Source organism: Prolixibacter denitrificans, assembly GCF_003014495.1.
In the GTDB taxonomy this organism is placed as follows: domain Bacteria; phylum Bacteroidota; class Bacteroidia; order Bacteroidales; family Prolixibacteraceae; genus Prolixibacter; species Prolixibacter denitrificans.
Genome location: NZ_PYGC01000009.1, coordinates 57,672 through 115,342, shown reverse-complemented (window position 1 = coordinate 115,342; position 57,671 = coordinate 57,672). Strand labels below are relative to the sequence as shown.

The window sequence follows — 57,671 nt, the reverse complement described above, 5'->3', positions numbered from 1 at the left end:
CAAACCCAAACCTATGCTAATCTACAACTTCGAACGGATTTTTAAGGCAAGAGGCATTGCCCGGCCTTTCACTTACCTGAAAAATGCGGGCTTCTCCGATAATTTTGCCACACGGGTTAAAAAGAACAAGGTGGCCCGGCTCAACCTTCGCGAAATCGAACGGCTCTGCGTGCTCCTGCGCTGCACGCCCAACGACTTCTATGAGTGGACGCCCGACAAAAACACGCAGGTCGATGCGGAGCATCCGCTCAATAAAATAAAACGCTCCGATAAAGTCATCGACCTCACCCGGATGCTCAATTCCATCCCGCTCGAACAACTCGACGAGGTGGAGCAACTAATCAAGGAAAAAATAGAGAAGGGCGAGGCGTAGTCGTCTCGCTTTTATGACTGGCCGTTGCCGGGAATAATCCCCATCTGCCGCATCAGGAAAGTGGCGTTCATCGTACGGGTCACACCCTCGTATAGCTTGTAGTCGAAGGTGAGTCCTTCGGAAGAAAGGTTCACCTCGAAGCATTGGTTGCGCAACGTTTTTGGGTGCTTTTCGTGCAGCTCGGTCAGCTTCAAGTCGTGGGTGGCAATAATCCCCATGCCGCCTTCCAGGATCAGTTGTTCCAGGTATTGGATGGAGCCGCTGAGTTTATCTTCCGAGTTGGTGCCCCGCAGGATTTCATCCAGAATGATGAAGATTTTCCCTTTCTCTTTCAGGGCTTCCAGGATAACTTTCAGTTTTTTCAGCTCGGCAAAGAAGTACGATTCGTGCCGTCCCAGGTCATCGTCGGTGCGCATGTGGCTGTAGAGCGGCATGGGCGTAAAGCGGAACTCTTTCGCGCAAACCGGCGCTCCGGCCATCGCTAGCACCAGGTTCACGCCCACGGTGCGCAGGAAGGTGCTCTTCCCGGCCATGTTGGCCCCGGTAATGATGACGAACTCACCGTTTCCGTCAATCTGAAAATCATTGTCGATTCGCTCGGTTTCCGGAATCAACGGGTGACCGACCAATGTTGCATTTAATGCATGGCCGTCATTCTCCGGGACAGGGAAATTCGTTGACGGTCGGTTGTACGCAAAGTTCGCCAGGCTGTTCAGTGCATCGAACTGCTCAGCTGCCTGGAGCCACTGTGGCAGCAACGTGGCATTTCGCCGGTGCCATTTCAACAACGCCAGGCTGCAGTTGATGTCCCACATGAAAATGGAGTTAAACACAAATACGGTGATCATGTTGAGCCGTGCTTCGAAAAGCTTGATAGTCTTATTCAGGCTTTTTATTTCAGTGCTTGCCTTTCGCGGCGAAATAAGCAACTGGCGGATGGCTTGGGTTTCTGCGGCAGCGAATGTTTCGTTCTCGATTAAATCGAAGAGTTTCCGGTACTTATTTAAGAGCGCTGAGTTCTTTCCAAAGTTGTCGAAGAAAAACGCTAGCACTTTACTGCGAATTCCAAACAGGATCCATTGCAGGTAAAAAGTAAGCATGTACTGGCCGAAGGTAATCTCACCGGCAATGAGCAGCCCAATGGCAACCAGGGTGAGCAAGGGAACAACGATGCCGGCTATCCGGAAAAACGTTTCGCCCGGGAACTTTACCTCAATATCCTTCCAGTTTTTAATGGTCTCGATGTGCGCATCATCTTCGTGATAGAGCATGGCACTGGCCGAAAAGGTTTGTCGCCACGAAAGTTTCTCTGTCAGCTCCCTGACCGCGTCCTGCCGGGCTTTGATTTTTTCCGGCGAAAGCATCATGTTCTGCAGCCAGCTGGCCAGCCGCCGGCTTCCCACCGAAGTGGTCGTCCGGTTCAACATCCGGAAGAGGGAAAATTCACCGAAGAGGTCCAGATCGAAGGAATAGGGATGCTCTGATTGTTTGTACTCGTTTCCCGGCCCAAACGGCGAAAAATCGAAACCAAGCGCTTTCAATTCGTTGTGGTTGACTTCGATGTAATTCTCCTGCATTTGCCTGACCTCCGAAAGTTCGGAGTATCGTTTCATCAGGAAAAGAAAGGTAGCGATCAACACGATGGCCAGCCCTACGATGAGCAATGGCGACGCCATCCGGAGCTGGTAGAGCAGAATCAAACCGCCCATAAAAACAATCAGACGAAGAAACGACAACAACCGCAACCATTTGTTGGTTACGGTCAGTTCCTGTTCAAACTTTTGTTGTCTCTCCTGGTAAATCTTTTCGGCGGGTTGACTCATTAGGCGAACATGTGGTGTTTGAGGAAAAAGTTAACAACCAGCATCGAGAATCCAATCACCACAAAGGCAGCCAGTATGATGTTGTACACCCGTTTGTTCTCGAGGGGAATAATGAATTCCGGTTTACGCGGCCGCATAAATACTTCCAAAAATAACAGCAGTCGGTACATTCCCCAGCCAATGAGGCTACCCAGAATCATCCCGCCCAAAATATCGCCGGGATAATGAACGCCCAGGTAAATGCGGGTGGAAGCAATGAGGAGTGACCATGTAATCATAAAAAAGGAGAAGAGCCGGTTGCGGAACAACAGGACAGAGAAGATAGCGAAGCCAAAGGAATTGGCGGCATGCGCCGATACAAATCCGTACAAACCTCCCTTTTTAAAGAAGTTGTGGGCCAATGGTGCCACGTAGGGATCGTGTGACGGCCTTAGTCGCTCGATGCCGTGCTTCAAAATCCCGGACCCCTGGTCGGCCAGAATAATCAACAGCGTGATGACCAAAAAAACCAGCAGTGACTTTCTTTTGTATTTCCGGATGATGGTGATAAATATGACCAGGTAAAAAAGCAGCCACATTTCCGTCCGGGTAAAAAGGGTCATGGTGTAATCCCAAAAGCTGTTGTGAAAGCTGTTGAGGTAGAGGAATAACTCCGTGTCCCATTGATTAAGCGTTTCAATAATACCCATGTGAATTTCTTTGTAACATTCGTTATAAAGGGGGATTTTTTATTTAGAACTGCTCCAAAATACGAAGAATCGCGGTTTATGCAATGCTTGTATTCCGACTTAATAACCGTTTAGCGTTTTCCAGATCTGGTCTTTCAGCTCCATAATGCCCATTCCGGTTACCGAAGAGATGAAGAGGTGTGGGATTCCCTCCAGCTCATGGCCAATCTCTTCCATCAACTGCTCGTCGAGCATATCGCTCTTGGAAATGACCAGGAAACGTTCCTTATCCAGTAATTCGGGATTGTATTTTTCCAGTTCGTTCAGCAAAATGCCATATTCCTTCCGGTGATCATCACTGTCGGCAGGAACCATGAACAGCAGCATGGAATTCCGTTCGATATGGCGCAGGAAGCGTAAACCGAGGCCTTTCCCTTCGTGGGCTCCTTCGATGATTCCAGGAATATCAGCCATCACAAACGATTGGTTATCGCGGTAGCCGACAATCCCCAGGTTGGGAACCAGCGTGGTAAACGGGTACTCGGCGATTTCTGGCTTGGCAGCCGAAACCACTGAAAGCAGCGTTGATTTACCTGCACTGGGGAATCCAACCAGACCAACGTCGGCCAGCACTTTTAGCTCCAGGATGCGCCAGTGTTCTTCGTAATCTTCTCCGGGTTGAGAATACCTCGGCGTTTGGTTGGTCGACGATTTGAAATGCACGTTTCCCAATCCGCCGCGACCACCTTTAGCCAGAAAGCCCGTTTCGCCGTCTTTGGTAATTTCAAACAGGGTTTCGCCGGTTTCGGCATCCTTCGCAACCGTTCCCAGCGGCACTTCGATGATGACATCTTCACCGTCTTTGCCCGTACTGGTTTGTCTGCCGCCCGATTCGCCGTGGCCGGCAAAAATATGTTTCTGGAACTTCAGGTGCAGCAAGGTCCACATCTGGGCGTTGCCACGCACAATCACGTGACCGCCACGGCCACCATCGCCACCATCGGGCCCGCCTTTGGGCACAAATTTCTCCCGCCGCATGTGACTGGAACCAGCACCGCCTTTCCCTGAGCGGCAAAATATTTTAACGTAATCTACGAAGTTCGATCCTGCCATATTCTATCTCTGTTGAGGGCACAAAATTACACCCTTAATTTGACAATGCGAAAAGCATTTACGCTTTGTATCACGAGAAAGGAAAAATGTTTTCCGGAAAGCAAAAAAAGGCCGCCTTCCTTTTCGAAAGCGGCCTTCCTTATTGGTGTTTTTTCGTTAAAGCGCTTCAACTGACTTTGCCAGCCGGTCGGCAATTTGCTCAATCGTTCCCATGCCTTCTACCGGAACATATTTGTCCTGTGCTTTGTAGTATTCAATCAGCGGTGCTGTTTTGTGTTCATACACAGAAATCCGGTTTTCGATGATCGACCGATCCTGATCGTCAGAGCGACCGGAGGTCAAGCCTCTGTTCAGCAGCCGGTCAATCAGTTCCTGGTTTTCTACCTGGAGGCAGAGCATCGCAGACAAGTCGGTGCCATGCTCTTCCAAAAGCCGGTCGAGTGCCTTTGCCTGTGCGACAGTCCGGGGGAAGCCGTCAAATATAAATCCGTGTGCCGCAGGATGGGCATTAAGCTTTGCTTTAATCATGTCGACAACCACAGAATCGGGCACCAATTCTCCCTTGTCGATGTTTTTCTTTGCTTCGATGCCGAGTTCGGTTTTGGCAGCAATTTCAGAGCGCAACAGATCTCCCGTGGAAATGTGAATCAGGTTGAAGTTTTTTTCCAGAAATTCAGCCTGCGTACCTTTTCCCGCTCCGGGGGGTCCAAAAAGAACTAAGTTAAGCATATCCTTTTTATCTAATTGATGTTTTGGTTTCCGGAAGTCAGGTCCATCGGCTTACAAGTTACTATTTTTTAGTCAGGTACTAATGTGTAAATGTCTTTTAGGTTACGGCCGCGCCCGTCGTAATCAAGACCATAACCTACGATGAAGTCGTTGGGGATTTCCAGCCCGACGTAATCCAGTTTTGCTTCGGTTTTCAGCGCGTCCGGTTTAAAGAGCAATGTAGCCACTTTTACATCAGCAGCTCCTTTCTCTTTTACCTGGCGCACTACATCGGTAATGGTAAAACCACTATCAACAATGTCCTCAAGTATCACTACGTTGCGGCCTTGCAAATCTTCATTCAGCCCAATCAATTCTTTCAAATTGCCCGTTGATTGAGTGCCTGAATAAGAGGCCAGCTTGAGGAACGTGATTTGAGCGTCCAACAATTCCAGTTTTTTCATCAGGTCAGCTGAGAAAATAAAGGAGCCGTTCAGAATACAGAGGAAAACTACTTCTTTCCCTTCCAGTTCGCTTTTCATTTGGTCGGCCATTTTTTGGATGGCCTCTTGAATTTTCCCCTCAGGTATGGAAATTTCAAATTCTTTGTCCCAGAGCTTAATCCGTTTCATTCTTCTTACAGTTAACCTTTTAAGGTATCAGGATTTCCCCATTGTTCCATCCGATTTGCTTTTTGATTAGGCGGTTGATGAGTTGAATTTGAAAAAAATAAGACAAGTCATTCTTCCAAAAACCGGCCGGAAAAAACAGAACCCGGGCAAATCGCCAGGGCCGGATAAACAAACCTCAGAACTCCTTAATACAAGCTTGAAATTTCCGGACAAAGATAATCAATTCTTTTCGTTCGTAACGGATATTTGCTGCGAGTAAGTGAGAGATTTTTAATGCATTTCTATTTTTTGGTGTTATTTTTATCCGGTCAATTTCTGAATTGTATTAATCAACCAATAAATAGTAAAATGATGGAACCAAAGGTTAGTATCATTATGGGTAGTACCTCCGATTTGCCAGTAATGGAAGGGGCTGCCAAGATTCTGGATGAATTCGGAATTCCTTTTGAAATGAACGCGCTTTCGGCTCACCGTACGCCGGAAGAAGTGGAAAAATTTGCTACCAATGCCGCCGATCGGGGAATTAAAGTAATTATTGCTGCTGCCGGAATGGCTGCCCATTTGCCGGGTGTTATCGCTGCGATGACTACGTTACCCGTTATCGGGGTACCGATTAAAGCCAGCCTCGACGGTTGGGATTCCATTCTGTCTATCGTGCAAATGCCTCCCGGTATTCCCGTGGCAACAGTAGCAGTGAACGGAGCCCGCAATGCTGCGATTCTGGCTGTTCAGATCATGGCTACCGGCGATGCTGAACTGGCGGAAAGTTTCAAAGCGTTTAAAAACGATTTGAAGAAAAAAATTGTGAAAGCAAATGAGGAACTGGCTACCGTGAAGTACCAGTACAAAACGAATTAAATATTAGGTTTCATTCCTCTTTTTTTCGTAACTTATTTATAGTTTTTCAGGGGGCCGATGGTTGTTATGCAACCACCGGCCTTTTTTTCACCCGTTTTTGTTGACAAAAATTGGAATGCATCAAACCACAAACCTGACATTTAACCTTTTTGTTTGCTTCTTTCTTCTCTCGACCACACCATTGTTCGCTCAGACCGATCTTTTGGACTCAGACAGTTATTCCATTTCAGTTGGTGGCGCCTCTGTCACTTTAGAAACTCCCTTTGCAGCATTTTACAACCAGGCCGGATTAGCGGAATTGGAAAGCGTATCGGCAGCGGTGCATTATCAGCAACTTTATTTGACGAACGATTTTACCGAAATGTCGGGTGCGGTTTGTTTGCCTCTCAAAACAAGTACGTTCGCATTGAGCGTTTGGCAGACAGGAATGACCGGCTACCACGAAAGCCGGTTTGGTTTGGCATTTGCTAAAAAATTGGGGCCACGGTTATCGAGCGGGTTGCAATTCAGTTATTACATGATGGATTTTCCGGAAAACGGAACTATCAGAGGAACTTTCCTTTTCGAGATGGGGGCCCGTTATGAATTTCCGGGAAAGCAAACGTTGGGCATTCATTTGTTCAATCCGTTTGGTGCCGGCATACAGTCCAACTTCAACCAACGTTCCATACCTGTTGCACTCAAAGTTGGAGCTGGATTTCCGTTGGGTGATAAGCTGAAAACTTACCTGGGAACTTCCGGCGATATGGAAGGGAATTACAAACTACACGGTGGTTTCGATTATCAACCTCACGAGCATTTCTCGCTGCGGGGGGGACTTTCCGGCAAACCGGTGCGTTATGCTGCCGGGTTCGGTTACCGGTGGAATTTTCTGCAAACCGATCTGGCCGTGTCACACCATGCTCTGTTAGGATATTCACCGTCTGTGTCACTCACGTTTAATCTGTAGCTGATGATCAAGGAGAAATGGCATATTGTCTTGCTGATACTTTTTATTCCGCTGGTTCCAATCGAATCGGTTGGGCAGGAGCGTTCGCGGGAACAGGAGATTGAGCAGATCATCGAATCGATTCGGGAATCGGCTGAAGATGAAACGGAATCGGCTTTGATTTTGGAAGATTTGACTCACCTGGCAGAGCAACCGCTGAATATCAATTCGGCAACAGCAACGGATTTGGAGAAACTGCATTTTCTGAATTTCTCACAGATTGCCACGATTATTAACTACCGTGAAAAACATGGCGAGATTTTGTCGTCGTACGAGTTAAATACCTTACCCGGATTTACTCCCGACATTGTGGCGCGAATCAGGCCGTTCATCTCTTTCGCACAGCCATCAGCTGAAGCCAGGAAATATAGAAGACGAGGAAGAAGTTACCTACTTTTAAAAGGGCAACGACTGTTTCCCAAAAGCCGGGGATATGGAAGTGCATCCATTTCGGAACCTCCCAAATATCCGGGTACGCCGGAACGGTTTTATACCCGCTACCATTATGAAAAAGCGGAAAGCTGGTCGGCGGGCTTTACCGCAGAAAAAGATGCCGGCGAGGAATTCTTCTCCGGAGATAATTCCAACGGATTTGACTTTTATTCGGCTTTCGCTGCAGTTCAGGGAAGAGGCTTTATCAAGCAGGTCAATATTGGGGATTTCTATATCCGAACAGGGCAGGGCCTTAATTATTGGTCGGGCATGGGAGCGGGCAAGTCTGCCGATGTGCTGAATACAATGAAGTCCGGGCAAGGCATTCGTGCTTATACATCGACGGATGAGAATCGCTTTTTTCGCGGGGGTGCATTAACCTTAGGGCGTGGACCATTTGAGATGTTTTTGTTCTTTTCGGATAAAAACCGGGACGCTAACAAAGTGTCGGAGGAGCCTGCTGTTTTTACTTCACTCCAAACTTCCGGACTGCACCGGACCGAAGGAGAACGGGCGGATAAATTGTCGTTGAATGAAAGAGTGTTTGGCGGATACGCGCAGTTAAAAACCAACCATTTTCGGATGGGCATCACATACAGTCGGCAAATGTTCGACGGTGAAATACAGCCGGGAGACGATTTGTATAAGCAGTATTATTTTCGGGGCAGCACCAACCAGCAAGCGGGAATTGACTACCAACTGGCATTTCCATCTGTTCAACTGTTCGGCGAGGTGGCTGCCCGTGAGAATGAGACGTTGGCTGGAATTCAGGGAATTGTCTGGCGTCCTCATCCGCAAATCGGAATTTCGGCGGTATACCGGAATTACTCTCGTTCATTTCATTCTTTCTATGGAAATGCATTTGGCGAAAGTTCGGGAGTGAGGAATGAGGCCGGGTTCTATTTGGGTAGCGAAATACTTTTGGCTCCTAAATTAAGAATGGATTTTTATGCAGATGCCTATCATTTCCCATGGGTACGTTCGTATACGTCGTCACCGGGTTCGGGCACCGAATTGTTTTCTCAGCTTACGTGGTCGCCGTTATCTACGTTTGAATGTTATCTGCGCGGAAAGACAGAAACGCGGCCGGACAAAATTTCGGATGGTGGGACCGTTTTAACGGATGTCGATGAGACAACTACTCGTGTTAGGCTACATACCGATTGGGATTTGTCGGAAACTGTCACGTTTCGGAACCGGGTTGAGTATGCGGGATATAAAAAAGCTGATGTGACGGAAACCGGTTGGCTGGCTTTTCAGGACCTCGTCTTTCATTTGGAGAAAGCGAAGACAGAGTGTTGGATTCGCTATGCGTGGTACAATACCGATGGGTACAATTCCCGGATTTATGCTTACGAAAATGATGTTTTGTATCATTTTTCCATTCCAGCGTTTTATGGCCAGGGGCACCGGATGTATCTGAATTTGAAGTGGGCTCCAGGTAGGTGGTTAACCGTTTATTTGAAAGGTGGATATAGTTTGCGTCCCGGTTTGGAAACCTGGGGCTCGGGAAACGATGAAACGGAAGGCGAGTCTCGTGTTGATATTCGGGCACTTCTGCGCCTGAGATGGTAAATCCTGCTGGAGTCAGATGTTGCAGAGCAATCTGTTCATGGCGCATTCGGGTAATTTTTTACCTTTGCAAGACTGCTCGGAAATTTAAACTATTCTTGGAATACAATGCAGTCCGAAAAAAAATTTGATGAAATCAGGCCTTACAGAGACGACGAAGTTGCGGAAGTGATGAAGCGACTGGTCGCTGATCCCATTTTTGATGAGGTGCTGATGACGCTCTATCAAACCCGAGAGCGTGTAGAGGAGATCAAAGCTGCTCTCCTGTTGACGTATAACGTTGACGATTTTCAGACACGCTTTATGTTGCCGTATCTGGATAAAATCATTGAAAACAGTACCGAAGGAATTAGCATTGGCGGGCTGGAAAATATCGACCCGAACAAAAGCTATGTTTTCATTTCCAATCACCGCGACATCATTCTCGATGCGGCTTTGATGAATGTGGAGATTAAAAAAGCCGGCTTGAATACCACGGAAATTGCGATTGGCAGCAACCTGCTGATCTATCAGTGGATTACTGATATGGTAAAGCTGAACCGGGCTTTTGTGGTGAAACGGAATATTCCGGTGAAGCAGATGTTGATGGCTTCCAAAACATTGTCGGAATATATTCGCCATTCGATACAAAACCGCGGCGATTCAGTCTGGATTGCGCAGCGTGAAGGACGGACCAAAGATGGAAACGACCTGACGCAGGTTTCGGTCCTGAAGATGATGAACATGTCCAATGGGGCCGATTTTGAAACGGGTTTCAGGGAACTGAACCTGGTGCCACTTTCAATTTCTTATGAGATAGAACCGTGCGGGAATGAGAAGGTGGCCGAGTTGCTGAAGAGGCAAAACGATCCTGACTTCTCGAAAACAGAGAAAGACGACTTGTGGAGTATGGTGAGTGGCTTAAAGAATCAAAAGGGCCACGTGCATTTCGAATTTGGTAAACCCGTTGTGGAGCCGCTGGCCGACATTGCTAAGATTGGCAATACCAATAAGGCATTAAAGGCACTTTCCGAATATATCGATGTGGAAATTTACCGGAACTTCAAGCTTTGGCCGAATAATTACATCGCCTACGATATTTTCTACAAGACGCAGAAATATTCTGACCAGTACACTGCAGAGGAAAAAGAAAAATTTCTCGATTTGACGCACCAGCGACTCAAACTGGTGAACGAGGATCGCGATGATGCCATGCAACTTTGGCTGGGGATGTATGCCGTGCCTGTTTTCAACTTCGAGAACTGTAAATGCCAACGGAAATAGATGAAGTTTTCGACCGTCATCTGGGATTGGAACGGGACTTTGCTTGATGATCTGCATTTGTCGGTCCGAATCATCAACCAGCTATTGGCGAAGCGGGCACTGCCTGCACTTTCAACGGAGCGCTACCGCGAAGTATTCACCTTTCCTGTAAAAGATTATTACCGCAGAATCGGGTTTGATTTTGAAAGCGAGCCTTTTGAAATTCCGGCCCGGGAGTTTATCGATATCTACAACCGGGACGTTCCGGATTGCGGATTACAGAATGGCGCAACGGATGTTCTCCAAATACTTCAATCAAAGAACGTACGGCAGTTGATTCTTTCGGCAATGGAGCAGGAGCCGCTTATCGAAAATGTGAAGCAAAACGACATCTTTCCTTTCTTCGAAATGATTTGCGGGCTGGACAATCACTACGCGGCTTCAAAGATTGACAATGGAAAACAATTACTCAAAGATGTAGCGGTTTCTCCGAATCAGGTTCTCCTGATTGGTGACACGATTCACGATTTTGAAGTAGCGGAAGCCATCGGATGTCATTGTCTCCTGGTTGCCAATGGTCACCAGTCCCACGAAAGACTTTCCGAAACCGGCTGTGAAGTTCTCGACTCGCTTAGTGAGATACCTGCCCGTTTCTCCTAATTCAAATTTCTTTGTATTTTCTATATTATTATTGCTAAAACTAAATATTTATAGCTTGAAATATTTCTTACTTTCAATTTGTAAGTAAATTTTTCGTTACCTCCTTTTTCGAATCCTTTTTTCCTTTGATTAATTTGTAGTTTTGTTTTTGAAAAATTGCAACAGGTTAAACCGTTAAAGGAGATTGACCAATGAAAGTCTTGAAATTTGGAGGAACCTCGGTCGGTTCCGTTGAAAACATGCGCGCGGTGATGAAGATTATTGCCGACGGTGAGCGCAAAGTCGTTGTCTTGTCAGCTATGTCGGGAACAACCAACAGCCTGGTAGAAATTTCGGATTATTTATATAAACGGAATAAAGAGGCTGCGTTGGGTGTGATCAGTGGACTGGAAAAAAAGTATTACAACGTAGTGTATGACCTGTTCGAAAAAAATGAGAATAAGGAGAAAGGGAAAAAGATACTTGAGACGCATTTCGAGACCTTAAAATCGTTTGCAGTTGGTGATTTTAGCGAAGTCGGCGAGCGGACTATTCTGGCTCAGGGTGAGCTGCTGTCTACCAACCTGTTCACTGTGCTGATGCGGGAGAATGGTTACAATGCCTACTGCCTGCCGGCACTCGATTTCATGAAGATTGACAAGGACAAATCTCCGGATAGTGCCTATATCCGAACGCATCTGGCCGAGCTGATGGAGAATTCTCCCAAGGCCGATTATTACATTACACAAGGGTTTATTTGCCGAAATCCGGAAGGAGAGATTGACAATCTGCAACGAGGTGGTTCCGATTACTCGGCTACGTTGATTGGCGCTGCCATTAAAAGTGAAGAGGTGCAAATTTGGACGGATATTGACGGATTTCATAATAACGATCCGCGTGTTGTCGATAAAACGCACCGCGTTGATTTCTTATCGTTTAACGAGGCTGCTGAGTTGGCCTATTTCGGAGCAAAAATTTTGCATCCGCAGACCATTCATCCGGCCAAGATTAACAACATTCCGGTTCGCCTGAAAAATACCATGGCACCCGATAGCCAGGGAACATTAATCACGGCAGAGTCGAGTGGTCCAGGAATTAAAGCCGTGGCGGCCAAGGATGGCATTACGGCAATTAAAATTCGCTCGGGACGAATGCTGAACGCCTACGGTTTCCTGAAGAACGTTTTTGAGATCTTTGAGTTTTTCAAGACGCCGATCGATATGATTACTACTTCAGAGGTAGCCGTTTCGCTGACCATTGATAACGATCATCATCTGCCGGAAATTCTAAAGGAGTTGAGAGAGTACGGCGAAGTGATTGTCGACGAGAAACAAACCATAGTTTGTATTGTTGGAGACATTGTGGCTGGCGAAAAGGGATATGCAGCACGCTTGTTTAATGCGCTGGAGGGAATTCCTGTCAGGATGATTTCGTACGGTGGAAGCCGCCATAATATTTCGGTGCTTGTCAATACCCGCGACAAACAAGCGACTTTGGAAGCACTTAGTTATAAAGTATTAAATGCATAATATTCGATGATAGATAACCGGTTTATTGAGAAATTCAAGGCACTTGAAACGCCTTTCTATTTTTATGATTTTGATTTGTTGCGCCGGACCCTCGACGAAGTAAAACAGGAGAGCAGTAAGTATGGATACATCGTGCATTATGCTGTGAAAGCGAATGCTAACGATGCGTTACTGAAAGTAATCCGCGATGCAGGCATGGGAGCCGATTGTGTGAGTGGCAACGAGGTTGCCAAAGCAATCGAAATCGGTATTCCCCGCGAGAAAGTTGCTTTTGCCGGTGTTGGTAAAAGTGATAAGGAGATTCGTACTGCACTCGAAAACGATATTTTTAGCTTCAACTGCGAATCAATTCCCGAAATTGAGGTGATTGATGAGTTGGCTGGAGAAGCCGGCAAAGTAGCGCCGGTGGCCATCCGCATCAACCCCGATGTGGACCCGCAAACGCACGAGTACATTACAACCGGATTGAAAGACAATAAATTTGGGATAAACCACTGGGATTTCGATGAAGTGGGGCGCCGGCTTCGTTCGTTAAAAAATATCCGGTTAACCGGGATACATTTCCATATCGGTTCGCAAATTACCGATATCTCGGTGTTCGAGCAGCTTTCGCTGAAAGTGAATAAAATTCAGGAGTGGTTTGTCGAAAACGGATTTCACCTGGAGCACATCAATGTTGGTGGCGGATTGGGCATCAATTATGAAAAACCCGAGGAAGAACCGATTCCTGATTTCAAATCGTACTTCAAGGCATTTCACGATAACCTGGAGTTACAGCCTGGGCAGCAACTTCATTTCGAGTTGGGGCGGTCGCTGGTAGCACAATGTGGACATTTGATTTCAAGGGTACTGTACGTGAAAAAAGGGCTTGAAACCCAGTTTATGATTCTGGATGCCGGAATGACAGAATTGATTCGTCCGGCTCTTTACAAGGCAAACCATAAAGCCACAAACTTGTCTTCGAATGGAGAGTTGGTGAAGTACGATGTAGTTGGTCCGATTTGTGAGTCTTCTGATACGTTTTCGCGAGGAACGCTCATGCCGGTGGCAAAAAGAGGCGATTTAGTAGCATTGCATTCTGCCGGAGCATACGGAGAATCGATGGCTTCGACCTACAACATGCGCGACATGGTGAGAAGCTACAATTCCGATGAATTATTGAAATAAGGAACTGACAAGGATAAAAAAAGCCGGCTTTGCTAACAAGGCCGGCTTTTTATTTTGAGCAACGATATCATTAATTCAGAATTTTGTCTCCGAGAAATGATGAGTACATCCAAACCAATTTTTCCTGCTCGCGAATGTAATCACTCATCAAAGCGTTGGTACCTTCGTCGCTGGCTTCGTCCGAGTCAGCGAGAATTTCCCGTTGCAATTCGATAATTACTTTAAAAGCGTTCAGAATCTCAGCAACACATTGATTTCCGTCGGAAATATCGGTCACCTCTTTTACTGTGCTGTTTTTCAGAAAGTCAGTGTAGCTATGAAACGGAGTATTCCCGAGTGTCAGAATCCGCTCTGCGATTTCATCGTTCTTCAGTTGTAAGTCATTATACAATTCTTCAAACTTAATGTGAAGTTCGAAAAATTTGTCGCCTTTGATGTTCCAGTGAAATCCTCTGACATTGATATAAAATACCTGGTAGTTAGCCAGAAGTTGATTCAGTTTCGCTGAAAGATTTTCGGCTTTCTCTACGTCTAATCCAATTGCATTCAGGTTCATATTCATAATGTTTTCGATTTAAATGATTAATAATAAGATTTTCCTCTGGTTAGTCACGAAGGTGTCTGAAAGGTTGATTCTTCTTACGTATGATGCATCCAGGCATTGAGGCCCTGCATAATCATATCGATTGAAATTGTTCCGATGACCAATGCAGTTATTCTACCGGAAATATCAAAATACCGTTCGATCAGTTCCTCGTTCTTGGGTTGAATGTAATCGTGCAGTCTCTTTAGCAAAATCATGATGGAAACCGAAACGGCAATAGCAATGGCGATGGATAAAATGGAGTCGATTCTGTCCAGATGTTCACCAATAACCACGCTGTAACTGATGGTTCCCGGACCAATCAGGATGGGCATCGCGATAGCACCGGCTACATATTTCGACTCTCCCCGCAGACCTTCGATGGCTGTTCCACCTTTGAACACAAACTGCAGTCCAATGAGCAGAAAGACGATCCCGCCAAATATCTGGAATGATGCAAAGTTGGCATGAATGACATCCGAGAAAATGACGTCTCCAAGCAGTGCAAATACGATGAAAACAAATGTGCTGATGATACCTGCCCGAATCAATACATTTCGGAAACGAGCCATGGATAGTTTTCGCATGATGTCTATTAAATAGACAATTACCAAGAAAGGGTTCAGCAGGATGAGCAGAAATGTTGAGTACTTAAGAATCTCAGTCATTGGAATAGTGAATCTTTTAAAATTTACTGATGAACAACCGACAAGAGATTGGGGATTTTGGTTCCCCGGCCGGCTAAATATGTAGTCTCTATTTAAACATACAATCTCATCTCATAATTGTTTTGTTTAATTGAAGGCAAAGTTCAGGATGGAGGTAATGCTAAGAAATTGTTAATTTGGAATTTATACTTCACTCTTTGTTATTTTAAATTTGTCTAATTAATAATAAGCTTTAATTTTGTCCGCCGATAACATGATGAGGTAATGAATCTCTATATCCCTCCCGAGCTGATTAAGTGGGTAGTTGTCGTAGCTAGTTGTTTAACAGACTGGTTTTGGAGGGAGTAGTTTCGCCACAAGAGATGACATTAGTCTAATAATCGTAAGTCAAAAAGCCCTTCGCCAGAGGGCTTTTTTTATGCCCTTTTTCGAACGGAAACAGGAGGATTGCGTAAATTACCATTCCATAAATCAGTTCACTGTAATATCATGAACAGCAAAAAAGAGAATATCCTTTTCGGTTGGATGGTTGCCGGTTTTGCCTTGACAACTGTCGTTATCCATTTGTTGACCGCTTATAATTACGAGTTACATCGTGACGGGATGCTGTACTTTGCGATGGGCGATCATCCGGCAACCGGATACATTTCTACGCCGCCACTTATCGGTATGGTCTCTTTCATCATACGACACACCGCGGGATATTCTGTTTTTGCGATTAAGCTGGTCCCGGCTTTGTTAGGGGCTGCTTCGTTGGTGACTATCGGATTCCTGGTTCGCGAAATGGGCGGACGACTACTGGCTGTGTTCATTGCCGAAATGGCTTACCTCACGTCATTGGCTTTTCTTCGTTCGAACGCACTGTTTCAACCGGTTTCTTTCGACGAATATTTCTGGCTGCTGACTTCTTATCTGTTCATTCGGTTAATCAATCGCAACGACGAGCAGTTGTGGCCATGGATTGGATTTGTTATCGGAATTGGTTTTCTGGCTAAATACTCCATCTCGTTTCTGGTACTTGCCTGGGGAATCTCTCTTTTGTTAAGCCCGTATCGAAAACTGCTTTGGAGCAAACAGCTGATATTGGGAATTCTAATTGGCTTTGTGATGATACTTCCCAACCTTATCTGGCAGTACGAGCACGACTGGCCGGTTGTTCATCATATGGTCGAACTGCAGCGCACACAGTTAGTGAATGTGACGCTGTCGGGATTTTTATCGTCGCAGTTGTTGTTTCATTTCACGTCATTCTGGGTATGGATAGTTGGATTCCTGGTTTTGTTAATTGCCCGGAAAGAGAAGAAGTTTCGTCCTATTGCCGTTACCTTTTTGTTGGTATTGCTTATCCTGATTTTGTCACGCGGAAAGTCGTATTATACGCTGGGAGCTTATCCGATGCTTTTCGCAGCTGGCGGTTATGTGATGGAAAAATATCTGACGGGAAAATGGAAATGGATAAATTATGCGTTGCCTGTTTTGTCTGTTCTGCTGCTGATTCCGATTCTGCCATTGGCGCTTCCCGTTCTCCCGATTAATAAGATGGCGGCCTATTGTCAATCGGCGATTAAGGTGGCAGGCCCGGGTATTATCATCTGGGAGGATGGCAAAGTGCATAATATTCCGCAAGACTATGCGGACATGACCTGCTGGAGCGAGCTGGCCCGGCTGACTGCTAAGGCTTATCATGAACTGACTCCCGAGCAACAAGCTAATTGTCATATTTTTGCGGAAAATTATGGCGAGGCGGGTGCTGTTCATTTTTACGGACATGCTTATGACCTCCCTGAACCGATTAGTTTCGATGATAGTTACTTGTTGTGGGCTCCTGATTCTCTCGGAAACGGAGCGTTTATTTATATCAATGACGAAGTGGGTGATATCGATAAGTTATTCAATTCGTACCGGGAAATTGGCGAAATCGATGATGTCAACTTCCGTGAAAACGGCCTGAAGGTTTTTTTATGTACCGATCCGAAACCGGGAGCTCAATCTTTTTATGCCGCTAAAGCTGAAGAACTAAAAAGTATGTATCGTCGTTGAGTGAATTTGTGTTACAATAACGGAGCAATCAGGCGGGCCATTGATCCAATCAGCTTTTGAGCAATAGGCCGGTCTTCCCATTCGGCAAGCGATAACCGGTAGGAGTCTTTTAAATCGTTCTCAAAGTCGGCTTTTATTTTTCCTGCCACTTCCTCGTCCATAATGATAGCGTTGACTTCGGCATTGGAATCGAAACTGCGGTAATCCATGTTGGCGGTTCCAACTGAGGCCACTTCTCCATCGATGACGATGGTTTTGGCATGAAGCATTCCTTTCTGGTACAGATGAATTTCCACATCGCTTTCAATAAGCTCGCCCAGGTAAGTGTAGCTTGCCGCCGAAACAATAAATGAGTCACTTTCCTGAGGTAGCATAAGTACTACCCGTATTCCCGATTTGGCGGTTGTTTTTAGTGCGGTGATGATGCTTTCGTTCGGGATAAAATATGGCGTCGCAATGAATAACTCTTTCTGCGCAAGTGAGATAAGTTGGAAGTAGGTCTCCATGATGTTGGGACTGTCCGAATCCGGTTCGCTGCCCACAATCAGGGTCGGCGATGTGCCTTCGTTATTTTCGCGCGGAAAGTATGGGGGACCTATATTCAGGGCGATGTTGCTAACAAAATACCAGTCGAGAAAGAAAAGAAGCTGCAGAGAATAGCAGGCATCGCCCTCAATCATGCAGTGAACATCACGCCACATCTTTGGGCGTTTCGGCCATTTCCGCTTACCATTTACATAATTGTCTGCGAGGTTGATGCCACCGGTGAAAGCGGTTTTCCCATCGATGACTACTATTTTCCGGTGAGTACGGAAATTCAGCCGATTGGCAAAGCGTGGAAACAGTACCGAGTTGTATTCGCCGGTTTGAACGCCCGCTTTTGCAAGGCGTCTGAGGGTTTTGTTTTTTAGCTTCCGGCTGCCGTAGCCATCGTAAATCAACCGGACTTCCACCCCTTCGCGGGCTTTCTGTTCCAGAATCTCGCAAACGCGATTAAATATTTTTCCCTCGGTAATGATATAATATTCAATGTGAATATGGTGCTTTGCCGTCTGCAATTTTTCAAACAGTACAGGATATTTTTCTTCGCCGTTGTTCAGAATGGTGATGGTGTTCTGCAGGAAGAGGGGAGCAAAACTGTTTCGCCATGACAGGAAAGGAATCCTCCACTTGTCCTGGAGCAATTCAACCAGGTCGGATTTACTTTTCGACAGGAAATCGGCGTAATACCTACTCCATGCCTGCAACAGTTTCTGGTCGGCAATTGCTTTGCGCGAAAAGAGTTTTCGTTTTCGGGTATCGACACCGAAAAACAGATAAATGATAATGCCTAAAACGGGTAGCAAAACCAGCACAAGTAAGTACGACTGAGTCTTCAGCGGATGCTTATTTCTCAGCAGAATCGAAAAGAAGAAGACGATAACGATTAAATAGTACAGAATCGTTAGATATGGTAATACTCCCGTCATTCAAGTGTTTGATATTGGTCGTCTCCATAAAGATAACAGGAAATGGCTCAGGATAGATTCGTTTCTGTTAAAGAAATCGGTGTAAAAAATGACTTGCAGATAAAAATGCTGTTTTCGGAAATAAAAATGCCGCATTGAATGACGCGGCATGAACTATCGGGTATTTGATTATCTTTTATTTAACCAGATTTGAAATGGTCTTGAACTCGGGAGCTTTAGCGGTAGTTGTCAGCTCGAACAAGATGGATTCGTACGAAGTCATCATAATGCCCTCGTGGCGGAAGCGTTCCATAGCCAGTTGTTTGTTGGCTTCGGTACGCGAATCGGTGCAATCCATCACTACAATAGGGTGGTAACCAGAATGTTTCAGGTCGATAGCGGTTTGGAGAACGCAAACATGCGATTCGATTCCGGCAATGATGACATTCTCATAATTTTTCTGTTCCAGGAAAAGTTGGTATTCCGGTACATGATAGCTGCTGAAGTCCGACTTTTCGAAGTACGAAAAACCGGGAACCAGACTGGAAATCTCGTCCAGCGTTTTTCCCAAACCACGGGTATATTGCTGCGTAAAAACAGTGGAAATTCCCAGGACCTGCAAGCCTTTTACCAGTATTTGAGCATTTTTGAGTAGGGTCTCCTTGTTGCTCATTGCAGGGAACAAACGTTCCTGAATGTCAATGATTAATCCGGTTGTGTTTTCTCTTGTGATACGCATGATTCTTTTGGTTTATGATTTTTCTTTTGCCAGCCGTTCCATTCCTTTGGCCAGCCGGCGCGATTTGTGACCCAGATAACCACCGTGATGACGTTTGGCATATTCTTCGCTCGAAAACTCAATTCGGCGCATCATCAGGTTAACCAATATGTCTCCAATAACAGTCATAACAGTTGTAGATGTCGATGGAGTCAAGCCCAGCGGACAGAGTTCTTTGGGGTTTCCGGTAGGAAGAACCACATCAGCTGTCAAAGCCAGGTGACTCTCTTCGTTACTTGTTATTACGATGAGCGGAAGATTGGGATACAAATTTTCTGCTAAATCAATCAGTTCCAGTATTTCACGGGTTTTCCCCGAGTTTGAAATGAGCAGCAATACATCGTTCGGTTGCAAGACTCCCAAATCTCCGTGCTGTGCTTCACTCGGATGTAGGAAGATGGACGGCGTTCCGGTTGAGCTAAAAGTGGTAGCAATGTTCAGCGCAATTTGCCCGGCTTTACCCATTCCACTGGTTACCAACTTGCCATGTTGCTGATGAATCCTTTCATACAGAATTTCAACAGCAGCTTCGTAACCTTCCTTGACCGGAATCGTTGAAATAGCATCGGCTTCGCGCCGTAAAAGATCGTTAATTAGTTCGTTCATTTGCGATAATTGAATTCCTCCGGGGAAATTCTTTGTCTGTTCCGGACAATGATTAGAAAGCTTGATGCTGTCATTTTATTTCCCCCTCAAAACAAAGCCGCAAAGCTACATTTATTTTTATTTCAGAACAATGATTCGTCTTGAAACCTGAAAGCGAGTGTATTTCCACTTGTTTACGGACCCGGATGAAGAGATCTTACGGCATGTTTGATGAAATTCGATATTTTCTCATGCGGGTTTGATTGATGAAAAGGTGATTTACCGGGATGAGGATGATGATAATGGCAATAACAATCCATTGCGATGGAATCGGATTGGTTCCGTTTTCGATAACCAACACATCGTTAGTTAACCTGAAGACAATGCTGACGGCCCAGTGAAGCCCAATCGTATACCAGAGATTTCCTGTCATTATTAATGGAGAGACCAGCATGATGCCCAGCAGAAATAAATAGACGAGTGTCGTCAGGCCGCTTTCGAATTGGTAAATTTGGTTTCCGGTACTAACAATAGCCGAAAAGATGATGAAGGTTTCGGGTGTTGTGCGGCGGTGCAAAAAGCGGTATAAATATCCCATCGACAGAATATCGAAAGCGATTACAGGAAGAATAGTCACTAAGGCAAAAAGCAAGGCTTGCTTCCAAAACACTTTGGGTTCGGGCAGGTAGTTAATCTGAACAATATTATATTGGACTGAAAGGAGAAAAGCTGCCGAAAAAAAGAGCAGGCCAATGACTAATCCGGACAACAAGCGGCTACGACTTTTCAACAGATTGGTCAAGCCATACGCTTTTAGTCCGCTGAAACCCTGCCAGCGGGCAACCAGCCAGGCTACAACCAGAAAAACAACCAGTAGCAACAAAAAGAGTTCGGTCCTGCGAAGATAATGCAAGACAGCCAGGGGAATCTGGTAGGCAACGAAAAGAATACCAAATCCCAGGAGGACCTTAAATACTGACGGACCGGTCTTTTTCATTCAGTTAAAATGGAAACACATGCTTCTTAAATTTAGCATATTCCTTTGGAGTTCAAATCACAAATCTGAACTTTATTTGCGGCGGTCGAATGAAAATGATGATTGAAAGGTGTTTTTAACGTTAGGGTTTCCAGTTGAGCTCACTGAATTTTCTTTTTCCCCTGGCATAGTAATTCCAGACCAGACTTCCACGGTAGATTTGCAGGTGTTTCTCAGTGGTAACCTGGCTGAGCAGTTGCTTCCGTTGTTTCCGAAGATGGGAAAGATGACGGTAAAAAGCGACATGTGCCATGAATACCTTCCGGAAAGCTGCTACCTGACCGGTAACTAAAAACTGAAGTGCAGCGACTCCGTCGAGCATCATCCGGCTGAACAGCACCGGAAACAATAAAACAGACGGCAAATTTTTGTACAGAAGAAACAGGTTGTTGCGGAAGTTGAGGTAGATCTTCCGCGGATTTCCGTACGAAAGACTTCCACCACCCACATGGTGTACAGTCGATTGGTGATTGTAATATATCTTATAGCCGCGGTTTTTCATGCGCCAGCACAGGTCAATCTCTTCCATGTGTGCCCAGAAATGTGCATCCAGTCCTTCCAGCTCTTTCCATACCGATGAGCGAACCATCAGGCAGGCGCCGGTTCCCCAAAAGATCTCGGTGCTTTCGTTGTACTGTCCTTCATCTTTTTCGACCACATCGAGCAAGCGACCGCGACAAAACGGGTAACCAAACCGGTCGATAAAACCACCGGCTGCTCCGGCATATTCGAAATATTCCGGCTTTTCCGTTTGTAAAATCTTAGGTTGGCAAGCGCCAATCGACGGATCGGCATCCATCATTTCGACGAGCGGCTCAAGCCAGTTTTCGGTTACTTCTACATCCGAATTGAGCAATAGGTAATATTCAGCTTCGATTTGTTTGAGAGCCTGGTTGTAACCTTCAGCAAAGCCATAGTTTTCGTGCAGTTGCAAATAACGAACAGATGGAAACTCTTTCTCTACCACTTCGCGACTGCTGTCGGTGGAACCGTTGTCGGCAACTACCACTTCCACTTCGGGTAAGTTGCTGTATTTTACCAATGGCGGCAGGTATTGGCGCAAAAAATCCTGTCCGTTCCAATTCAATATGACAACTGATACTTTCATTTGCCAGTGCTCTCCGTATTTTCAGGTTCGCGTTTGTGTTTCCAGCGGCGGTGAGACCAAAGCCAGTAAGCCGGTTCATCTTTGATGATTTGTTCGAGGAAACGGGTATGTTTTTCAGTGATCTCGTATTGAGCCGTTTCTTTGGGTTTATCGGTAATCAGGTGAAAAGTCAGCGTATAATGGCCCCGCTTCTGTTTTTGCATGTGAGCACCAAGTACTACGGCATCGACTTTTTTTGCAATTTTTTCTGTTCCTAACAGAATAGGTGTTTCCTGGTTGAGGAAAGTGGTCCAGTACTGGATTTCGTTTTTCTTCGGCGTCTGGTCATTCAGAAAACCGGCAGCGGCGACTTTATTTTCATTTTTATCGCTAACCAGCTGCCTGAAAGTTTTGTTTTTTTCAAGAGGGATGGCATTGAAACGACTTCGGAGTTTATAGTAAAATCGATCGATGCTTTTGTTGTGCAATGGTTTGTATACGACGTAGAACTCTGTCTTTGTGTGCAAACCCCAACTGCACATCCATTCCCAGTTGTTGTGGTGTCCCATCGAAACAATTACCTGACGGCCTTCATCCAGGTATTTTTCTGCCAGTTCAGGATTGAGAAACTTCATTCGTTTCTTAATCCTGGAAGGTGAAATTTGTGAGAAATAAAGTGTTTCAATAAAGCTATCACAGAAATGGCGGTAGAACTGTCGTTCGATTTTTTTTCGCTCCTGCTCCGTCTTTTCAGGAAAAGCATTTGCGAGGTTGGTTTGGACAACTTTCCGGCGATAGCCGAAAACACGATATACAAGAAAAAAAAGGAAATCAGAAAAAGCATAATGCACACGCAGTGGAAGAAAATGGTTTAGCCATGTAAATCCTCTGAGAATGTGATATAACAGATAAGTCATAAAGAAATAAACGTTCGATTAAGATTGTTGGAATAATTGCAACAGAATGGCAACCAACGTTTCTTTGTTTTTGCTGTCGATGAATGTTCCCAGCGCCTTGTCGCGTTCTTTGGCGTTCATTTCCAGGATCTTCTCTAACTCTTTTTGTTCGCGGCCTGTTAGCTCGTTGCTAAATGCGTCCAGCAGCGGTTGATGTGTTTCGCTGGTTTTCTGCGGTAACCCGAAGATTTCCAGTTCGTGGATGGCGGCGTCGAGAATCTCACGAGCCTGGACGCGAATTGGGTCAGTTAGTTTGATACCGCCGGATGTGTCCCGCAGGTTCCAGCTGGAATAATCGTACTTGAGGTTGTTGATGAGCCGGGCATGTTCGCTGCCTTCGCCGAAGATGCGGGAGATGTAAATCAGCGTATGTGCTTTCCAGGCTTCCAGATCGAAACGCTTCTCTTCGAGGCGGGCAATCTGTTCTTTTAGAATGTCTATTTCTCTCATGGTCAATATTCAGTTGCCGAGATGTTGATGTACAATGTCGTAAAATTCCTTGAAATATGCATCGTTTGCCGCCACGATTTCTCCACCGAACAGGAAATTGTCGCCGCCGTTGAAGTCGGTTACCTGTCCGCCTGCTTGCTTGATAATCAATACTCCGGCTGCTACATCCCAGGCGTGAAGCGCATGTTCCCAGAAGGCTTCGAAACGTCCGGCTGCCACGTACGCCAGATCAGTGGCCGCCGAACCTAACCGGCGCAGGCCATGCGAATGTTGCATGAAGTGGCTCATGGCATCGATATATCCATCGAGCCGATCGAAATTGTAGTAAGGAAAGCCGGTGGCAATGAGCGAATCCTGCGTGGTGGCCGCATCGCTAACGCGAATAACGTTGCCATTGAGGTAGGCTGCACTGTCTTTCCAGGCATAAAAACATTCGTCCTGCGTAATCTCGTACACTACCCCCACGACGAGTTCGTTGCCTTGCAGCAGGGCGACGCTTACTGCGAACGGAGGAATACCGTGAATGAAATTGGTGGTCCCGTCGAGCGGATCGATGATCCATTTAAACTCTTCCCCGTCGTTGCCTGCCGTATTTTCTTCGGTGATAAATCCGGCTTCGGGCAGCAGCTGATGAAGCTTCTCGACGAGTTGCTTCTCGGCGCTCTTATCGACGTACGACACAAAATCCGATTTACCTTTCCTTTCAACGGCATCCAGCTGAAAAGTTTTCCGTTCGCCGGCAATGAATTGACCGGTTTCTTTTACAATTCTGATAACTTCGGTGCAGAGTTTTTCCAGATTCATCACAAAAAAAATTTCTACAAAAGTAAGGATTAATCGCCTTGGTTGGCATTTTCCTTACCAGGATGAAAGGCCTGTCGTTTTTATAAAAATAAAATATCCCGCCGGAAAATCCTGACGGGATGTATGTTGACGTGTTTTTCAGTTTTGCTTAATCAACCAGTACGGCCATGTTGCCGGTTGGATTGATGCCTGACAGTTTCACTTCCCTGATTTGGTTCACCAGATCGTCATGGAAGTCGGTTTCTACCTTGATGTAGTTTTCGGTCCATCCGGTAATTCGTGTCTTCGAACGGCTTTTCTCGAACAGCACCCGGTGGTTCTGTCCATCGTGTTTCCGGTAGAAATTCTTCAGCTTTTGGTCAGACAATTCTTTCAGTTTTTCCACTCTCCGTTTGCGTTCCGACATTGGAACCACGCCTTCAATCTTCAGGGCACTGGTTTTCGAACGCTCGGAATAAGGGAATACGTGCAATTGCGAAATGTCCAGACTTTCGATGAACCGGTACGACTCTTCAAACAGTTCATCCGATTCGCCATTCATGCCGGCAATTACGTCTACGCCAATGAAGGCATGGGGCAGCAATTCCTTGATCTTCTCCACGCGGTGGGCAAACAGTTCCCGGTTGTACTTACGCCCCATGAGTTGCAGCACATCGTTGGTGCCAGCCTGCAACGGTATATGAAAATGCGGTGCAATCCGCTTCGAGCGGGCCACAAATTCGATGATATCGTCGTTCAGCAAATTCGGCTCAATGGACGAAATGCGTATACGGTCGATGCTTTCGACTTCATCCAACGCCTGTACCAAATCGTAAAATGTTTCGCCGGTGCTTTGTCCGAAGTCGCCAATGTTCACTCCCGTGAGAATAATCTCGCGAATGCCTTGTTTGCCGGCCCGTGTTGCTTCTTCCACCAGGCTGGCAATGCTCGGGTTCCGGCTTTTTCCGCGCGCCATTGGAATGGTGCAGTACGTACAGAAATAGTTGCAGCCGTCCTGTACTTTCAGGAAACTGCGGGTACGATCGCCATATGAATACGCATGGTCGAACTTATTGATACGGGTGAACGAGCAGTTGTGCACCTCGCCTCCCTTGTGTTTCTCGAGTCCGTCGAGATATTTGGTGATGTTGAATTTGTCGTTGGCTCCCAACACCAGGTCAACCCCTTCGATAGATGCCACTTCGTCGGGCTTTAGCTGGGCATAACATCCCACCACCACAATAAATGCAGCGGGGTTCTGCCTAACGGCCTGACGGATGATGGCGCGGCTTTTCTTGTCGGCGGTGTCCGTCACCGAGCAGGTGTTGATAACGTAAACATCGGCCTTGTCCCTGAACCCGGTCCGGTTGAAGCCCATCTCCTCGAATGAGCGGGCAATGGTGGACGTTTCCGAGAAGTTCAGTTTACATCCCAGCGTGGTAAAAGCTACTTTTTTTCCGTTGTAATTCATTCCTCTCTCGCTTCAAGTCTGCCCGGAGGCAGTCAACGTTTTCCCATACTTTATACCTGAAAAACAGTGAAAAAGTTTTCAGGATAAAATCGTCTTTTATTGACGGCGCAAAACTACAAAAATAATTTTGAAGGAGGCGGAATGGGGTGGGATTCATTTATTTTCAACGGCGATAAAATAGCAGGGGGACGGAGCTTCTGCAAAATTTCAATGACAATAATTCGTCAGAAATGGGGCTATTGAAAATTTCAACGGCCAGAAATGTTCATAAAAGGGTGAATTTAAAATTTCAGCAGCCTGAAATGTTTAGAAAAGGATAAATTGAAAATTTCAATAGCGAGAATCAGTCAGGAGTGAACGGATTGAAAATTTCAACAGCCTGAAATGACCAGGAAATAAGCTTCTTCCCGAATAAGCTTTCATAGAAATGCAAAGACCAGAGTTGATGCTCTGGCCTTTGCTAGTCAAATTATAGGTAAAAGGAGTTCGAAGAAATCAAAGTAAATCGCTGGCCAACTCGGCAAGGTAGCTGCGTTCGCCTTTCACCAGGTTGATGTGTGCAAACAGATCTTGTCCCTTCATCTTATCGGTGAGGAAAGCCAATCCGTTCGACTGCATATCGAGGTAAGGCGAATCGATTTGCATGATGTCGCCGGTGAATACCATCTTGGTTCCTTCGCCTGCACGGGTGATAATTGTTTTCACTTCATGAGGAGTGAGGTTTTGTGCTTCATCAATGATGAAGAAGCAGTTGGAAAGACTTCGCCCCCTGATGAAGGCGAGTGCCGAGATAACCAACCGCTCATCCTTCTGCAGCTCTTCAATAAGCTGAACTTCGGTGCTGCGTGGGTTAAAGCTTTTCTTAATTACTGCCAGGTTATCGAAAAGTGGTTGCATGTAGGGCGAAACCTTTTCTTCGGCATCTCCCGGAAGGAAACCCAAATCGCGGTTACTTAGCGCTACAATCGGACGCGCCAGCAAGGTCGTGTCATAAACCTTATGCTGAGCAATGGCAGCTGCCAGGGCCAGCAGGGTTTTTCCGGTTCCCGCTTTCCCGGTAAGGGCAATCAGTTTGATTTCCGGATTCAACAGGGCGTCCAGCGAAAAGGTTTGCTCTGCATTGCGCGGTTTTATACCGTAAGCGTTGTGTTTGTCGACTCGCTTGATGGTTCTGGTAAATGGATCGAAATGAGCCAGCGCACTGGAACGGTTGCCTTTCAAAATTAGGTATTCGTTGGCAAAAGGTGAGTCTCCGATTCCGGCTTCTTCCAGCGTAAGCGATTTGTTGTCGTATAACTTGGCGATCAGTTCGTCGTTGTACTCATTCATTTCCCGGATGCCTTCGTAAAGTACGTTGACATCGGAAATTTTATCGTTTTTGTAATCTTCCGACTCAATGTGCAGCGATTTGGCCTTCATTCGGAGATTGACATCCTTGGTCACAAAGATGGTTTTCCTTTCGGGATATTTATCCCGGACAGCTTCGGCAATGGCCAGAATACGGTGGTCGGGAATGTCGTCGCGGAAGGATTCTCTCATCTGTTTGGAAAAAGGCTTTCCGGTTTCGATAATCAGTTTGCCTTTTTTGGGGCCGAGAGATAATCCTCCGTTGAATAAATCGTCGCCTACAATTTCGTCCAGAATGCGTACAAACTGACGGGCCTGAAAGTTAATCTGATCACTGCCTCGCTTGAACTTATCCAGCTCTTCCAATACCGTGATCGGGATTACTACATCGTTGTCTTCGAAATTGTAAATACACTTGTGATCATGCAAGATGACGTTAGTGTCGAGGACGAATACTTTTGCTTGAGTCATATTCGTAGGGTTTCAAGGGTTTGCTTTTAAAGGTAGTATTTTTTGTATCTGGTGTACGGCAGGTCGAAATGATTTTACGAACTTTAACCCGTTGATAAATTCTTTTCACATTATGGACAGATTTGAAGCGACACTGAGATATTTATACGAGCAATTGCCTTTTTATCAAAGGAAAGGGCCGGCTGCGTATAAAAATAACCTGGATAATACGCTGGCGCTGGACGAACTTTACGGCCATCCGCACCGATTATTCCGTAGCGTTCATGTGGCAGGAACGAACGGAAAGGGTTCGGTTTCGCATATGCTGGCCAGTGTGCTCCAGGAAGCCGGTTACCGGGTCGGGTTATACACTTCGCCGCATCTGAAGGATTTCAGGGAACGCATTCGCGTGAATGGCGTGAAAATTCCGAAAGAAGAGGTAGTGCGCTTTGTCGATGATTTCATGGCCCGAAACCAGCTGAATAAGATGGAACCATCATTTTTCGAGCTGACGGTAGCCATGGCTTTCGACTATTTTGCCCGTGAAAGAATAGATATTGCAGTGGTGGAAGTTGGTTTGGGGGGCCGACTCGATTCCACGAATATCATCACTCCGGAAGTATCGGTTATCACGAATATCAGTCTCGACCATGTGGCCTTATTGGGAAATTCATTAACCGAAATTGCCGGTGAGAAGGCCGGTATTATGAAAAAGGGAATTCCGACAGTGGTAGGCGAGACGGCTGAAGAAACGGCTCCGGTTTTCACCGAAAGGGCAGAAGAGTTAGGTATTCCGTTGCAATTTGCTGATCAGCTTTATCAGACAGGTTATTCAATGGCTTCGCCCGAAGGAAAGCAATTGTTCAATGTGCGCTACAACAATACCCTGCGTTTCGAACAGCTTCCGCTGGATTTGCTGGGACAATACCAGGGGCGTAATCTTTGCACTGCCCTGGCGACCGTCGACGTGTTGAAAGAGCGGGGCTGGAGTATCTCTGATGAAGCGATGTACCGGGGAATGGAACATTTGGTGAAAAATACCGGTTTGCTAGGACGCTGGCAGGTTTTGGGCGCTAATCCACGCATCGTTTGCGATACAGGGCACAACGAGGCCGGCGTTCGTGAGGTGGTGCACCAGATTCATCAAACGCCCTACAAAAAGCTTCATTTTGTGTTGGGGATGGTAAATGATAAGGATGTGATGAGCGTGTTGCGGCTCTTGCCGAAGGACGCCGATTACTATTTTACCAAAGCTTCTATTCCAAGAGCGATGTCGGAGAATATGCTGGAGTTGAAAGCTTCCGATGCCGGACTGAGGGGGAAGAAATATCCGACCGTTGTTGAGGCACTGACGGCAGCCAAAGAAAATGCCGGACCAGATGATATGATTTTCGTTGGCGGAAGTACTTTCGTGGTAGCTGAAGTAATCTGATTTATTCTTCCCGAAAGGGCATAAAAAAAGGATTCCACAAACGTGAAATCCTTTGAGTGGGAACTGCTGGATTCGAACCAGCGACCCTCTGCTTGTAAGGCAGATGCTCTGAACCAACTGAGCTAAGCTCCCGAAAGAAATAAAATCCTAATTATGAACGTGTGGGAACTGCTGGATTCGAACCAGCGACCCTCTGCTTGTAAGGCAGATGCTCTGAACCAACTGAGCTAAGCTCCCGAAAAAAAATAAAATCCTAATTATGAACGGTGGGAACTGCTGGATTCGAACCAGCGACCCTCTGCTTGTAAGGCAGATGCTCTGAACCAACTGAGCTAAGCTCCCGCTTTCGTTAAAAGCGTTGCAAATATAGATTTTTTTTGTTTCCTGCAAAAACAGAAGACAAACTTTTTAGCCGATTTATTGCGATGCCCGGTTTCCGAAACGCCTTATTCTGCCTACTTCTTTCGCAAGATTCTCACTGGAAAGAAATTGGAGAAGGTGACTGTTTGATTCCGGTTAAAAATCGGATGGTAATTCTTTGATATGTTTTAACCTGATGTTGCGGACGAACAGCTCGCCACCTTCCGATTGTAACTGGATTTTGCCTTGTACCAGGGGAAGTAATTCCTGGTTCACCCATTTACGCGAGTCGTAACTCACCATGTTTACCTTGCCGTTGATAACATGAACCGAAGTGCTGCCGAAGCAATACAGATCGATGGTGTTCCATTCGCCCAGCGGTTTTTCGTAGTCAGCACTTTTCGAACAAATTTTGGCTATTTCGTCGTTGCCGAAAGCGACCCGGGCTTCTCCGGTCTGGTAGGTGTATTGGTCTCCATTCTTCACCGCGGGAATTTTACTGTAGGTGGCGCCCATGCAATACAGATCGCCTAAATTGCCATGCTTCATTTGCAATTCATGTGAGTTCATCCATACATTGAGGGCTGCGCCAAACGGACCGTAGCTGTGATAAAGCAATCCGGAGTTACGTTGAGAGAAAACAAGCTTTCCCCATTTAAACTCGAGATGGAGATGGTAATTTTCATAGGAATTCCGGGTGGCCAGTGAGGCGTTAACCTCTCCCGATATTCTGATGGCCGGTTGCCCGTCTTCTTTTACTACCGAGAAAATCTTCATCGGATCTTTTCTAATACCTAACGGAGTTCCTCCTTTTTCCAGCGGGCCTACATAGGTTTCCCAACCTTTCAGGTTTTTGCCATTGAACAGTGAGCGCCAGCCGGCATTCGATTGTGCTTCAGCCTGCGTGAAACAACCAGCGATTAGAACGAAAATCAGAAATATTTTTGTCATGATGATCAAGGTTAGTCTGTCAGGGAAGGTACAAAAAAAAACTGCCTCAGTTTTGAGGCAGTTAATAGATTTTTTTCTTCTTAATGTTTCTATACTTCGTGCTGATGAAGAATTTCTTCCGCTTTTTCGAGAATGGTTGTATCATCTAAGAGTACGACACCACCATTGGGACCTTGTTCAAGGTGAATTCCAACTGCTTTTCCTTTTTCGTAGTTTGCTCCGCCGAAATAGTTCCTGACGGTCTCAACCTCAATGCCTAATTCTTCGGCAATGTGGTGGATGGCACCGTCAGGCAAACTGTCTTTAATTTTTCTCAGCTCGTTGAAGGTTATTTTCTTTGTCATAGCGGTAGGATTTTATCTTGTTAATAATAAGATTTTGGAAGTAAAATATGTATCACCTTAAAAATAAAATTAAATATTTAATAACCCAATGGTAACGTGAAATCCTATTCTACTTTTAAGTGAAATTCACATTTCTTAACAAAGAAAAATCGTGTCCTGCTGCAAGCAAATTGCAGAAAATCAGAATGGTGGATTTTGCACAGGCGGATAGCCACCCTCTTCTTCCTGCGAATGTTTTAAAACATGTTTCTCTTCGTCGTATTCGTTTTTCAATCCTCGCTTAAGCGCATCATAAACAGCCTGATGAAGACGGGGACGTAGGTTTAGCTCGTAGAGCTTCCGATCGTTCCGTGTTGGGTAAACCCGATTGGAAAAGAACATGAAAAGGAGGCCGTTTTCCGGGTCGGCCCATGCAAATGTTCCGGTAAATCCGCTATGTCCAAAACTCTCTGCACTGGATGAAGGAGCCGGGTAAGCTTCGTCAATGGTTTTCTCGCTGTTGTCAATCAACGGTTTGTCAAATCCGAGGCCTCGCCGGTTGTCGTTGTCGGGGAACTGGCAGCGGGTCCATTCCTTCATCGTTGCTTCGCTGATATAACGCTTCCCGCCGTATTCGCCATAGTTCAGGTACATCTGAATGATTTTGGCCGCATCGTTGATGTCGCCAAAAAGCCCTGCATTACCCGATACGCCGCCCATCATGGCCGCACCTTCGTCGTGTACAAATCCCTGAATCTGGCGGTGTCGGAAGAACGTGTCATCTTCGGTTGGTATCATCCGGTTGATGGGGTATTTCAGGTATGGATTGTAAGTCACTGTAGACGCACCCAGCGGTCCGTAGAAGTTTTCATGTATGTACTTCTGGTAATTTTCTCCGGTCAGGTTCGAGATGATTTTCGGGTAGAGATAAAAGGTCAACCCGGAATACACATACGCCTTTTTAGGCAATAGTGGCGATTTATCGATATCGGAATAAATGGTGTCAATGAAGCTGTGATTCAGGTACATGTTGTCGCTTATGCGAAGCGAATATTTCCGCGTGGGACGATGCCGGATGTAGCCATGCTTGAAGCGGCCATTGGGTTTAACAATACTTCTCCAATAGGGAATCCATGCTTCCAGTTGTCCCTGGTGAGCCAGAATATCGCGTATCCCGATATTGGCTTTGTTGGTATTATCCCACTCAGGCCAGTACTTCGAGAATTTATCGTCGACATTGAATTTTCCCTCGTCAGCCAGTTTCATCAGTGCCGGTAAAGGGCCTGTTATTTTGGTCAAAGAAGCAAAATCGTAAATGTCAGTCGGTTTTACCGGAACCTGATTTTTGTATGTTCTGTAACCATAGCATTTGTGGAAGAAAACCTTTCCGTTTTTCGCCAGTAATATCTGACAACCGGGGTATGCTTTCTGCGTAAGCCCGATGTTCACCAGCGAATCAATCCGCTGGTCGAGGTAATGCGAATCGATTCCAATAGCTTCGGGAATGGTGTAAGAGAAACGCCCAAGAGCTTTGGTCTGAATCCCGGTTCCGGCCGGGAAAAACTTGTTCAATGTAACCGGCAGTTTTCCTTTGGCAGGAATTCCTCCAAAAATCAGTTGAGCCGCCAGACTTTCCGCATCATCTGTTTCCTGGTAAGCCATAATGATCGAACGGGCGTCGTTGAGGTCGCGGAATGCGTTGGCAGCGTATGCATTTCCAAACAATACCACGACAGAATTGTCCATCTTGCTGATGATGTTTGTCACATCGAGCTGAACCTGGGTGAGATGGAAGTTGTTTTCCGGAGTCATCCAGAAATTATTGACAGCCGCAATCACCAGGTTGTAGTTTTTTAGCTGAGGCAAGAGTTTTTGAAGTGATTTCAGCGAGGCACTTTTGTCGATGTGAAAATTGTCGACCTGGAGGTATTGCCCCACCGCTTTTTGAAAAGCCGTGTCGTAATCGCGGCCGATGCTCACAGTTGCAATATGCAATGTGTCGAGGTTCTGAAGCGGAAGGAGATTGCCTTTGTTTTGTAATAGCGTGAGGCTTTCTTTGGTCAGTTCACGTGACGTCAGTCGGTAAAGCGGATTTGTTAAATCCTCATATAAACTGTCCATTTGTACCGGGAGCCAGTCGTTCAGTTCGGTCCAGCGTTTCACCATCAATACCTTCCGGCACTTTTGGTCAATTTCTTCTTTGGTGAGTATCCCTTTTCTCACGGCCTTTTTAATGGCTTTGATGGCGGCTTTCGGATCGGTGACAAATTCCAGCACATCATTGCCCGCAGCTAAAGCCATTACATCTGCGGTTCCGGGAGGACCTTTTACACTGGCACCTTTCATGTTCATTGCATCGGTCACGGTGAGGCCCTGAAATTCCAGTTCATCGTGAAGCAACTTGCCGGTGATAGGTTTCGAAAGCGACGCCGGAGTTCCTGTTGAGTCCAACGCCGGTACATCAAGATGTCCTACCATGACGCCGCCAATTCCTGCATAAATCAGCCGGTGGAAAGGCATTATTTCCAATGTGTCAAGACGTTCTTTGCCAAAGGGGATGACCGGAAGTGTTTTGTGTGAATCTTTTTCGGTATCTCCGTGGCCGGGAAAGTGTTTGGCGGTCGGAAGAATGTTTTCTTCTTGCATGCCCAGCGCATACATCATCGCTTTGCGCGTGACATTTTCCACGTTCTGTCCGTACGAACGGTAACCAATGATGGGATTTTCAGGATTGTTGTTTACATCGGCTACGGGGGCAAAGTTCACCTGCATGCCTATGCGTTTACACTGCTGACCAATGTCTTTTCCCATTTGATAAACCAATGAATCATCCTGAACAGCTCCAACGGCCATCGCTACCGGGTAGTTGATGCAACTGTCGAGCCGCATTCCCAGCCCGTTTTCAGCGTCGATACCGATCAATAACGGAACCTTTGATGCCTGTTGGAATTTATTTGTTAGCTCTGCCTGCCGAATGGGGCCTCCCTGGAAAAAGACCAGTCCTCCAATTTTATTTTCGGTAATTTGTTTCAAAATCTCCTGGGTGTGCGCCTCATCTTTGTTTGAATAGGCCGCAACCGTTATCAGCTGACCAATCTTTTCCTCAAAACTGAGAGAGTTAAAGACCGAGTCGACCCACGCATCATTTTCGTATGCGTAGAATGGCGGTCGGACTGGATTGGCGGCTTGATTCATAACAGGATGGATGAGGATAATAATGAGGGTGATTAATCCAAGCAGGTTTCTTTGGCACTTCATGATGTCATCAGTTGTTGTAATGGACAATTTCGATTTTCGTAAAATTAGTAAATGGATTGTACTGTATCAGCTTATCCGGTATCAGAAATAGTTATTTTTACTTCAAGGTTCATGTTAAATTTGTATTTTAGTCGGAAGTAATATGTATGACAAATTTAAAATCTTAATCGATTAATCCTAACAATTTTCTGAATCAATCATAAAAACTGGGACTGTGAAAAATCATATCGTGCTCTTCTTTGTCGTTTTTCTTTTATTCTCTTGCGGAAATGCGAAAGAAAAACAGATCGTCACTGGTGCAGAACAAACCGGAAAATACCTGCCATTACTGAAAGGCAAAAATGTAGCGTTGGTCGTGAACCAGACTTCAGTTGTCAGAGGGCAGCACCTGGTTGATTTCCTGCTTGAAAAACATATTCCGGTGAAAGAGGTTTTTGCTCCGGAGCATGGCTTTAGGGGAAAGGCCGATGCCGGAGAGGAATTGGAGAATACGATTGATAAACAAACCGGTTTGCCGGTCATATCAATATACGGAAAAACGAAAAAGCCGAACCAGGAGCAGTTAAAAGGAATCGATTGGGTGGTCTTCGATATACAGGATGTGGGTTGCCGTTTTTACACGTTTATCAGCACCATGCACTATGTGATGGAGGCTTGCGCCGAAAACGGTGTGAAGATGATGATTCTCGATCGTCCGAATCCTAACGGTGATTATGTTGCCGGTCCCATTTTGAAACCTGAATTCCGATCGTTTGTGGGGATGGACCCGATTCCAGTCGTGCACGGTTGTACAGTTGGCGAGTTGGCGCTGATGATTAATGGTGAGGGCTGGCTGACAAACCACGAAAAAGTCGATTTGACGGTGATTCCGGTGAAAAACTACAATCATCAAGCCCGGTATTCCTTACCGGTGAAACCATCGCCCAATCTGCCAAACGATTTGTCCATCCGGTTGTATCCTTCGCTTTGTTTCTTCGAATCCACCAGCGTGAGTGTTGGTCGGGGAACGCATTTTCCTTTTCAGGTATTGGGGTATCCCGATCCGAAATTTGGCTCCTTTTCTTTCACACCCGAAAGTATTGTCGGAATGGCCAAGTCGCCTCTCCATATGGGCCAGAAATGTTATGGTGAGGATTTCAGAGGAATGAAGGACACCCCCCGGTTTACGCTGAAATATTTCCTGAATTGGTATCACCGTTTTTCCAACGAAAAAGATTTCCTGACCCGTGAACGCTGGTTTAATCTGCTGATGGGAACCGACACCGTGATCAAGCAAATCCGCGAAGGAAAGACCGAGCAGGAGATTCGTGCCTCATGGCAACCCGAGCTTAATAATTACAGACAGATTCGTAAAAAATATCTTCTTTATCCCGATAACGACCAAAATTAAATTATGAATCCATTTATTGTGCTGGCCGTCATCGGCGGTTATTTTCTCCTACTAATACTTATTTCGCGGCTTACGGCGAAAGGGGCAAACTCTGATACTTTTTTCACGGCCAACCGGAAATCTCCCTGGTATGTGGTGGCGTTCGGGATGATTGGAGCCACACTTTCGGGGGTAACTTTTATTTCCGTACCCGGAGAAGTTGGGAATTCGGCCTTTTCCTATTTTCAGTTTGTATTGGGGAATTTGGTGGGATACTGGATTGTTGCTGGTGTGCTTTTGCCCATGTACTATCGGATGAACTTGGTTTCTATTTACGGTTACCTCGAAGAACGGTTCGGACCGTCAGCCTATAAAACAGGTTCCTTCTTTTTCCTTCTTTCCAGGACTATCGGAGCGGCATTTCGTCTTTACCTGGTGGCGGGCGTTTTGCAGCTTGCCTTTTTCGATGCATTCGGAGTCCCCTTCTGGATTACGGTGATGATAAGTATTTTGCTGATTTGGGTGTACACCTATCGCGGAGGCATTAAAACGATTGTCTGGACGGATACGTTGCAGACGACTTTCCTGATTTTAGCCGTAGTTCTGACAATCCACTATATCCTGAACCACTTTGGATGGTCGATAGGAGAGGCTTTTCAACATATTACCGATCATCCCGATTCCAAAATCTTTCATTGGGGATGGCGGTCAGGCAACAATTTCTTCAAGCAGTTTTTTGCCGGCATGTTTGTCACGGTAGTGATGGTGGGGCTCGACCAGGATATGATGCAGAAAAATCTGACCTGCCGGAATGTTGGGGAAGCCCGGAAAAATATGATTTGGTTTAGCGCCAGCTTCGTCATCGCTGTTGCGCTGTTCCTGGGACTGGGTGTGTTGCTCTACATTTTTGCTGCGAAGACAGGAACGCCTGTTCCTGAGAGAACTGACGATTTGTATCCATTGTTGGCTCTGACAAAAATGAACCTGTCCATCGGCATTGCTTTTCTGCTGGGTATTACGGCTGCGGCTTATTCCAGTGCTGACTCAGCCCTGGCTTCATTAACCACGGCTTTCTGTGTTGACTTTCTGAAATTCCAGAAACGAACGGATGTGAAGAAGGAGAAGGAGCGGAAATTGGTGCATATGGGATTTTCGGTGATTCTGTTTTTTGTTATCGTCATTTTCCGGGTTATCAACGATGAAAGTGTGGTTGTGGCGCTCTTCAAGGTGGCTGGATACACCTATGGTCCGCTGCTGGGATTGTTCGCTTTCGGGATGTTTACAAAGTACAAGGTAGACGATCGCGCCGTTCCCTATCTGGCAGTTGCAGCTCCGCTCATTAGTTGGGCGGTTGATACTTGGTCCGAACAACTTCTTTTTGGTTACCGGTTTGGATTTGAGATCTTGATATTAAATGGTGGACTAATGTTTTTGGGGCTTCTTCTATTTCGTAAAAAATATTTCGAAAGTTAAAAAATGTTAAAGGAAATTAATAATTATTACTATATTTGAATGGGGAAGGTCGCTCCTTCCTGACCATGATATTGAGGGCGCTTATTTAAAACTATGAGGGGATTATTTAAAATATTGATTGTGATGTCGTTGGTGTACCTTTTTGCTTCCTGTGAAAAGGAAAACATCAATTCATCTAATGATGCCCTTTTACGTTTTTCGACTGACACAGTTGCCTTCGATACTATTTTCACCTCCATCGGGTCGCCTACCCACAACGTCCGTGTCGTTAATCCAACGAACAGTACCCTCATCATCTCCTCAATTAAGTTGGCGGGCGGCAATAAAAGTGGTTTCCGTTTGAATGTAAATGGAGAGGTGGCCAATGATGTTTATGATGTGGAAATCCCTCCTAATGACAGCATCTTTATCTTCGTGGAAGTAACGCTCGGCGAGAACGGGGGAAATATTCCGATGGTCGCTGAAGATTCCATTGTTTTTAGTGTAAACGGCGTTGTACAGGATGTAAATTTAATTGCCTGGGGACAGGATTTTAAACGAATCAATTCCAAAGTAATTGGAACGACGACCTGGACAAATGAGAAGCCCTACCTCGTCTATAATTATGCCTATGTCGATTCTGGCGCCGTTCTTACGATTGAGCCGGGAACGATTATTTATTTTCATGATGGTGCCGGCTTTTATGTGAAAGGGACACTTGATGTTCAGGGAACGGAAAGCGAGCCGGTCGTCTTTCAGGGCGATCGCCTTGAATCGATGTACAGTGATTTGCCCGATCAATGGAACGGCATCATACTCTTTTCCGGAAGTCACAATAACCGGTTTGAGCATGCCGTAATAAAAAACGCAAACATTGGATTGCAGGTGGGAACCATCGAGCACGAAGGATTCGCATCAGTTGAACTTGCCGATACCCGGATTGAGAACATGAGCTGGGCCGGGATATGGGCTATGAAGTCGAAAATTCTTGCCAGCAACTGTGTGGTGTCCAATGTGCGGTATTATAATACTGCGTTATTACTGGGCGGTGATTATCAGTTCTATCATTCCACTTTTGCCAATTACTACAATGCGCTTTCAACGGGTATCCGGAATACCGAAACACTGATTGTTTCGAATTACCTTGTCGACAGCAAAACCGATATGCGTTATGTGGGCGATATGACCGAAGCGACCTTCGGAAATTGTATTGTAACGGGTAACCGCTCCAATGAAGTTTTGGTGCGGATGGACAAGAAGGGGGAAAGCAACTACCTGTTTGATAACTGTATGCTGCAACTTAGTGATACAATTAATATTGACGATAACCCGCATTACCTGGGCATTCTTCGTAATGTCGATCCTCGTTTTATCGATCCGTATAAGGGCAATTTCCAGCTTGACACACTTTCTGCAGTGAAGGATGTCGGAAAGCTGAGCTATGCTAAGATGTTTCCCAACGATTTCCTGGGGGAAAGCCGTTTAGATGACGCAGGACCTGATCTGGGAGCCTTTGAACGGATTGAAAAGGATCCGGAAAAAACGGCTGAATCGAAATAATTGCATATGTCATTGCCGCTACTGGCTATTTTATTCATGGTTAATCTTCTCTCTCCGGAATCTCAATCCAAATCGAAAAATGATTTCACCATTGTTTTCTACAATGTGGAAAACCTGTTTGATGTAAAGAATGATCCGGAAACAAGAGATGATGATTTTACTCCTGCCGGCCAAAACCACTGGACTTATCACCGTTTGGACGCCAAAATACAGCACATTTACAAAGCTTTGATTGCTGCCGGGAAAGGAGAATTCCCGGATGTGATTGGTTTAGCTGAGATTGAAAACCGATGGGTGGTCCGGCGGTTAATCGACAGCACACCTTTAAGTCGCGTTCCCTATGGTATTATTCACAAGGACTCGCCTGATCCGCGGGGCATCGATGTGGCGCTGCTCTACCGAAAAGACCGGGTAAAACCGGTCGATTTTGATTTTTTACGTGTGGTGAAAGAAGGAAAACGGCAGTTCGAGTCACGTGACATTCTTTACTTTTCAGGAAACTTAGATGGCGACACGGTTCATTTCTTCGTTAATCACTGGCCCAGCAGGTACGGAGGCTACATGGCTACAAAGAAGAAACGTAACTTCGCAGCCCGCATTTTACGACAGCGCATTGATTCAATCCTGGCGGATGAACCGGCTGCACATATTTTAATGATGGGCGACTTCAACGCGACCATGAACGAAGGGTGTTTACGAGATGTTTTGCACGCCGCTCAGTATAGTAATGTTAAGGGATATGATTCGTTGATTAATCTTACCGGTATTTGGAAAGATGGAGCCATTGGTACGTTATGGAACAAGGGAGAATGGGCTGTATTCGACCAGTTTATTTGTACGCCTTCGTTACTCAATGGAGCCCAGCTCAAACTCAATATTTCACGCACCTACATTTGCCGCGAAGCTTTTCTGCTGGAAGCAGACGAAAAATACCTGGGCATTAAACCGAACCGAACTTATCTTGGTCCGGCTTATCACGGAGGCTTCAGCGATCATCTTCCGATTGTTACGGTGCTTGGCTCTGAATAGCTTATTTCACCGGTTTTAATCCCATTTCTTCAGCCTTTTCAATCATAAACTGAAAAGCTTCCTCGTAGTTGTTGTGAATAATTCCGTCCAGAATGGCTTCTTTGATAGCGGCTTTCAGTTCGCCGACTTCCCGACTCGGACTCAAACCGAATGTTTCCATGATAACTTCTCCAGAAACAGGAGGCTGAAAATTGCGAATGGCATCACGCTCTTCCAGGTCCTGCAATTTTTGTCGGACAATTCGGAAGTTGTGCATGTACCGCTTAACCTTGTCAGCATTTTTCGAAGTAATATCAGCTTCACACAAAGTCATCAGGTCTTCAATGTCGTCGCCGGCATCAAATAGTAGTCGCCTGACAGCCGAGTCGGTTACCTCTTCTTCGGACAGAACAATTGGACGCATGTGCAGCAAAACCATCTTTTGCACATACTTCATCTTTTCATTCAGCGGAAGCTTTAGCCTTTTAAAAAGGGCGGGGATCATTTTCGAGCCAATGAAATTGTGGGCATGAAATGTCCAGCCCTGGCCATCGACAAAGCGTTTAGTCGCCGGCTTGGCAATGTCGTGTAGAATGGCTGACCAACGAAGCCACAGATTGTCGGTGTTGGGGCAGATGCGGTCGAGGACTTCAAGAGTGTGGTAGAAGTTGTCTTTGTGACTGATGCCTTTCTTTGTCTCGCGGCCTTTCAGTTTGACAAACTCCGGGAAAATAATGGGCAACAAGCCGGTTTTATCCAATAATTTGAAACCGACGGATGGTTTGGCTGACAGAATGATTTTGTTCAGCTCGTCCACAATTCGCTCCATCGACACGATTTCAATCCGGTCGGCCTGCTCGGTAATTGCCTCCAGTGTTTTTTCCTCGATATGGAATCCCAGCTGGGTGGCGAAACGAATAGCCCTCATCATGCGAAGCGGATCGTCGGAAAAAGTGATTCCCGGCTCCAGCGGTGTGCGGATGATTTTGTTGTCGAGATCATCCAACCCGCCAAACGGATCGAGTAGTTCTCCGAAGCGGTCCTTATTCAGCGAAAGCGCCAAAGCGTTAATGGTAAAATCGCGTCGTTTCTGGTCGTCTTCCAGAGTGCCGTCTTCCACTATGGGTTTGCGGCTGTCGCTTCGGTATGACTCTTTCCGGGCACCGACAAATTCAAAATCAATATTATCGAATTTGAACATGGCGGTTCCGAAATTCTTGAATACTGAAACATTGAGCTTGGGATTGATCGCTTTCGCCACGTCGCGTGCCAGCGAAATGCCACTGCCTACCGTGACAATATCTATATCGTAGTTTTCCCGTTTCCGGTCGAGCAACAAGTCTCTCACGAAACCTCCAATGACGTAGGTTTCCAGGTTTTGCTCGTCCGAAATTTCGGCAATGCTACTAAATACTCTGTGCGTTAGTTTTGATTTAAAATTCTGCCGATCAGGCATATGGAGCTATTTATGATTAATTGCTAATTCTCAAATTGTTGACAAAAATAGTAGTTTTCGCCGAACTTGCCTTTCTTTGTCCCGGAAGGGAACAATGAGAGATATTCATTTGTTGACCTTTTGAATAACTTATCATGAAAATTGTAATCTATGCTTGAACATTTAACTAAAGACACATTCAAAGCGAAAGTATTCAACTTTGAAGAAAATCAAGAATGGAAATATGAAGGCGATACTCCCTGTATTATTGATTTTTACGCAGACTGGTGTCAGCCATGTAAGATTGTTGCACCTATACTGGAAGAGCTTCAGGAAGAGTACGGCGACAAGTTGGTGATATATAAAATTGATACTGAAGCAGAACAGGAACTGGCTGGAATGTTTGGTATTCAGAGTATTCCGTCCTTGCTTTTCGTTCCGGTAAACGAACAACCGCAAATGGCGATGGGAGCATTGCCAAAAGACACTTTCAAGCAGGCCATTTCGGATGTATTGAAAGTAGAGAATTAATATTCCTGATATTGACAATTTTATTGAAGGCGGGTTGAATTTGATTCGGCCCGCCTATAATTTTTCTACCAACGATTCCAATTTCATTCCCCGGGAACCTTTTATCAGCAGGTAAAAGCCTGAAGGTTTTGTCGTCTCCAAATAGCTCTTGGCTTCTTCCGTTGTTCGAAAAGATTGGAACGAGTCAGGCAACTGGCATTTGGAAAATTCCGGTCCGACCAAAAGAACAAAATCGGGTTCATTCGCGGCTATCCTGTCGACCACCTTTTGGTGTTCTTCTGCTGAAGTTGTTCCCAGTTCCAGCATGTCGCCCAGAATAACTCCCTTGGGACTATTATTAATATGCTGAAAAGTGTCGAGTGCTACCTGCATGCTCGACGGATTGGCGTTGTATGCGTCGAGTTGGAGCTTGTTGCTATTGCTTTCGATGAATTGTGACCGGTTGTTGGCCGGAACATAACTCTCCAGTGCTTCTTTAATTTTCAGTGGATCAATTCCGAAGAAACTACCAACAGTGGCAGCTGCCAGCGCATTCTCGAGGTTGTAACCACCGATGAGCTTGGTTTTGATATAGAGCCATCCTTTCGGGAATTTAATTTTACAGACCATAAACGGGTTGGCTTCGACTAATTCGCCTTGCAGGCCGGGTAGGTCTTTATTTGTCGTATATGGAATATTCGGTGTTTCCCGGGCCATTTCCCTGAGATGGGGATTGGCTTGATTGATGAATATCTTTCCGCCGGTCCGCTCGACAAAACGGTAGAGCTCAGCCTTGGTTTTTTTTACCCCTTCGAACGAGCCGAATCCTTCGATGTGAGCTTTTCCTACGTTCGTGATCAGGCCATAATTCGGAAGAGCGATTTCAGAAAGTATCGCAATTTCGCCCGGATGATTGGCTCCCATTTCCACAATCCCGAGTTCCGTTTCCCTGGTCATCGAGAGCAGGGTTAATGGTACTCCGATGTGGTTGTTCAGGTTGCCTTGCGTGAATATGAGATTAAATTTCTTTGAGAGTACAGCAGCGGTTAATTCCTTGGTTGTGGTTTTACCGTTCGAGCCGGTGATGGCCAAAATTGGCAAATTCAAGAGTTGACGATGATGACGCGCTAACTCCTGAAGGCTTTCCAGCACATTTGCTACGTAGACGATACGCGAATCTGTCACATATTCTTTTTCGTCAACAATGGCGTAGGCCGCGCCTTGTTCAATTGCGTTGCCTGCAAATTGGTTGCCGTTGAAGTTGTCTCCTTTTAGGGCAAAAAAAAGGCATCCTTCTTTGATATTCCGACTATCAGTCGAAACGTTTGGATGCGATAGAAATAGCTGATAAAGTTCTTCTTTAGTCATGGCCTAAAAATAAAAAAACCTCAGACAAAAATGCTGAGGTTTTCAATTGGTAATATTTTAAAATTAATCTCCGTTGCTAGGACTCCCTACGTGTGTCATCGCACAGCGGAAACCAATATCATCAGTCGATTTATTCTGATCCATATAACGGCGGGCTCCCGGGCTCAACCAATAAGGACGATCCTTCCAGCTTCCTCCTTTATAAACTCTGACTTTGTCCGTAATACGCGGTGCAAATTGTCCGGCATTCGCTTCATACATGTCTTTCGAAGTGCTGTCAGCTTTATTAGCCTCTGAGTTCCAATCTTCCGAATCATCGATTCTCGATTGGTAATCACCGTCTCTAAAGTTCCTGGCATCAGCAACCGTATCGACCTCGAGCCGGCCGTATTGGTCACGAATCAGGTTGCCATCGGCGTCTCGTTTATATTTTGTGTACACATTTCCACGGAATGGCTGGAATTCGGCTTCGTCTTCCGTGCCATAAGGACGGTATACATCCTGAACCCATTCATTCACATTTCCAGCCATGCAGTAAAGACCATAATCATTCGGCCAAAATGCAGTTACCGGTGCGGTAATGTCATAAGCATCATTAAGTGCTCCGGCCATACCCATCATATCACCTCTGCCCCGCACACTGTTAGCCATCATTTCTCCGCGGTGTTTTTTCTGGGTGTTTCTAATCTGATTTCCATTCCACGGATAAATTCTACGGTCGGTTAACAACTCGCCATCTTCATTTCCAATCAAGCCAAGTGCAGCGTACTCCCACTCAGCTTCGGTGGGAAGACGGTAGTTTGGAAGAAGCAAGCCATCTGATTGTTTTACACGACGGGTGGCTCCATCTTTTGAATAATCCTTCATAGGATTGTCACCTTCCACCCCCTGATACAGTCCGTTCAAATAGGACTCGGTGGTAAATACGTTCTGACCTTTTTGAGACAAGTCATCTGTCAATACCCCTTCGTTAATAAGGATACGCTCATTAACGCGGTCAGTTCTCCATTTACAATAGGCAGTCGCCTGTACCCAGCTTACTCCTACTACCGGATAGTTGCTGTATGCCGGATGACGGAAATAGTTCTCCAGATAAGGCTCGTTGTAAGCCAGCTCGTTTCTCCATACCAATGAATCGGGAAGAGCTTTGTTGTATTTCGCTTTGTCATCGGGATATACCCTTTTTATCCAGTACAAATATTCGCGCCAGTCAATATTCCTTACTTCTGTTTCGTCCATGTAAAACGAAGCAACTGTTACTCTTCTTGGTGAATTATTCCAATCATACATAACATCCTGCTCAACACGCCCCATGGTGAAGGTTCCTCCTTTGATGAAGACCAATCCCGGACCTGTTGCTTGATGGTATCCCGCTTGGTATTCAAAACCACCGTTATCCGGGTCGTTATACGCCCAGCCTGTAGTGGAAGAAACTCCTTTGTCCTTGCTTTTTATGAGACTACAGGAGCCAAGTAATAGAAGACTAATCGCCAATAACGGAATTAATTTCAATCTCATGATGTGTATAATCGTTAGTGATTTTTCCTTGGTGAACACAAATATAACTGAAAACCCGCCTCACTTATTGTCTGTCGGGAATAACTTTTTTACTAGTCGTATGATATTGCGACAAATATATATGTAAAATGTTATGATTGAAGAAAATTGCGTTCTTTTGTCTTGTTATAAATATTTGATTTTCCAAAAAAACGTTGATATTGTAATTGATTTCTGTTTTTCAGTCAGTTTTGGAATTCAGGGAGCCTAATTAAATACCTGTTTGCCCGACCACAATGTATAAAATATTCTTTTTCATATCAATTTTTCTGGTCAGCTGTCATGTCTATGGTGAGCAGCTGGATGTAACGTTGGCATGGCATAAGAAGAGTGATGCTGTTTTACCAACGTTTGCAGGAGCAAAATTTGATGATGTGCAGCCCGATATTCCTTTTTGGGCGGAAATGATACCGGTGAATGCCACGAATGTGAAAGCCGAAATCGTGGTGGAAAAATGGAATTCTGTCCCGGATACGGGAGCGATAAATCAATATACCTTCCCCGACACATTGTCTTTTTCGGGTAAAGTTGTGATTGCTTCCGGAAAGAAATTTCTTCAATTACGGTTGTCGCCTTTCGTCAGGGAACCAGGAAACATTCAGTATGTTTCTCAATTTCGTGTGAAATATTCTGCCTCGCCGGAATTAAAAGCAGCGAGTTTGTCGGAAAGTGTAGCCGCTCATTCCGTGTTGGCTTCGGGTACGTGGAGAAAGGTGAAAGCGACAGGGAAGGGAATACATAGCATTACTTATGCCGCATTGAGGAGCATGGGATTTCAGACGCCAGCCAATGTGAAGATATACGGAAATTTGTCTTACATGCTGGACCGAGTCAACCGTCCCGACTCTCCTGATGATTTGGTTCCGGTTCCGTTTTACGTGGGAAAAAATACGGCCGGGGATGATTGTCTGTTTTTTTATGCGCCGGGCTCAGTGAAATGGACCTACGATGCATCCACTGGCTTGTATCAGCATCATCTGAATTCTTTTGCCCCCGATTATTCGTTTTTTTACCTAACGGAAAATGCGCAAGCAGCTCCTCAAATACCAACCGAAACAGTAGCCGGTAAAACTGCCGACACTATCGTGACACAATACGATTATCACGATTTCTCAGAAAAAGAAGAAAATAATTTGATAGAGTCGGGACGTGAGTGGTTTGGGCCGGCGATGACCGGAACAGTCTCTCAAAGTCTGAGTTTTGCCATTCCTAACCGGGTGGCCTCGGAGCCTGTGTCATTCCAAATGGTTGCTGCAGCCAGAACAAAAGACGGCTCTTCCTTATCCGTGCAGGTTAATGGCATAACGCTCGCCGATTTTCAGTTTAGCGTATATCAGACCTACGAAAGTGCTGACTATGCTGATCTGCAGGAAAAGCAATTTACATATAATGGCACTGGCACACAGTTGAATGTGGCTCTGCGATCTTCTGCCGGAGGAACCGACCAAACCTGGCTGAACTACGTCCGCATGCAGGGGCGGGCGAATTTGGTCCTTTCGGGAAGTGAGCTGATTTTCCGGGACAGCCGTTCGGTAAAAGCAGGTCGAACCGCTGAATTCAGCCTATCGGGAGCCGATTCCCAAACCAAGGTATGGGATGTGAGTTCCCCGTTGAACCCGAAAGCAATGCAAACAACCTTTGACGGAACTCATCTGAATTTTCTGGCTTCGACCGATAGTTTGCGAGAATTTGTTGCTTTCAATCCTTCTTCTGATTATCCGGGAGTTGAGTTTGTTGAAGACATTGCCAATCAGGATTTGCATGGAATGGACGCAGGTGAAATGCTCATCATTACTCCGGAGGTATTTCTATCGCAAGCCAATGAGCTGGCCAACTTTCACAGGCAACAGGACGGAATGAGCGTTTCGGTTGTTCCGGTAGAAAAAATTTACGATGAGTTCTCAGCCGGAATAAAAGATGTTACTGCCATCCGGAATTTTATCCGGACGTGTTACCGGAAAAGCTCCGGCACTCCATTGAAGTATGTGCTGCTTTTCGGAAAAGGGACGTATGACAATATACACGATGTGTCGGATGAAAATCCGGATTATATTCCTACCTGGCAGTCGGAAAATTCAATCAATCCTGCCTTGTCGTTTGTGTCGGACGATTATTTCGGATTGCTCGATGATGGAGAAGGAGAATATAATGGTGCGGTAGATGTAGGCGTTGGTCGGATTCCTTGTATCTCGCAAGCTGAGGCAACAGCTGCGGTTGATAAAATTATCCATTATGCATCGACAGCAGGTTTGGGTGAATGGCGCAATGTATTATGCTTTATTGCTGATGATGAAGATGGAAATCTGCACATGCGCGATGCTGAGCGTTTGGCAGATCAAGTGAACACCGATTATCCCTCGTTTTACACTGATAAGATCTATTTTGATGCGTATCCACAGGAAACAACACCTGACGAACGTTACCCCGGAGTTACCGCTGCGATTAACGATCGCGTCAAGCGTGGCGTTTTGATTATGAACTATACGGGGCATGCGAATGAGGAGGGACTGGCTCATGAGAAAGTATTGATGAAACCAGACATCGATGCCTGGACCAATTACAATAAACTTCCGGTTTTTGTTACCGCTACCTGTGAATTCAGTCGTTGGGATTATACGAATAAGCAGTCGGCAGGAGAACATGTGCTCTTTAATCCGAATGGTGGTGGTGTGGCATTGTTTTCAACCACGCGTCTGGTTTATTCTTCAGCCAATTATCAGATCAATAAGAGCTTTTTCAATCACGTATTTGAGCAGGATCAAAACGGGAAAAATCTGCGAATGGGCGATGTTATCCGCTTGTCGAAAATCGATAATGGCGGGACTATCAATTCGCGAAAGTTTGCGTTGCTCGGTGACCCTGCACTACGGCTTACCTATCCGCAATATCACGTTGCAACCACGGAGATAAACGGACAGCCGGCTAGTGAGTTGACCGATACGGTTCATGCGCTGGACGTCATTAAAGTAGCTGGCCAGGTGCAAGACATAAGAGGAAACCGGCTAACTAACTTTAAAGGCGATCTATATCCAATAGTTTATGATAAGCAAACGACCGAGCAGACATTGGGCAATGCAGGACAAACGCCGTTTGATTATGTTGTTCAGAATAATGTGCTATACAAAGGAAAAGTCTCGGTGACTGATGGTGGTTTTACTTTTTCGTTTGTCGTGCCAAAGGATATCAATTATCGTATCGATAAGGGAATGATACGCTATTATGCTACCAACGGAACCATCGATGGTCACGGGTATTACAACCAATTTGATATAGGTGGTGCTTCCACCGGAACGATAACTGACGCCTCCGGACCGGATATCGAGGTTTATCTCGATAATGAACAATTTCGTTCGGGTGATGAAACGGGAAGGAATCCGTTGCTGATTGTCAAGCTCGCGGACGAAATGGGAATCAACACTTCAGGAACGGGTATCGGACACGACTTAACCGCGACGCTTGATGGTGATGAGCAGAACTTGATCGTACTCAACGATCTATTTCAGGCCGACCTGAATTCATATAACAGTGGAACCATCAACTACCAGTTCAGCGACTTGTCAAGTGGTGTTCATACTTTGAAAATAAAGGCCTGGGATGTTTTAAATAATTCCTCTGAGAAGGAGGTGGAATTTAAGGTGAACACCGGATTAAAGATAAGCCGAGTATATAATTATCCGAACCCCGTGAAGGATGAAACGCACTTTGTTTTTGAACATAACCAATACGGTGATTTGTTTGATGTTACCGTTTCCATTTACGATTTGCAGGGACGTTTGGTCGACCGGATGGATAAATCGGTATTATCCGATGGATTGTCGAGTAATCCAATTACCTGGAATCCTTCTTCGCGCGGTATTTTCCTGCCTAAAGGGATCTACATTTATCAACTTTCAGCTACTTCCGCAGAAGGATTTTCAGCTTCCCGGAGTGGAAAAATGTTGATTTTGCATTAGAAACATAAGTTTTAAGATAATTTTTTATTATGAAAAGCGTTCCAGTATAGGAATGCATTTTGAAAACAAAAGCTTATTTTTGTGGACATTAATGTTTTTACTTTACCTTTTTCTATGAGAAAACTGCTTGTTAGCCTAATTGTTATTGTCGCGTTGCTGGAAACAGCGAAAGTATCAGCGCAGGAAACCATAACCGGTCAGGATGTTAAGGCAAATCCGATTACAACGGCCGTACCCTTTCTGACGATCGCGCCCGATTCGAGGCATGGTGCCATGGGGGATGCCGGGGTGGCGACCTCTCCCGATGTAAATGCTCAGCACTGGAATGCTTCGCAGTATGCATTCATGGAAAGCTCATTCGGAATCGGAGTTTCTTATACACCATGGCTGCGCGATTTGGCTGACGACATCAACCTGGCTTATGTGGCTGGTTACTATCGTTTGGATAATTTGCAGACTGTTAGTGCTTCACTGCGGTATTTCTCATTAGGTAGCATTCAGCTCACCGATGCTCAGGGGCAACCTATGGGCAGCCAAAATCCAAATGAATTTGCTTTCGATGCCGGTTACTCGAGAAAGCTTTCCGATAACTGGTCGGGTGCTGTTGTGTTGAGGTATATCCGTTCCGACCTGTCAGGCGGTGTGGGCGATGAAACGTATTCTCCGGGGAACGCATTTGCAACTGATGTGTCGTTCTATTATCATACAGCATGGAAAGACAGTCGTCAGCGGAGAGAAATTTCTGCTGGTATCGATATTTCTAACGTTGGCTCGAAAATTTCGTATGATCAGGGAGAAACGAAAGAGTTTCTTCCGGCCAACCTTCGTTTAGGTACCGCTTTCTCTATGGATCTGGATGAGTACAACTCATTGACGCTGACAGCTGATATCAATAAGTTGCTGGTTCCGACTCCTGCCGATACGGTTTCGGCAACTGATTCCGGGAACGGAACAATTATAGTTACGCCGGGGTATGGTTCGGATAAATCCGTTATCAGTGCTGTATTTTCCTCATTTGGTGATGCACCCGGTGGTTTTAAGGAAGAACTGCAGGAGGTCATGGTATCACTGGGAGCAGAATATTGGTACAATAAGCAGTTCGCTTTGCGTGCCGGATATTTTTACGAGAACCAGAATAAAGGTAACCGAAAATATTTCACGGCAGGTGCAGGTCTGAAAATGAATGTGTTTGCCCTGGATTTCTCTTACCTTCTTCCGACTGAACGAAACAATCCGTTACAAAATACGTTACGTTTCACATTGTCATTTGATTTGGATGCGTTCCAAAAAACTCAACGGTAGTTGTTTATGGATTATCGTGTTGGACTCGGCTACGACGTTCATCGGCTAGCTGAAGGAGAGGAGCTATGGCTTGGCGGAGTTCGGATTCCTCATAACAAAGGAACAGTGGCTCACTCTGATGGCGACGTTTTGTTACATGCCATTAGTGATGCCATGTTAGGAGCCGCCCGTTTGCGTGATATTGGTTTTCATTTTCCCGATACATCGGAAAAGTATAAGAATGCTGACAGCAAAGTGCTGATGGCGGAAGCATACCGGTTGGTGAGGGAAAAGGGATACGAAATTGTCAATATCGATTCAACTATTGCTGCCCAGAAGCCGAAGTTGATGCCTTTCATCCCTTCGATGGAAAAGAAAATTGCAGAGGTCCTGGAAATCGATGAAGACAATGTCGCTGTGAAAGCGACAACCACGGAAGGTCTTGGACCTGAGGGACGCGAAGAAAGCATTTCGGTGCAGGCTGTAGTGTTGTTACAAAAACAAATTTCATAAACTTGGGAACAGGAATGTTCCCTTTAGCATTATTACGATCTTATGCATTTTGAAGAATTGGTGGAAACCGAAGCACTGGTATTATTGTATTTTACCGGCCCCAACTGCTCGGTTTGTCATGTGCTGAGGCCGAAAGTTGAGGCCATGGTACAGAGTGAGTTCCCGAAAGTTGCTTTTCGGGTAGTGAGTTTGGATCAGGAACCTGAATTAGCTGCGGCTTTTTCTGTTTTCACCGTTCCGACGGTAGTCTTCTTTGCCGAGGGAAAAGAAACTTTTAGAAAAGTTCGTGCTTTTTCTCTCGATGAACTAAAAGGTGATATGGCCAGAATTTACCGGTTCTTTGAGGATTAATAACCGGTAAATATCGTTTCGTATGGTGGTTCATATTTTAATTAATGTTTTTTTATCTCAGTAATTTTTTTTAATTTGTTTATCTAAACCCAAAGTTCTGATACCAATTTTAAAACCCGCTTAACCAACCGTGCCCAGAGGTAAGTTAGTTTATATAACCCTATTATTGGGATTGGTCTGTATGCCCCTAATTTTGAGCGCCAAACCCAGTGTCGAAGAAGTTGACAGTCTTGTGCAAAAGCTTTCTTCCGTTTCGGAGAAAAACAAAGCAGAGCTGCTCAACAAAATTTCTTTTGCCTACCTCTATATTGACTCCAAGAAAGCCCAGAATTATGCAGAACAAGCTCTTCAGCTGGCCATTAAACGAAAGGACCGGAAAGAGGAAGGTACTGCTTATGTGGCAATGGGAAGTAATTACTTTCTGAAAGGAGAATTCGAAGCATGTCTGCCGCTTTTGAAGCAAGGGTTGATGATTGGAAAGGACCTGAACGATAAAAAGCTTATTACAAACTCCCTTAATTCACTTGGCTCCTACTACAACAAAATTGGCGATTTTAAGAAGGCGATGGATACGTATGACGAGGCTTTAACCTATTTAAAGTCTCCCAAAGACGATTTGGAAATCGCAACAATCGATTCGAACCTCGCTGGTTTGTATTCCACTTCCGGAAACTATGTTAAGGGGATGGAGCTTTTTATGAAGGCCCTGAAAATTTTTGAAACGAAGGGGACAAAAGAACAGGTCGCGCGGATCAAGAACAACATTGCTGTAGCCTACCACGATTGGGGAAACCTTGACAAAGCACTCAAGTATTACAATGAAGCGCTGGACGTGTATCGCGACTTAAACCAACTCTCGAACGAGGCCATTCCGTTGAACAACATTGGTGAGATTTACAAGGATCGCGGAGATTACGAGAAGGCGATTGATTATTACCGGCAGTGTTATGGTATTGGTATCATGCTTGACAATAAGCAATTTGAAAGCATCGGTATTTTGGGAATGGGGGAAGCATTGATTAAGCTGAACCGAATTGATGAAGGAGAGCAAAAAATTCTCGAAGCGAAAGCCAAGTTCGAAAGCATGAATTACGTCGAAGGACTGGCGCACGTTTATTATAATATGGGATTGATTGCCGATGCACGAAATCAGTCAGATCAAGCCAGAGCTGATTTTCAGCAAAGTATCGATTACGCTCAGAAGCTGCATATTATTGACCTGTTGGAGAAAAATTATGCTGCACTTTCGCGGCTGGTTGCATTGTCCGGAGACTATCGTCGTGCTTTTGAACTCTACAATACCTATTCAACGATTCGTGATTCGGCTTTCAATGAAAGCAAAGCCAAGTTAATAACGGAGATCCAGAGTCGTTACGAATTGGATCAAAAACAGAGTGAGATTGAGATTCTCACCCGTGATAACGCTATTAAGGATTTGGAGTTGGGGCGAAAGCGCATCCGTTTCAATATCATGCTTGGAATCATTTTGGTTCTGGCAGTATTTTCGGCGTTGGTTGCAACACTCTACACTACCAAACGGAAATCCAACTTGTTACTTGAATCAAGTAACGAACAAATTATGCAGCAAAAGGATGAGTTGGAGAAGCTTAATGTCACCAAGGATAAGTTGTTGTCAATTATTGGACACGACCTGCGCGGATCGATAGGGGCATCGAAAAGTATGCTCCACCAGTTGATTAAAGAACCCGATGTTTTTCCGCCGGAAGAGCAGGAGCAAATTAAAGAGGAATTGTACCGGCTTTCGGAGAATACTTACGAGTTGCTCGAAAACCTTCTTTCCTGGGCGAAAAGCCAGCGTGGCCTGAAAATCTTCAAGGATGCCAATTCCATTCGTCGATTGGTTGATTCTAATCTCGAACAGCAACGCTTTTTTGCTGATAAGAAGAATATTGAACTGACTTCGCAGCTGACGGAAGACTGCATGGTATATTGCGACCGGAACATGATTAATATGGTCATCCGGAACCTGTTATCGAACGCCGTCAAGTTTACTCCTGAAAAAGGAAAAATCACCATATTCGGACATCGTGCCGGAAACAACTATCGCGTGTCTATTAAAGATAATGGCGTGGGTATTCCGGCCGAAAATATCTCCCGTATTTTTGATTCCCGTGAGTTCTTTACTACCTATGGTACCAACAGTGAAAAAGGTTCCGGGCTTGGGTTGATTCTTTGTAAAGAATTTGTCGAGAAGAATGGTGGAGAAATCAGCGTTGAATCTGACTTGGGACGAGGAACTACCTTTTCATTTACATTGGTTGTAGCTACCGGCGTCAATAGTTCCTCAGTGGAAATAACCCCGGAAAACGATAAACCGGGCCGCGGAAATCCCTCAATCGGATAAAAAAACTGACCGGACATTCATCCGGACAGCTCTTCTTTCAAAATTCCTTTTATCCTTATTTATTTCTTGAATTGCTTTTCGATAAGGTTATCGTCTGCAATATTGGGCAGTGTCACTTTTAGGTTGGGATTTTGCTCCATGGCGCGCTTGATGGCGAAAATAGCGGGTTCATTTCGGGCCCACGAACGGCGCGAAATTCCGTTATTCACATCCCAGTGAAGCATCTGTGTTAGTCGGCGATCGCACTCTTCCGAGCCATCGAGCAGCATACCGAATCCGCCATTGATTACTTCGCCCCAACCAACGCCGCCGCCATTGTGCAATGAAACCCAGGTTGCACCGCGGAATGCATCGCCGATGACATTTTGAACGGCCATGTCGGCTGTAAAGCTGGAACCGTCATAAATATTTGATGTTTCGCGGAAAGGTGAATCGGTTCCCGATACATCGTGATGATCGCGGCCCAGCACAATCGGAGCGGAAATTTCACCGTTACGGATGGCTTTGTTAAAGGCGGCTGCGATTTGTGTGCGACCATCACAGTCGGCGTAAAGAATACGCGCCTGCGAACCGACTACCAGCTTGTTTTCTCCTGCTTCCCGAATCCAATGCAGGTTGTCTTCCATCTGCGATTTGATTTCTTTTGGCGCTTCCGCAGAAAGACGCTCCAGTACTTCGGCAGCAATGGCATCCGATTTTTCCAAATCTTCCGGTTTACCGGAAGTGCAAATCCACCGGAAGGGACCAAATCCATAGTCGAAGAAAAGCGGGCCCATGATGTCTTCCACGTAGGATGGATAGCGGAAACGTGTATCGTCTTTCATCACATCTGCTCCGGCACGTGAAGCTTCCAGCAGAAAGGCATTCCCGTAATCCCAGAAATACATGCCATTGGCAGTCATTTGATTGATGGCAGCCACATGGCGGCGCAGTGTTTTTTGAACTTCCTCTTTGAATTTCTCCGGATTTTCGGCCATCATTTTGTTTGACTCTTCCAATGTCATTCCTACCGGATAATAACCTCCGGCGTATGGATTGTGCAACGAAGTTTGGTCAGAGCCAAGTTCAACGGGCACTCCGTCTTTGGCCAGGCGTTCCCATAAATCAACGACGTTTCCCTGGTAGGCGATGGAGACGGCATCTTTGTTGCGGCTGGCTTGAAGCATCCGGGGAATCAATTTGTCCAGATCGGTAAATACTTCGTCGACCCAGCCTTGCTCGTGCCGCACCTGTACCGCTTTGGGATTGATTTCGGCGACAACACCTACGCATCCGGCAATAACGGCAGCTTTGGGTTGGGCCCCCGACATACCGCCCAGACCCGATGATATAAATATTTTACCGGCAATTCCTCCTTCGGAATGCATGCGGGCCGCATTCATTAAGGTAATTGTTGTTCCGTGCACAATTCCCTGCGGACCAATGTACATGAACGAACCAGCCGTCATCTGTCCGTATTGGGTAACGCCAAGTGCATTCATACGTTCGTAGTCGTCTTTCGACGAATAGTTCGGGATAACCATTCCGTTTGTCACAACGACTCTCGGTGCTTCTTTGTGTGATGGGAATAAGCCCATCGGGTGACCGGAATAGAGCACCAGCGTTTGTTCATCCGTCATTTCCGAAAGGTACTTCATGGTCAGACGGTATTGTGCCCAGTTTTGGAATACCGCTCCGTTCCCTCCGTAGGTGATCAACTCGTGCGGATGTTGTGCCACAGCTTTATCCAGGTTGTTCTGAATCATCAGCATGATGGCAGCGGCCTGTTTCGACTTGGCCGGATAATCATCAATGGAATGTGCATGCATTTTTATATCCGGCCGAAAACGGTGCATATAGATTCGTCCGTAGTTTTCCAGCTCCTGTGCAAATTCCGGAGCAAGCACTTCATGATGTTTTTTTGGAAAATATCGCAATGCATTGCGAAGAGCTAGCTGTTTTTCTTCGTTGGTTAAGATTTGTTTCCGCCTTGGAGCATGGTTGATATTTGGATCGTGCGTTTTGGGTTCCGGCAGGATATCCGGAATTCCTTCGGTTATGGATTTCACAAATGTATCGTTGGTCATAGTTTTCGATTTAATTTTCTGACAATAAAATTACAATGTGGGGGAACATTAAAAAATGAGGAAGGGCATGTTTAATAAACGCCTTGGAAAGGGGCTGTTTTGATAGATGTGCCAATTCGGCAGGTGATGGACTGTTCGGAAGGTGCTCATTATTATGTTGTTTGTGGATTGCGCCTGACATCAATTAGTACGGACTGGATTTTGTGTTAACTTGTAGGAAATTATTCAACTAATATTTGATCCACACAGAATGAGAGAACTTCTTAACCTGAATGATGCTCACTTGTGGTCATTCCGGCACCTGTCGGTAGTAATTGATAAACATAAGAAATTATACGCATGAAAAGAGTTGGAATTATTGTTCTGGTTGTTATTGTCGTCATCTTCTTTGGAGTTTTTAAATGGGGAGTAAGTGTCAATAACCGGATGGTAGAGAAACAGGAAGCTGTTTCGTCTCAATGGTCACAAGTTGAAAATGTTTACCAGCGCAGGGCTGACCTGATTCCTAACCTGGTGAATACCGTAAAAGGATATGCCGAACATGAAAAGGAGACGCTTACTTCGGTAATTGAAGCGCGTGCCAAGGCTACATCGGTCAGTGTAAATGCAGACAATCTCGATCAGGCTTCGCTGCAAAAGTTCCAGGAAGCGCAACAGGGACTTTCTTCTGCCCTGAGCCGACTGATGGTTACCGTTGAGCGGTATCCCAATTTAAAGGCCGACCAAAACTTCCTTGGGTTGCAGGCACAGCTGGAGGGAACTGAAAACCGGATTGCTGTGGAACGCCGCCGGTTCAATGAGGTTGCCCGCGATTACAATACCTACATTCGCAAATTCCCGCAAAGCATCATTGCTAATTTCCAGGGATTTGATAAAAAAGCTTATTTCCAGGCTGACAAAGGAGCCGATCAGGCACCGAAAGTCCAATTTTAAAAAAGGAGTTTCATGAAAATTGAAGAATTTTTCAGCAAGGAAGAACAGGCTAATATTTTGGAGGCCATTCAGGAAGCTGAGCACAATACCAGTGGCGAAATCCGCGTGCACATCGATGACAAGTGCCCCGGAGAAGTTCTGGACCGGGGCGCCCATGTTTTCAAAGTGTTGGACATGCACAAAACCAAAGAGCGGAACGGCGTTTTGTTTTACCTGGCTGTGGGGAACCGCAAATTTGCCATTCTGGGAGACGCCGGCATTAATAAGGTGGTTCCGGAGAATTTTTGGGATGAGATCAAGAACAAAATGCTGGAGTATTTCAAAGAAGGTGATTTTGCCATTGGCCTCGCGGAAGGAATTTCGATGGCTGGTCACCAGCTCAGTGAACATTTCCCTTATCAGGAGGATGACGTAAACGAATTGTCAGACGAAATCTCATTCGGAAAATAATGAAGCAAATAAAACATATTTCTATGAGGATGAAGGGGATGCTTCTGTTGCTGGCGTTGCTGCTTAGTTTCAATGCTTTCGCAGAAAATAGTGATTTCCCGGATCGTCCACAACCAGCCAGACTGGTCAACGATCTAGCCCATGTTTTGCCACAGCAAAAAGCGATGATGTTGAACGAGAAGCTGGCCGAATTTGCCCGGCAAACCTCGACGCAGATTGCTGTTGTAACCGTGAATAATTTGCATGGGTACGACAAGGCGGATTACGCCGTTCGGTTGGCACAAAGATGGGGAATCGGACAGAAAGGTAGTGATAACGGTATCCTGATTTTGGTAAAACCGAAAACCAGCGAATCGATGGGACAAGTTTTTATTGCCGTTGGTTATGGTTTGGAGGGTGTCGTTCCCGATGTGGTGGCGAAACAAACCATTATCGAGAATGAGATGATTCCCTGGTTCAAGAAGGGTGACTATTTCATCGGAATCGATCGGGCTACCAACGTGCTGATGGGACTGACGAAGAAGGAATTTACAGCCGACCAATATATTCAGGCCACACGCGAACAAAGTAAAAGAGGTAGAGGTACCGGAGGAGTTGGCGTTGTCATTTTCTTCATTGTCCTGTTCTTCATCTTTGGACGCAGGCGCAGACGCTTTGGTGCCGTTGGTCGTGGTCCTTCATTCCTGGAGGCTTTGTTACTGATGAACCTTTTCGGGGGAAGCCACAGAGGAACCTGGGATGACTTTTCCGGCGGAGGAGGAAGCTTTGGCGGTGGTGGAGGAGGATTCTCCGACTTTGGCGGTTTTGGCGGCGGAAGTTTCGGCGGCGGTGGAGCCGGTGGTACCTGGTAACAAGACGGACGAACGATATGATACAAAAAGAAACCCGATCCTTTTCCGGACCGGGTTTTTTATGTTGTAGCAATTGTTTTGCTTACTTGCTCTTGCTTTCTGTCTCTTCAGAAAGAGGTGTCATGATATCCTGGTCAACGAGGATACGACCACAATACTCACAAACGATTACCTTTTTGCGTGAAGCAATATCCAGTTGACGCTGCGGCGGGATTTTATTGAAGCAACCTCCACAGGCATCACGTTGTACGGTTACAACAGCCAGTCCGTTACGCGCATTCTTGCGGATACGTTTGAAAGCTGTCAGCAGACGATCTTCGATATTGGTTTCAATCGCTTCAGATTTATCGATCAGCTTTTGCTCTTCCACTGAAGTTTCAGAAGTAATTTCTTCCAGCTCTTTGCGTTTACGCACTAAATCTTCTTCGTGATCTTTCAGGTCAACCTGAGCTTTGTCGATTTCCTCTTTCTTCACCTTGGCTTCAGCGGTAAACTCTTTGATACGCTTTTCTGCCAGCTCGATTTCCAGCGTCTGAAATTCAATTTCTTTCGACAGCGAATCGTACTCACGGTTATTGCGTACATTATTCTGCTGCTCGGTGTATTTTTCAATCAGCGACTTGCTTTCTTTTATTTCGGCCTTCTTGTTAGTAACCGCAGTATTCAAGCTCTTTACCTCATCGTCGTATTTCTCGATGCGGGTTTTCAAACCGGCGATTTCATCTTCCAAATCCTGCACCTCCAGCGGCAACTCTCCCCGCAATGTGTGGATTTTATCGATTTCGGAAACAACTGTTTGAAGCTCGTAAAGCATTCTCAGCTTCTCTTCTGCAGGAACCTCATTCCCACCAGCCGGCTTGTTGAATTCTGTCGTCATATCCTGTTTGTTATTTATTGTG

General features: G+C 45.6%; 48 protein-coding genes and 3 tRNA genes. 23 read left to right on the top strand and 28 right to left on the bottom strand.

Going from position 1 to position 57,671, the window contains the following annotated elements; translation table 11 throughout:
• Positions 1-13 precede the first annotated feature (13 nt).
• Entirely contained in the window at positions 14-373 is a 360-nt protein-coding gene (locus CLV93_RS15760) for a helix-turn-helix domain-containing protein (RefSeq protein WP_106543171.1), read from the top strand.
• Between the two features lie 11 nt (positions 374-384).
• Here CLV93_RS15760 and CLV93_RS15755 read toward each other — a convergent pair whose 3' ends face one another.
• The 5 genes from CLV93_RS15755 to hpt all read right to left on the bottom strand — a co-directional run bounded on the left by CLV93_RS15755 (position 385) and on the right by hpt (position 5,317).
• Positions 385-2,196: a MutS-related protein gene (locus CLV93_RS15755; RefSeq protein WP_106543170.1), complete on the bottom strand. Its 1,812-nt coding sequence runs from the start codon at positions 2,194-2,196 to the stop codon at positions 385-387.
• Positions 2,196-2,885, bottom strand: a complete 690-nt coding sequence (locus CLV93_RS15750) for a phosphatase PAP2 family protein (RefSeq protein WP_106543169.1) — start codon at positions 2,883-2,885, stop codon at positions 2,196-2,198. The genes CLV93_RS15755 and CLV93_RS15750 overlap by 1 nt, the downstream gene beginning before the upstream one ends.
• Before the next feature lie 99 nt (positions 2,886-2,984).
• Positions 2,985-3,977, bottom strand: coding sequence for a GTPase ObgE (gene obgE, locus CLV93_RS15745; RefSeq protein ID WP_106543168.1), 993 nt, complete (start codon positions 3,975-3,977; stop codon positions 2,985-2,987).
• Between the two features lie 156 nt (positions 3,978-4,133).
• The gene (locus CLV93_RS15740; RefSeq protein ID WP_106543167.1) at positions 4,134-4,706 is read right to left on the bottom strand and encodes an adenylate kinase; all 573 of its coding nucleotides are present in this window, start codon (positions 4,704-4,706) and stop codon (positions 4,134-4,136) included.
• Positions 4,707-4,774: 68 nt separating this feature from the next.
• Positions 4,775-5,317: a hypoxanthine phosphoribosyltransferase gene (hpt, locus tag CLV93_RS15735; RefSeq protein WP_106543166.1), complete on the bottom strand. Its 543-nt coding sequence runs from the start codon at positions 5,315-5,317 to the stop codon at positions 4,775-4,777.
• Between the two features lie 348 nt (positions 5,318-5,665).
• Between hpt and purE the strand changes: the two genes are divergently transcribed.
• The 7 genes from purE to lysA all read left to right on the top strand — a co-directional run bounded on the left by purE (position 5,666) and on the right by lysA (position 13,744).
• Positions 5,666-6,175 (top strand): 5-(carboxyamino)imidazole ribonucleotide mutase, encoded by a 510-nt coding sequence (gene purE / locus CLV93_RS15730; RefSeq protein WP_228492068.1) that lies wholly within the window; start codon positions 5,666-5,668, stop codon positions 6,173-6,175.
• Between the two features lie 115 nt (positions 6,176-6,290).
• Positions 6,291-7,124 (top strand): PorV/PorQ family protein, encoded by an 834-nt coding sequence (locus tag CLV93_RS15725; RefSeq protein ID WP_106543164.1) that lies wholly within the window; start codon positions 6,291-6,293, stop codon positions 7,122-7,124.
• 3 nt (positions 7,125-7,127) lie between these two features.
• Positions 7,128-9,170 carry a ComEA family DNA-binding protein gene (locus CLV93_RS15720; RefSeq protein ID WP_106543163.1) on the top strand — a complete coding sequence of 681 codons (2,043 nt, stop codon included), beginning with the start codon at positions 7,128-7,130 and terminating at the stop codon, positions 9,168-9,170.
• Between the two features lie 105 nt (positions 9,171-9,275).
• Positions 9,276-10,430, top strand: coding sequence for a 1-acyl-sn-glycerol-3-phosphate acyltransferase (locus CLV93_RS15715; protein ID WP_106543162.1), 1,155 nt, complete (start codon positions 9,276-9,278; stop codon positions 10,428-10,430).
• The gene (locus tag CLV93_RS15710) at positions 10,431-11,069 is read left to right on the top strand and encodes an HAD family hydrolase (RefSeq protein ID WP_106543161.1); all 639 of its coding nucleotides are present in this window, start codon (positions 10,431-10,433) and stop codon (positions 11,067-11,069) included. It begins immediately after the preceding gene.
• Positions 11,070-11,260: 191 nt separating this feature from the next.
• A complete protein-coding gene (locus CLV93_RS15705; protein WP_106543160.1) occupies positions 11,261-12,577 on the top strand; it encodes an aspartate kinase in 1,317 nt (438 codons plus the stop codon).
• Positions 12,578-12,583: 6 nt separating this feature from the next.
• On the top strand, positions 12,584-13,744 hold the full coding sequence (gene lysA, locus CLV93_RS15700; protein WP_106543159.1) for a diaminopimelate decarboxylase: 1,161 nt from the start codon (positions 12,584-12,586) through the stop codon (positions 13,742-13,744).
• Positions 13,745-13,814: 70 nt separating this feature from the next.
• Here lysA and CLV93_RS15695 read toward each other — a convergent pair whose 3' ends face one another.
• Together CLV93_RS15695 and CLV93_RS15690 are read right to left on the bottom strand one after the other, a co-directional pair.
• Positions 13,815-14,306 carry a Dps family protein gene (locus CLV93_RS15695; RefSeq protein WP_246187203.1) on the bottom strand — a complete coding sequence of 164 codons (492 nt, stop codon included), beginning with the start codon at positions 14,304-14,306 and terminating at the stop codon, positions 13,815-13,817.
• A gap of 77 nt (positions 14,307-14,383) precedes the next feature.
• Positions 14,384-14,995 (bottom strand): MarC family protein, encoded by a 612-nt coding sequence (locus CLV93_RS15690; RefSeq protein WP_106543158.1) that lies wholly within the window; start codon positions 14,993-14,995, stop codon positions 14,384-14,386.
• A 489-nt stretch (positions 14,996-15,484) separates the two neighbouring features.
• Here CLV93_RS15690 and CLV93_RS15685 point away from each other — a divergent pair, with 489 nt between their 5' ends.
• Positions 15,485-17,035 carry a glycosyltransferase family 39 protein gene (locus CLV93_RS15685; RefSeq protein WP_106543157.1) on the top strand — a complete coding sequence of 517 codons (1,551 nt, stop codon included), beginning with the start codon at positions 15,485-15,487 and terminating at the stop codon, positions 17,033-17,035.
• An 11-nt stretch (positions 17,036-17,046) separates the two neighbouring features.
• Here the strand turns inward: CLV93_RS15685 and cls are convergent, their stop codons facing one another.
• From cls to CLV93_RS15635, 10 genes are all read right to left on the bottom strand, one after another.
• On the bottom strand, positions 17,047-18,504 hold the full coding sequence (gene cls / locus CLV93_RS15680) for a cardiolipin synthase (protein WP_106543156.1): 1,458 nt from the start codon (positions 18,502-18,504) through the stop codon (positions 17,047-17,049).
• Positions 18,505-18,679: 175 nt separating this feature from the next.
• A complete protein-coding gene (locus CLV93_RS15675; RefSeq protein ID WP_106543155.1) occupies positions 18,680-19,222 on the bottom strand; it encodes an isochorismatase family protein in 543 nt (180 codons plus the stop codon).
• A gap of 12 nt (positions 19,223-19,234) precedes the next feature.
• Complete coding sequence (locus CLV93_RS15670) at positions 19,235-19,867, bottom strand: KpsF/GutQ family sugar-phosphate isomerase (protein WP_106543154.1); 633 nt, start codon at positions 19,865-19,867, stop codon at positions 19,235-19,237.
• Positions 19,868-20,063: 196 nt separating this feature from the next.
• Positions 20,064-20,843, bottom strand: coding sequence for a CPBP family intramembrane glutamic endopeptidase (locus CLV93_RS15665; protein WP_106543153.1), 780 nt, complete (start codon positions 20,841-20,843; stop codon positions 20,064-20,066).
• A gap of 121 nt (positions 20,844-20,964) precedes the next feature.
• Positions 20,965-21,990, bottom strand: a complete 1,026-nt coding sequence (locus tag CLV93_RS15660) for a glycosyltransferase family 2 protein (protein WP_106543152.1) — start codon at positions 21,988-21,990, stop codon at positions 20,965-20,967.
• Positions 21,987-22,886: a lysophospholipid acyltransferase family protein gene (locus tag CLV93_RS15655; protein WP_106543151.1), complete on the bottom strand. Its 900-nt coding sequence runs from the start codon at positions 22,884-22,886 to the stop codon at positions 21,987-21,989. Before CLV93_RS15655 ends, CLV93_RS15660 begins: the two co-directional genes overlap by 4 nt.
• A gap of 18 nt (positions 22,887-22,904) precedes the next feature.
• Positions 22,905-23,375: a hypothetical protein gene (locus tag CLV93_RS15650; RefSeq protein ID WP_106543150.1), complete on the bottom strand. Its 471-nt coding sequence runs from the start codon at positions 23,373-23,375 to the stop codon at positions 22,905-22,907.
• A gap of 9 nt (positions 23,376-23,384) precedes the next feature.
• Positions 23,385-24,179, bottom strand: a complete 795-nt coding sequence (locus CLV93_RS15645) for an inositol monophosphatase family protein (protein WP_174821583.1) — start codon at positions 24,177-24,179, stop codon at positions 23,385-23,387.
• A 148-nt stretch (positions 24,180-24,327) separates the two neighbouring features.
• Positions 24,328-25,629, bottom strand: a complete 1,302-nt coding sequence (gene mtaB / locus CLV93_RS15640; RefSeq protein WP_106543148.1) for a tRNA (N(6)-L-threonylcarbamoyladenosine(37)-C(2))-methylthiotransferase MtaB — start codon at positions 25,627-25,629, stop codon at positions 24,328-24,330.
• A 495-nt stretch (positions 25,630-26,124) separates the two neighbouring features.
• Positions 26,125-27,447: a PhoH family protein gene (locus CLV93_RS15635; RefSeq protein WP_106543147.1), complete on the bottom strand. Its 1,323-nt coding sequence runs from the start codon at positions 27,445-27,447 to the stop codon at positions 26,125-26,127.
• A gap of 112 nt (positions 27,448-27,559) precedes the next feature.
• On the opposite strand from CLV93_RS15635, the gene CLV93_RS15630 reads away from it, so the two are divergent.
• Positions 27,560-28,858 (top strand): bifunctional folylpolyglutamate synthase/dihydrofolate synthase, encoded by a 1,299-nt coding sequence (locus CLV93_RS15630; RefSeq protein ID WP_106543146.1) that lies wholly within the window; start codon positions 27,560-27,562, stop codon positions 28,856-28,858.
• Positions 28,859-28,915: 57 nt separating this feature from the next.
• On the opposite strand, the gene CLV93_RS15625 is transcribed toward CLV93_RS15630, so the two are convergent.
• From CLV93_RS15625 to CLV93_RS15600, 6 genes are all read right to left on the bottom strand, one after another.
• A tRNA-Val gene (locus CLV93_RS15625) sits at positions 28,916-28,990 on the bottom strand.
• A 30-nt stretch (positions 28,991-29,020) separates the two neighbouring features.
• A tRNA-Val gene (locus CLV93_RS15620) sits at positions 29,021-29,095 on the bottom strand.
• Positions 29,096-29,125: 30 nt separating this feature from the next.
• Positions 29,126-29,200: transfer RNA gene (locus tag CLV93_RS15615), tRNA-Val, on the bottom strand.
• A gap of 174 nt (positions 29,201-29,374) precedes the next feature.
• Positions 29,375-30,169 carry a 3-keto-disaccharide hydrolase gene (locus CLV93_RS15610; RefSeq protein WP_106543145.1) on the bottom strand — a complete coding sequence of 265 codons (795 nt, stop codon included), beginning with the start codon at positions 30,167-30,169 and terminating at the stop codon, positions 29,375-29,377.
• A gap of 89 nt (positions 30,170-30,258) precedes the next feature.
• Entirely contained in the window at positions 30,259-30,513 is a 255-nt protein-coding gene (locus CLV93_RS15605) for a DNA-binding protein (protein WP_106543144.1), read from the bottom strand.
• A gap of 180 nt (positions 30,514-30,693) precedes the next feature.
• Positions 30,694-33,750, bottom strand: coding sequence for a serine hydrolase domain-containing protein (locus tag CLV93_RS15600; RefSeq protein WP_106543143.1), 3,057 nt, complete (start codon positions 33,748-33,750; stop codon positions 30,694-30,696).
• Positions 33,751-33,964: 214 nt separating this feature from the next.
• On the opposite strand from CLV93_RS15600, the gene CLV93_RS15595 reads away from it, so the two are divergent.
• The 4 genes from CLV93_RS15595 (at position 33,965) to CLV93_RS15580 (ending at position 39,160) form a co-directional block, all read left to right on the top strand.
• The gene (locus CLV93_RS15595) at positions 33,965-35,140 is read left to right on the top strand and encodes an exo-beta-N-acetylmuramidase NamZ family protein (RefSeq protein WP_106543142.1); all 1,176 of its coding nucleotides are present in this window, start codon (positions 33,965-33,967) and stop codon (positions 35,138-35,140) included.
• A gap of 3 nt (positions 35,141-35,143) precedes the next feature.
• Positions 35,144-36,592, top strand: a complete 1,449-nt coding sequence (locus CLV93_RS15590) for a sodium:solute symporter (RefSeq protein WP_106543141.1) — start codon at positions 35,144-35,146, stop codon at positions 36,590-36,592.
• A gap of 93 nt (positions 36,593-36,685) precedes the next feature.
• The gene (locus CLV93_RS15585) at positions 36,686-38,131 is read left to right on the top strand and encodes a hypothetical protein (RefSeq protein WP_146142039.1); all 1,446 of its coding nucleotides are present in this window, start codon (positions 36,686-36,688) and stop codon (positions 38,129-38,131) included.
• Between the two features lie 6 nt (positions 38,132-38,137).
• Complete coding sequence (locus CLV93_RS15580) at positions 38,138-39,160, top strand: endonuclease/exonuclease/phosphatase family protein (RefSeq protein WP_106543139.1); 1,023 nt, start codon at positions 38,138-38,140, stop codon at positions 39,158-39,160.
• Position 39,161: 1 nt separating this feature from the next.
• Here CLV93_RS15580 and CLV93_RS15575 read toward each other — a convergent pair whose 3' ends face one another.
• On the bottom strand, positions 39,162-40,595 hold the full coding sequence (locus tag CLV93_RS15575) for a CCA tRNA nucleotidyltransferase (protein ID WP_106543138.1): 1,434 nt from the start codon (positions 40,593-40,595) through the stop codon (positions 39,162-39,164).
• Positions 40,596-40,745: 150 nt separating this feature from the next.
• Here CLV93_RS15575 and trxA point away from each other — a divergent pair, with 150 nt between their 5' ends.
• Entirely contained in the window at positions 40,746-41,105 is a 360-nt protein-coding gene (gene trxA, locus CLV93_RS15570; RefSeq protein WP_106543137.1) for a thioredoxin, read from the top strand.
• Between the two features lie 54 nt (positions 41,106-41,159).
• Here trxA and CLV93_RS15565 read toward each other — a convergent pair whose 3' ends face one another.
• Positions 41,160-42,452: a UDP-N-acetylmuramoyl-tripeptide--D-alanyl-D-alanine ligase gene (locus CLV93_RS15565; RefSeq protein ID WP_106543136.1), complete on the bottom strand. Its 1,293-nt coding sequence runs from the start codon at positions 42,450-42,452 to the stop codon at positions 41,160-41,162.
• A gap of 63 nt (positions 42,453-42,515) precedes the next feature.
• Positions 42,516-43,970, bottom strand: a complete 1,455-nt coding sequence (locus CLV93_RS15560) for an SUMF1/EgtB/PvdO family nonheme iron enzyme (protein WP_174821584.1) — start codon at positions 43,968-43,970, stop codon at positions 42,516-42,518.
• 275 nt (positions 43,971-44,245) lie between these two features.
• Between CLV93_RS15560 and porU the strand changes: the two genes are divergently transcribed.
• The 5 genes from porU to CLV93_RS15535 all read left to right on the top strand — a co-directional run bounded on the left by porU (position 44,246) and on the right by CLV93_RS15535 (position 52,472).
• Positions 44,246-47,962 (top strand): type IX secretion system sortase PorU, encoded by a 3,717-nt coding sequence (gene porU, locus CLV93_RS15555; RefSeq protein ID WP_106543135.1) that lies wholly within the window; start codon positions 44,246-44,248, stop codon positions 47,960-47,962.
• A gap of 114 nt (positions 47,963-48,076) precedes the next feature.
• Positions 48,077-49,264: a type IX secretion system outer membrane channel protein PorV gene (gene porV / locus CLV93_RS15550; protein ID WP_106543209.1), complete on the top strand. Its 1,188-nt coding sequence runs from the start codon at positions 48,077-48,079 to the stop codon at positions 49,262-49,264.
• 6 nt (positions 49,265-49,270) lie between these two features.
• A complete protein-coding gene (ispF, locus tag CLV93_RS15545) occupies positions 49,271-49,756 on the top strand; it encodes a 2-C-methyl-D-erythritol 2,4-cyclodiphosphate synthase (RefSeq protein WP_106543134.1) in 486 nt (161 codons plus the stop codon).
• A 42-nt stretch (positions 49,757-49,798) separates the two neighbouring features.
• Complete coding sequence (locus tag CLV93_RS15540) at positions 49,799-50,107, top strand: thioredoxin family protein (RefSeq protein ID WP_106543133.1); 309 nt, start codon at positions 49,799-49,801, stop codon at positions 50,105-50,107.
• Positions 50,108-50,288: 181 nt separating this feature from the next.
• Positions 50,289-52,472, top strand: coding sequence for an ATP-binding protein (locus CLV93_RS15535; protein WP_106543132.1), 2,184 nt, complete (start codon positions 50,289-50,291; stop codon positions 52,470-52,472).
• Positions 52,473-52,531: 59 nt separating this feature from the next.
• Here the strand turns inward: CLV93_RS15535 and CLV93_RS15530 are convergent, their stop codons facing one another.
• Positions 52,532-54,538: a urocanate hydratase gene (locus CLV93_RS15530; protein WP_106543131.1), complete on the bottom strand. Its 2,007-nt coding sequence runs from the start codon at positions 54,536-54,538 to the stop codon at positions 52,532-52,534.
• 339 nt (positions 54,539-54,877) lie between these two features.
• Here CLV93_RS15530 and CLV93_RS15525 point away from each other — a divergent pair, with 339 nt between their 5' ends.
• The 3 genes from CLV93_RS15525 to CLV93_RS15515 are packed head-to-tail and all read left to right on the top strand — an operon-like array spanning position 54,878 to position 56,772.
• A complete protein-coding gene (locus CLV93_RS15525; protein WP_106543130.1) occupies positions 54,878-55,471 on the top strand; it encodes a LemA family protein in 594 nt (197 codons plus the stop codon).
• 12 nt (positions 55,472-55,483) lie between these two features.
• On the top strand, positions 55,484-55,921 hold the full coding sequence (locus CLV93_RS15520) for a TPM domain-containing protein (protein WP_106543129.1): 438 nt from the start codon (positions 55,484-55,486) through the stop codon (positions 55,919-55,921).
• A gap of 23 nt (positions 55,922-55,944) precedes the next feature.
• Complete coding sequence (locus tag CLV93_RS15515; protein ID WP_106543208.1) at positions 55,945-56,772, top strand: TPM domain-containing protein; 828 nt, start codon at positions 55,945-55,947, stop codon at positions 56,770-56,772.
• Between the two features lie 82 nt (positions 56,773-56,854).
• Here the strand turns inward: CLV93_RS15515 and CLV93_RS15510 are convergent, their stop codons facing one another.
• The gene (locus CLV93_RS15510) at positions 56,855-57,649 is read right to left on the bottom strand and encodes a zinc ribbon domain-containing protein (protein WP_106543128.1); all 795 of its coding nucleotides are present in this window, start codon (positions 57,647-57,649) and stop codon (positions 56,855-56,857) included.
• Positions 57,650-57,671 lie beyond the last annotated feature (22 nt).

Bases quoted from the DNA above. Each gene is read 5' to 3' on its own strand.
- CLV93_RS15760 (WP_106543171.1), top strand. From the start codon at position 14: ATGCTAATCTACAACTTCGAACGGATTTTTAAGGCAAGAGGCATTGCC.
- CLV93_RS15755 (WP_106543170.1), bottom strand. From the start codon at position 2,196: ATGAGTCAACCCGCCGAAAAGATTTACCAGGAGAGACAACAAAAGTTT.
- CLV93_RS15750 (WP_106543169.1), bottom strand. From the start codon at position 2,885: ATGGGTATTATTGAAACGCTTAATCAATGGGACACGGAGTTATTCCTC.
- obgE (WP_106543168.1), bottom strand. From the start codon at position 3,977: ATGGCAGGATCGAACTTCGTAGATTACGTTAAAATATTTTGCCGCTCA.
- CLV93_RS15740 (WP_106543167.1), bottom strand. From the start codon at position 4,706: ATGCTTAACTTAGTTCTTTTTGGACCCCCCGGAGCGGGAAAAGGTACG.
- hpt (WP_106543166.1), bottom strand. From the start codon at position 5,317: ATGAAACGGATTAAGCTCTGGGACAAAGAATTTGAAATTTCCATACCT.
- purE (WP_228492068.1), top strand. From the start codon at position 5,666: ATGATGGAACCAAAGGTTAGTATCATTATGGGTAGTACCTCCGATTTG.
- CLV93_RS15725 (WP_106543164.1), top strand. From the start codon at position 6,291: ATGCATCAAACCACAAACCTGACATTTAACCTTTTTGTTTGCTTCTTT.
- CLV93_RS15720 (WP_106543163.1), top strand. From the start codon at position 7,128: ATGATCAAGGAGAAATGGCATATTGTCTTGCTGATACTTTTTATTCCG.
- CLV93_RS15715 (WP_106543162.1), top strand. From the start codon at position 9,276: ATGCAGTCCGAAAAAAAATTTGATGAAATCAGGCCTTACAGAGACGAC.
- CLV93_RS15710 (WP_106543161.1), top strand. From the start codon at position 10,431: ATGAAGTTTTCGACCGTCATCTGGGATTGGAACGGGACTTTGCTTGAT.
- CLV93_RS15705 (WP_106543160.1), top strand. From the start codon at position 11,261: ATGAAAGTCTTGAAATTTGGAGGAACCTCGGTCGGTTCCGTTGAAAAC.
- lysA (WP_106543159.1), top strand. From the start codon at position 12,584: ATGATAGATAACCGGTTTATTGAGAAATTCAAGGCACTTGAAACGCCT.
- CLV93_RS15695 (WP_246187203.1), bottom strand. From the start codon at position 14,306: ATGAATATGAACCTGAATGCAATTGGATTAGACGTAGAGAAAGCCGAA.
- CLV93_RS15690 (WP_106543158.1), bottom strand. From the start codon at position 14,995: ATGACTGAGATTCTTAAGTACTCAACATTTCTGCTCATCCTGCTGAAC.
- CLV93_RS15685 (WP_106543157.1), top strand. From the start codon at position 15,485: ATGAACAGCAAAAAAGAGAATATCCTTTTCGGTTGGATGGTTGCCGGT.
- cls (WP_106543156.1), bottom strand. From the start codon at position 18,504: ATGACGGGAGTATTACCATATCTAACGATTCTGTACTATTTAATCGTT.
- CLV93_RS15675 (WP_106543155.1), bottom strand. From the start codon at position 19,222: ATGCGTATCACAAGAGAAAACACAACCGGATTAATCATTGACATTCAG.
- CLV93_RS15670 (WP_106543154.1), bottom strand. From the start codon at position 19,867: ATGAACGAACTAATTAACGATCTTTTACGGCGCGAAGCCGATGCTATT.
- CLV93_RS15665 (WP_106543153.1), bottom strand. From the start codon at position 20,843: ATGAAAAAGACCGGTCCGTCAGTATTTAAGGTCCTCCTGGGATTTGGT.
- CLV93_RS15660 (WP_106543152.1), bottom strand. From the start codon at position 21,990: ATGAAAGTATCAGTTGTCATATTGAATTGGAACGGACAGGATTTTTTG.
- CLV93_RS15655 (WP_106543151.1), bottom strand. From the start codon at position 22,886: ATGACTTATCTGTTATATCACATTCTCAGAGGATTTACATGGCTAAAC.
- CLV93_RS15650 (WP_106543150.1), bottom strand. From the start codon at position 23,375: ATGAGAGAAATAGACATTCTAAAAGAACAGATTGCCCGCCTCGAAGAG.
- CLV93_RS15645 (WP_174821583.1), bottom strand. From the start codon at position 24,179: ATGAATCTGGAAAAACTCTGCACCGAAGTTATCAGAATTGTAAAAGAA.
- mtaB (WP_106543148.1), bottom strand. From the start codon at position 25,629: ATGAATTACAACGGAAAAAAAGTAGCTTTTACCACGCTGGGATGTAAA.
- CLV93_RS15635 (WP_106543147.1), bottom strand. From the start codon at position 27,447: ATGACTCAAGCAAAAGTATTCGTCCTCGACACTAACGTCATCTTGCAT.
- CLV93_RS15630 (WP_106543146.1), top strand. From the start codon at position 27,560: ATGGACAGATTTGAAGCGACACTGAGATATTTATACGAGCAATTGCCT.
- CLV93_RS15610 (WP_106543145.1), bottom strand. From the start codon at position 30,169: ATGACAAAAATATTTCTGATTTTCGTTCTAATCGCTGGTTGTTTCACG.
- CLV93_RS15605 (WP_106543144.1), bottom strand. From the start codon at position 30,513: ATGACAAAGAAAATAACCTTCAACGAGCTGAGAAAAATTAAAGACAGT.
- CLV93_RS15600 (WP_106543143.1), bottom strand. From the start codon at position 33,750: ATGAAGTGCCAAAGAAACCTGCTTGGATTAATCACCCTCATTATTATC.
- CLV93_RS15590 (WP_106543141.1), top strand. From the start codon at position 35,144: ATGAATCCATTTATTGTGCTGGCCGTCATCGGCGGTTATTTTCTCCTA.
- CLV93_RS15585 (WP_146142039.1), top strand. From the start codon at position 36,686: ATGAGGGGATTATTTAAAATATTGATTGTGATGTCGTTGGTGTACCTT.
- CLV93_RS15580 (WP_106543139.1), top strand. From the start codon at position 38,138: ATGTCATTGCCGCTACTGGCTATTTTATTCATGGTTAATCTTCTCTCT.
- CLV93_RS15575 (WP_106543138.1), bottom strand. From the start codon at position 40,595: ATGCCTGATCGGCAGAATTTTAAATCAAAACTAACGCACAGAGTATTT.
- trxA (WP_106543137.1), top strand. From the start codon at position 40,746: ATGCTTGAACATTTAACTAAAGACACATTCAAAGCGAAAGTATTCAAC.
- CLV93_RS15565 (WP_106543136.1), bottom strand. From the start codon at position 42,452: ATGACTAAAGAAGAACTTTATCAGCTATTTCTATCGCATCCAAACGTT.
- CLV93_RS15560 (WP_174821584.1), bottom strand. From the start codon at position 43,970: ATGAGATTGAAATTAATTCCGTTATTGGCGATTAGTCTTCTATTACTT.
- porU (WP_106543135.1), top strand. From the start codon at position 44,246: ATGTATAAAATATTCTTTTTCATATCAATTTTTCTGGTCAGCTGTCAT.
- porV (WP_106543209.1), top strand. From the start codon at position 48,077: ATGAGAAAACTGCTTGTTAGCCTAATTGTTATTGTCGCGTTGCTGGAA.
- ispF (WP_106543134.1), top strand. From the start codon at position 49,271: ATGGATTATCGTGTTGGACTCGGCTACGACGTTCATCGGCTAGCTGAA.
- CLV93_RS15540 (WP_106543133.1), top strand. From the start codon at position 49,799: ATGCATTTTGAAGAATTGGTGGAAACCGAAGCACTGGTATTATTGTAT.
- CLV93_RS15535 (WP_106543132.1), top strand. From the start codon at position 50,289: ATGCCCCTAATTTTGAGCGCCAAACCCAGTGTCGAAGAAGTTGACAGT.
- CLV93_RS15530 (WP_106543131.1), bottom strand. From the start codon at position 54,538: ATGACCAACGATACATTTGTGAAATCCATAACCGAAGGAATTCCGGAT.
- CLV93_RS15525 (WP_106543130.1), top strand. From the start codon at position 54,878: ATGAAAAGAGTTGGAATTATTGTTCTGGTTGTTATTGTCGTCATCTTC.
- CLV93_RS15520 (WP_106543129.1), top strand. From the start codon at position 55,484: ATGAAAATTGAAGAATTTTTCAGCAAGGAAGAACAGGCTAATATTTTG.
- CLV93_RS15515 (WP_106543208.1), top strand. From the start codon at position 55,945: ATGAGGATGAAGGGGATGCTTCTGTTGCTGGCGTTGCTGCTTAGTTTC.
- CLV93_RS15510 (WP_106543128.1), bottom strand. From the start codon at position 57,649: ATGACGACAGAATTCAACAAGCCGGCTGGTGGGAATGAGGTTCCTGCA.